Annotated in this window: 51 protein-coding genes and 5 pseudogenes (1 of these 56 only partly in view); 23 read left to right on the forward strand and 33 right to left on the reverse strand. The window is 70.3% G+C overall.

Features of this window, described 5'->3' with window-relative positions; genetic code table 11:
- Nucleotides 1–182: pseudogene (locus IE244_RS38475) on the reverse strand (flavodoxin family protein); the annotation flags it as partial.
- A gap of 176 nt (nt 183–358) precedes the next feature.
- Between IE244_RS38475 and IE244_RS38480 the strand changes: the two are divergent.
- Both IE244_RS38480 and IE244_RS38485 read left to right on the forward strand, forming a co-directional pair.
- Nucleotides 359–2050 carry an acetolactate synthase large subunit gene (locus IE244_RS38480; RefSeq protein ID WP_229854706.1) on the forward strand — a complete coding sequence of 564 codons (1692 nt, stop codon included), beginning with the start codon at nt 359–361 and terminating at the stop codon, nt 2048–2050.
- A 376-nt stretch (nt 2051–2426) separates the two neighbouring features.
- Nucleotides 2427–3341 carry an NADP-dependent oxidoreductase gene (locus IE244_RS38485; RefSeq protein ID WP_268252926.1) on the forward strand — a complete coding sequence of 305 codons (915 nt, stop codon included), beginning with the start codon at nt 2427–2429 and terminating at the stop codon, nt 3339–3341.
- A 256-nt stretch (nt 3342–3597) separates the two neighbouring features.
- Here the strand turns inward: IE244_RS38485 and IE244_RS38490 are convergent, their stop codons facing one another.
- Complete coding sequence (locus IE244_RS38490; protein WP_191878226.1) at nt 3598–3960, reverse strand: hypothetical protein; 363 nt, start codon at nt 3958–3960, stop codon at nt 3598–3600.
- Nucleotides 3961–4319: 359 nt separating this feature from the next.
- On the opposite strand from IE244_RS38490, the gene IE244_RS42510 reads away from it, so the two are divergent.
- A complete protein-coding gene (locus IE244_RS42510; RefSeq protein WP_229854713.1) occupies nt 4320–4769 on the forward strand; it encodes a hypothetical protein in 450 nt (149 codons plus the stop codon).
- Between the two features lie 270 nt (nt 4770–5039).
- Nucleotides 5040–5804, forward strand: a complete 765-nt coding sequence (locus IE244_RS38500) for a DUF4142 domain-containing protein (RefSeq protein WP_191878228.1) — start codon at nt 5040–5042, stop codon at nt 5802–5804.
- 350 nt (nt 5805–6154) lie between these two features.
- On the opposite strand, the gene IE244_RS38505 is transcribed toward IE244_RS38500, so the two are convergent.
- From IE244_RS38505 to IE244_RS38530, 6 genes are all read right to left on the reverse strand, one after another.
- Entirely contained in the window at nt 6155–6823 is a 669-nt protein-coding gene (locus tag IE244_RS38505; RefSeq protein ID WP_191878229.1) for a class I SAM-dependent methyltransferase, read from the reverse strand.
- Complete coding sequence (locus IE244_RS38510; protein ID WP_191878282.1) at nt 6820–7323, reverse strand: hypothetical protein; 504 nt, start codon at nt 7321–7323, stop codon at nt 6820–6822. The genes IE244_RS38505 and IE244_RS38510 overlap by 4 nt, the downstream gene beginning before the upstream one ends.
- A 2-nt stretch (nt 7324–7325) precedes the next feature.
- Complete coding sequence (locus IE244_RS38515; protein ID WP_229854714.1) at nt 7326–8612, reverse strand: molybdopterin-dependent oxidoreductase; 1287 nt, start codon at nt 8610–8612, stop codon at nt 7326–7328.
- Between the two features lie 684 nt (nt 8613–9296).
- Complete coding sequence (locus IE244_RS38520) at nt 9297–10460, reverse strand: oxygenase MpaB family protein (protein WP_191878231.1); 1164 nt, start codon at nt 10458–10460, stop codon at nt 9297–9299.
- A gap of 60 nt (nt 10461–10520) precedes the next feature.
- Nucleotides 10521–11573: a polyprenyl synthetase family protein gene (locus tag IE244_RS38525; RefSeq protein ID WP_191878232.1), complete on the reverse strand. Its 1053-nt coding sequence runs from the start codon at nt 11571–11573 to the stop codon at nt 10521–10523.
- Nucleotides 11566–11850, reverse strand: coding sequence for a polyprenyl synthetase (locus IE244_RS38530; protein WP_191878233.1), 285 nt, complete (start codon nt 11848–11850; stop codon nt 11566–11568). The genes IE244_RS38525 and IE244_RS38530 overlap by 8 nt, the downstream gene beginning before the upstream one ends.
- Nucleotides 11851–12134: 284 nt before the next feature.
- On the opposite strand from IE244_RS38530, the gene IE244_RS38535 reads away from it, so the two are divergent.
- Entirely contained in the window at nt 12135–12473 is a 339-nt protein-coding gene (locus IE244_RS38535; RefSeq protein WP_191878234.1) for a methyltransferase domain-containing protein, read from the forward strand.
- A 74-nt stretch (nt 12474–12547) separates the two neighbouring features.
- On the opposite strand, the gene IE244_RS38540 is transcribed toward IE244_RS38535, so the two are convergent.
- The 3 genes and pseudogenes from IE244_RS38540 to IE244_RS38545 form a co-directional block, all read right to left on the reverse strand.
- Nucleotides 12548–12871: a DUF6454 family protein gene (locus tag IE244_RS38540; RefSeq protein WP_191878235.1), complete on the reverse strand. Its 324-nt coding sequence runs from the start codon at nt 12869–12871 to the stop codon at nt 12548–12550.
- A 29-nt stretch (nt 12872–12900) separates the two neighbouring features.
- A pseudogene (locus IE244_RS43300) lies at nt 12901–12972 on the reverse strand (hypothetical protein); the annotation flags it as partial.
- Between the two features lie 106 nt (nt 12973–13078).
- Complete coding sequence (locus IE244_RS38545) at nt 13079–13387, reverse strand: hypothetical protein (protein ID WP_229854715.1); 309 nt, start codon at nt 13385–13387, stop codon at nt 13079–13081.
- 308 nt (nt 13388–13695) lie between these two features.
- Here IE244_RS38545 and IE244_RS38550 point away from each other — a divergent pair, with 308 nt between their 5' ends.
- From IE244_RS38550 to IE244_RS38560, 3 genes and pseudogenes are all read left to right on the forward strand, one after another.
- Nucleotides 13696–14127: an Hsp20/alpha crystallin family protein gene (locus IE244_RS38550; protein WP_191878236.1), complete on the forward strand. Its 432-nt coding sequence runs from the start codon at nt 13696–13698 to the stop codon at nt 14125–14127.
- Between the two features lie 142 nt (nt 14128–14269).
- Nucleotides 14270–14409, forward strand: a pseudogene (locus IE244_RS38555) (DUF2267 domain-containing protein); the annotation flags it as partial.
- Nucleotides 14410–14595: 186 nt separating this feature from the next.
- Nucleotides 14596–14937 (forward strand): ANTAR domain-containing protein, encoded by a 342-nt coding sequence (locus IE244_RS38560; RefSeq protein WP_191878237.1) that lies wholly within the window; start codon nt 14596–14598, stop codon nt 14935–14937.
- 89 nt (nt 14938–15026) lie between these two features.
- Here the strand turns inward: IE244_RS38560 and IE244_RS38565 are convergent.
- From IE244_RS38565 to IE244_RS38605, 9 genes and pseudogenes are all read right to left on the reverse strand, one after another.
- Nucleotides 15027–15978: pseudogene (locus IE244_RS38565) on the reverse strand (cryptochrome/photolyase family protein); the annotation flags it as partial.
- Nucleotides 15973–16134: pseudogene (locus IE244_RS38570) on the reverse strand (deoxyribodipyrimidine photo-lyase); the annotation flags it as partial. The pseudogenes IE244_RS38570 and IE244_RS38565, both read right to left, overlap by 6 nt.
- Before the next feature lie 4 nt (nt 16135–16138).
- The gene (locus IE244_RS38575; protein WP_373305829.1) at nt 16139–17713 is read right to left on the reverse strand and encodes an SDR family oxidoreductase; all 1575 of its coding nucleotides are present in this window, start codon (nt 17711–17713) and stop codon (nt 16139–16141) included.
- 432 nt (nt 17714–18145) lie between these two features.
- Complete coding sequence (locus IE244_RS38580) at nt 18146–18334, reverse strand: hypothetical protein (RefSeq protein ID WP_191878238.1); 189 nt, start codon at nt 18332–18334, stop codon at nt 18146–18148.
- A 508-nt stretch (nt 18335–18842) separates the two neighbouring features.
- Nucleotides 18843–20021, reverse strand: coding sequence for a PP2C family protein-serine/threonine phosphatase (locus IE244_RS38585; protein ID WP_191878239.1), 1179 nt, complete (start codon nt 20019–20021; stop codon nt 18843–18845).
- Nucleotides 20022–20409: 388 nt separating this feature from the next.
- Nucleotides 20410–21249 carry an RNA polymerase sigma factor SigF gene (locus IE244_RS38590; protein ID WP_191878240.1) on the reverse strand — a complete coding sequence of 280 codons (840 nt, stop codon included), beginning with the start codon at nt 21247–21249 and terminating at the stop codon, nt 20410–20412.
- A gap of 478 nt (nt 21250–21727) precedes the next feature.
- Nucleotides 21728–22180: an ATP-binding protein gene (locus tag IE244_RS38595; RefSeq protein ID WP_191878284.1), complete on the reverse strand. Its 453-nt coding sequence runs from the start codon at nt 22178–22180 to the stop codon at nt 21728–21730.
- Between the two features lie 289 nt (nt 22181–22469).
- Nucleotides 22470–24233 carry a thiamine pyrophosphate-dependent enzyme gene (locus IE244_RS38600; RefSeq protein WP_191878241.1) on the reverse strand — a complete coding sequence of 588 codons (1764 nt, stop codon included), beginning with the start codon at nt 24231–24233 and terminating at the stop codon, nt 22470–22472.
- 14 nt (nt 24234–24247) lie between these two features.
- Nucleotides 24248–25831 carry an FMN-binding glutamate synthase family protein gene (locus IE244_RS38605; protein ID WP_191878242.1) on the reverse strand — a complete coding sequence of 528 codons (1584 nt, stop codon included), beginning with the start codon at nt 25829–25831 and terminating at the stop codon, nt 24248–24250.
- A 766-nt stretch (nt 25832–26597) separates the two neighbouring features.
- On the opposite strand from IE244_RS38605, the gene IE244_RS38610 reads away from it, so the two are divergent.
- From IE244_RS38610 to IE244_RS38670, 13 genes are all read left to right on the forward strand, one after another.
- Nucleotides 26598–27653 carry a lytic transglycosylase domain-containing protein gene (locus IE244_RS38610; protein ID WP_191878243.1) on the forward strand — a complete coding sequence of 352 codons (1056 nt, stop codon included), beginning with the start codon at nt 26598–26600 and terminating at the stop codon, nt 27651–27653.
- A gap of 54 nt (nt 27654–27707) precedes the next feature.
- On the forward strand, nt 27708–28736 hold the full coding sequence (locus IE244_RS38615) for an RNA polymerase sigma factor (protein WP_191878244.1): 1029 nt from the start codon (nt 27708–27710) through the stop codon (nt 28734–28736).
- 95 nt (nt 28737–28831) lie between these two features.
- The gene (locus IE244_RS38620) at nt 28832–29779 is read left to right on the forward strand and encodes an ABC transporter ATP-binding protein (protein ID WP_191878245.1); all 948 of its coding nucleotides are present in this window, start codon (nt 28832–28834) and stop codon (nt 29777–29779) included.
- Nucleotides 29776–30546, forward strand: a complete 771-nt coding sequence (locus IE244_RS38625; protein WP_191878246.1) for an MlaE family ABC transporter permease — start codon at nt 29776–29778, stop codon at nt 30544–30546. Before IE244_RS38620 ends, IE244_RS38625 begins: the two co-directional genes overlap by 4 nt.
- 3 nt (nt 30547–30549) lie before the next feature.
- A complete protein-coding gene (locus IE244_RS38630; RefSeq protein ID WP_116144292.1) occupies nt 30550–31353 on the forward strand; it encodes an MlaE family ABC transporter permease in 804 nt (267 codons plus the stop codon).
- 5 nt (nt 31354–31358) lie between these two features.
- The gene (locus IE244_RS38635) at nt 31359–32594 is read left to right on the forward strand and encodes an MCE family protein (RefSeq protein WP_191878247.1); all 1236 of its coding nucleotides are present in this window, start codon (nt 31359–31361) and stop codon (nt 32592–32594) included.
- Nucleotides 32591–33628 (forward strand): MCE family protein, encoded by a 1038-nt coding sequence (locus IE244_RS38640; RefSeq protein ID WP_191878248.1) that lies wholly within the window; start codon nt 32591–32593, stop codon nt 33626–33628. Before IE244_RS38635 ends, IE244_RS38640 begins: the two co-directional genes overlap by 4 nt.
- 191 nt (nt 33629–33819) lie before the next feature.
- Nucleotides 33820–34800 carry an MCE family protein gene (locus tag IE244_RS38645; protein WP_191878285.1) on the forward strand — a complete coding sequence of 327 codons (981 nt, stop codon included), beginning with the start codon at nt 33820–33822 and terminating at the stop codon, nt 34798–34800.
- On the forward strand, nt 34797–35921 hold the full coding sequence (locus tag IE244_RS38650; protein WP_229854716.1) for an MCE family protein: 1125 nt from the start codon (nt 34797–34799) through the stop codon (nt 35919–35921). Before IE244_RS38645 ends, IE244_RS38650 begins: the two co-directional genes overlap by 4 nt.
- Nucleotides 35918–37213 (forward strand): MCE family protein, encoded by a 1296-nt coding sequence (locus IE244_RS38655; RefSeq protein ID WP_191878249.1) that lies wholly within the window; start codon nt 35918–35920, stop codon nt 37211–37213. Before IE244_RS38650 ends, IE244_RS38655 begins: the two co-directional genes overlap by 4 nt.
- Nucleotides 37210–38487, forward strand: coding sequence for an MCE family protein (locus IE244_RS38660; protein ID WP_191878250.1), 1278 nt, complete (start codon nt 37210–37212; stop codon nt 38485–38487). The genes IE244_RS38655 and IE244_RS38660 overlap by 4 nt, the downstream gene beginning before the upstream one ends.
- On the forward strand, nt 38460–38984 hold the full coding sequence (locus tag IE244_RS38665) for an Rv1363c family protein (RefSeq protein ID WP_373305830.1): 525 nt from the start codon (nt 38460–38462) through the stop codon (nt 38982–38984). Before IE244_RS38660 ends, IE244_RS38665 begins: the two co-directional genes overlap by 28 nt.
- A gap of 41 nt (nt 38985–39025) precedes the next feature.
- Nucleotides 39026–39802 (forward strand): Rv1363c family protein, encoded by a 777-nt coding sequence (locus IE244_RS38670; RefSeq protein ID WP_191878252.1) that lies wholly within the window; start codon nt 39026–39028, stop codon nt 39800–39802.
- 183 nt (nt 39803–39985) lie between these two features.
- Here the strand turns inward: IE244_RS38670 and IE244_RS38675 are convergent, their stop codons facing one another.
- From IE244_RS38675 to uvrA, 13 genes are all read right to left on the reverse strand, one after another.
- Nucleotides 39986–40228 carry a DUF5302 domain-containing protein gene (locus IE244_RS38675; protein WP_191878253.1) on the reverse strand — a complete coding sequence of 81 codons (243 nt, stop codon included), beginning with the start codon at nt 40226–40228 and terminating at the stop codon, nt 39986–39988.
- Between the two features lie 133 nt (nt 40229–40361).
- The gene (locus IE244_RS38680; RefSeq protein ID WP_191878254.1) at nt 40362–42176 is read right to left on the reverse strand and encodes an FAD-dependent oxidoreductase; all 1815 of its coding nucleotides are present in this window, start codon (nt 42174–42176) and stop codon (nt 40362–40364) included.
- A complete protein-coding gene (locus IE244_RS38685; protein WP_191878255.1) occupies nt 42176–42439 on the reverse strand; it encodes a UBP-type zinc finger domain-containing protein in 264 nt (87 codons plus the stop codon). Before IE244_RS38685 ends, IE244_RS38680 begins: the two co-directional genes overlap by 1 nt.
- 5 nt (nt 42440–42444) lie before the next feature.
- A complete protein-coding gene (gene trxA / locus IE244_RS38690; protein ID WP_191878256.1) occupies nt 42445–42891 on the reverse strand; it encodes a thioredoxin in 447 nt (148 codons plus the stop codon).
- Complete coding sequence (clpB, locus tag IE244_RS38695; protein WP_191878257.1) at nt 42888–45527, reverse strand: ATP-dependent chaperone ClpB; 2640 nt, start codon at nt 45525–45527, stop codon at nt 42888–42890. The genes trxA and clpB overlap by 4 nt, the downstream gene beginning before the upstream one ends.
- On the reverse strand, nt 45518–45892 hold the full coding sequence (locus IE244_RS38700; RefSeq protein WP_229854726.1) for a chaperone modulator CbpM: 375 nt from the start codon (nt 45890–45892) through the stop codon (nt 45518–45520). Before IE244_RS38700 ends, clpB begins: the two co-directional genes overlap by 10 nt.
- Nucleotides 45889–46827: a DnaJ C-terminal domain-containing protein gene (locus tag IE244_RS38705; protein ID WP_191878258.1), complete on the reverse strand. Its 939-nt coding sequence runs from the start codon at nt 46825–46827 to the stop codon at nt 45889–45891. Before IE244_RS38705 ends, IE244_RS38700 begins: the two co-directional genes overlap by 4 nt.
- Before the next feature lie 6 nt (nt 46828–46833).
- Nucleotides 46834–47418: a nucleotide exchange factor GrpE gene (locus tag IE244_RS38710; RefSeq protein WP_191878259.1), complete on the reverse strand. Its 585-nt coding sequence runs from the start codon at nt 47416–47418 to the stop codon at nt 46834–46836.
- A gap of 10 nt (nt 47419–47428) precedes the next feature.
- A complete protein-coding gene (gene dnaK, locus IE244_RS38715; protein ID WP_191878260.1) occupies nt 47429–49333 on the reverse strand; it encodes a molecular chaperone DnaK in 1905 nt (634 codons plus the stop codon).
- A 376-nt stretch (nt 49334–49709) separates the two neighbouring features.
- On the reverse strand, nt 49710–51491 hold the full coding sequence (locus IE244_RS38720; protein WP_191878261.1) for a PucR family transcriptional regulator: 1782 nt from the start codon (nt 51489–51491) through the stop codon (nt 49710–49712).
- Nucleotides 51492–51717: 226 nt separating this feature from the next.
- Nucleotides 51718–51882 (reverse strand): hypothetical protein, encoded by a 165-nt coding sequence (locus tag IE244_RS38725; RefSeq protein WP_176986079.1) that lies wholly within the window; start codon nt 51880–51882, stop codon nt 51718–51720.
- A 182-nt stretch (nt 51883–52064) separates the two neighbouring features.
- The gene (locus tag IE244_RS38730) at nt 52065–52727 is read right to left on the reverse strand and encodes an SDR family oxidoreductase (protein WP_191878262.1); all 663 of its coding nucleotides are present in this window, start codon (nt 52725–52727) and stop codon (nt 52065–52067) included.
- A 174-nt stretch (nt 52728–52901) separates the two neighbouring features.
- Nucleotides 52902–55370 (reverse strand): excinuclease ABC subunit UvrA, encoded by a 2469-nt coding sequence (uvrA, locus tag IE244_RS38735; protein WP_191878263.1) that lies wholly within the window; start codon nt 55368–55370, stop codon nt 52902–52904.
- 227 nt (nt 55371–55597) lie between these two features.
- Here uvrA and IE244_RS38740 point away from each other — a divergent pair, with 227 nt between their 5' ends.
- Nucleotides 55598–56710 carry a hypothetical protein gene (locus tag IE244_RS38740; RefSeq protein WP_191878264.1) on the forward strand — a complete coding sequence of 371 codons (1113 nt, stop codon included), beginning with the start codon at nt 55598–55600 and terminating at the stop codon, nt 56708–56710.
- Between the two features lie 297 nt (nt 56711–57007).
- On the forward strand, nt 57008–57273 hold the 5' end (the start) of the coding sequence (locus IE244_RS38745; protein ID WP_191878265.1) for a glutathione-independent formaldehyde dehydrogenase. Its footprint extends 910 nt past the window's final position; the window shows 266 of its 1176 coding nt (coding positions 1–266); the start codon lies at nt 57008–57010; its stop codon lies off the right edge, out of view.

The following is a 57273-nucleotide window of genomic DNA, read 5'->3' on the forward strand; positions in this document are numbered from 1 at the left end:
TCCACGGCCCGTACGACGTCGACGTGCACCCCCTGCCCCTCCAGGATGGTGGTGCTCCGGTGGATCAACCCCTCGGTGTTGCTCGTCTCCGGCGACCGTTTGAGGGTGCAGTTGACCACCAGCGCACGCAGGTCGTCGTACCGCGCCGGGGGTGCGTCGGTGTCGGGCGACGAAGCGGTCACATGAGCCTCCCGGGGTTCTGCCGCCGCTCTGTGAAAGGCGGCTCGTTCTCACTTCGCCAGCGTGCGGTCCGACCACGGCACACGCCACCACAACACCTCCAAACGGCCACAGCGGTCCACGCCCGGTCGGCGGCGGACGAGTGGCCCCGGCAGGCAGGTGTACCTACGTTCGCCTCATGAGCACCGAAGGCGCGACCAGGTCGCGGAACACGGCAGCAGCGGACGACGTCGCACACCTGCTGGTGCGCTGTCTGCGAGCCGAAGGCGTCGAGTACGTCTTCGGGATCCCCGGCGAGGAGAACATCCGCTTCGTCGACGCCCTGAGCGGCTCCGGGATCCGGTACATCCTGGTGCGCCACGAACAGGCCGCCTCGTTCATGGCCGAGATCTACGGCCGGCTGACCGGCCGGGCCGGGGTGTGTTCGGCCACGCTGGGCCCCGGCGCGATCAACCTGCTGCTCGGCACCGCCGATGCCATGACCAACAGCGCACCGATGGTGGCCCTTGCCGCCCAGGGCTCGCTGCGCCGCACCCACAAGGAGTCGCACCAGGTCATCGACCTGGTATCGATGTTCGCCCCCGTCACCCAGTGGGCGGCCCGCGTGGAGTGTCCCGACGCGGTGCCCGAGATGACACGCAAGGCTTTCAAGATCGCGCAGAGCGAGCGCCCCGGTGCCGTGTTCCTGGCCGTGCCCGAGGACATCGAAGCGGAGCGGCCCGCCGAGCACCTGGCGCCCCTGCAGATCGACACGGTGCACGCCGACGCGCCGTCACTCACCCAGGTCGCGCGGGCGGTCGAGGTGCTCACCACGGCACGGCGTCCTGTCGTGCTGGCGGGCCACGGCGCCGCGAGAGCCCGGGCCTCGGACGCTCTCGTGCGGTTCGCCGAACGACTGAACGTCCCGGTCGCGACCACCTTCCACGGCAAAGGCGTCTTCCCCGACGACCATCCGAACGCCCTCGGCGCGGTCGGCTTCATGCGCCACGACTACAGCAACTTCGGCTTCGACACCGCCGACGTGGTGATCTGCGTCGGCTACGAGATCCAGGAATTCGATCCCGCCAAGATCAACCCCGACGGCGACAAGCGCATCGTGCACGTGCACCGCTTCCCCTCCGAGGTGGACGTACATTACCCGGTCGCAGTGGGCATCGAGGGTGACCTGTCACAGGCGCTGGACGCACTCGCTTCGGCACTGCCCGAAGGGTTCGCCTACGACTCGGAGAGCAGCGTGAAGATCCGTACGCTGCTCGACGACGAACTAGCCTACGGGCGGGACAACGACGCGTTCCCGCTGGTGCCCCAGCGTGTGGTGAGCGATGTCCGGACCGCCCTGGACCGCCACGACATCGTGCTCGCCGACACCGGCGCCGGGAAGATGTGGATGTCCCGCCTCTACCCCACCTACGAACCCGACACCTGCCTGGTCTCCAACGGCCTGTCCACCATGGGCTTCGCACTGCCGGGCGCCATCGCCGCCAAACTGGCCCGGCCCGACCGGCGCGTCCTGGCCATGATGGGCGACGGCTCCTTCCTGATGAACTCCCAGGAACTCGAAACCGCCGTCCGCGAACACATCCCCCTGGTCGTCCTCGTCCTGGTGGACGAGGAATACGGGCTGATCACCTGGAAGATGGAACTCGAACTCGGCCGCCACAGCCACACCCGGTTCACCAACCCTGACCTGGTCGCCTACGCCGAAAGCTTCGGCGCACACGGCTACCGGGTCGAGTCCGCCGACCGGCTGCTGCCGGTGCTGCGCCGCGCCCTCGACGACGAAGGCGTCTCCGTGATCGCCTGCCCCGTCGACTACACCGAGAATCTGCGTCTGACCGATCGGCTCGGCAGCCTCAGCGGACCTTTCTAACCCGCCGGCCCAGGTTCTCGACACCACAAGCCGTCCAATTGCGAGGAGCACGAGAGGCCGCCGCAGGTCAGTAACAACGGCTAACGCCTGGAGCCGCTGCTGCCTCAGCGTGACTGACGCTTTCGCTACTCGAACACGATGACGTACTCCTCGACCCGACCCAGGATCCGGTGCAGATCCATTCCACCATTGGCCCGGTTAGTCACTCTTCACATGGACCACATGCCCGGGCCACTAGATGCATAGGCTCGACTCCAATGCGGCTGAGACCACGGGCGACCTCTGCAGGGGATCCCGAGGTCGACACGTGCCTGGTTTGGATTTCCGGCCCGTACCTCCCGGTCGGCCGGACTGAGTAAGAGGACAAAGATCTGTTGTGAAGGCGTGCGGAGTATCCGGGGCCGGGAAGGAAGTCGCCCTGCTGGAGCTGTCCGAACCGTCATCTCCCGGGCCCGGTCAGATCCTGGTGGCGGTTCAGGCGGCCGGGGTCGGCCCGTGGGACGAACTGCTCAACGGCGCCGGCTGGGACGTGGGGCTGCGCCCCCCGGCGGCGCTGGGGGTGGAGGGCGCGGGCAAGGTGCTGGCCGTTGGTGCGGGTGTCACCGGGTTTGCCGTAGGCGACCGGGTGCTCGCGCACGAGGCCCCACTGCCCGGGGGTAGCGGCTTCTGGGCCGAACGCGTTCTGATCGAGGCGGATCACACGGCAGCCTGCCCACCCGGGCTGGACGCCGTGCACGCGGCGGCGCTGCCGGTCAACGGACTCACCGCCTGGCAGTCCCTGGAGAAGCTGGACCTCAGCCGAGGACAGCGGCTCCTGATCACCAACGGAGGCGGGGCCACCGGAGCCCTGGCCATCCAGCTCGCCGCGGCCCAGGGCATCGAGGTGACCGCGACCGCCTCTGCTGCCGCCGCAGAGCGCCTGCTCGGTCTGGGAGCGAGGGAGGCCGTCGACTACCACGACCCGGACTGGTCGGCCAGGGTACGCGGCGGGTTCGACGCCGCACTCACCATCGCCACCGGCACGGCGGATGCCGCCCTGCCCTTGGTCCGGGACGGCGGTCGACTGTGCTCCCTGACCTCGGACGCGCCTGCGGAGGAACGAGGCATCACGAGTTGGAACCTCTACCTCGAGCCCGACGCCGCGCAGCTTCTCCAGCTTGCGGAGCAGGTCGCCGCGGGAACCTTGAAACTCGCACCGGAACCCCTGCCTCTGAGCGAGGGACCGGCCGCGTTCGCCCGAGTGGTCACCGGACGGGCCGGCGGCAAGAAAATCGTGCTCACCCCAGCATGACCCGACCGGGCACCGCCCGATCCCGATGCTGGACCACGGTGCCCGCCGGGCGCGATCGAGAAGTCCTCAGGCTGAGGGTGGGCGACCGAGGAGGCGCTGTCAAAGTTTGCTCACTCCAGGGCCACGCCACTGCCGCCACGGCAGGACGTTACCCTCACCGCCAAACTTGACGTTCATCGCCTGGGAAACCGAGGTGTGGTGTCCACGGGTCCACGCAGTGGATGGCGTCCTTGCGCGGCTTGAGCAAGCAGCGTGGTCACCCAGAAGACTCTGGGCCGTCGGCCTTCTCGAAGCGTCGATGCCGGCGCAAGGCGTCCTGGCCCTGCCACGACTCCCCAGGTTCGATCTGCTCCTGAGTGAGCCCGGTCTCCTTGGCCAGCTCCTCCGGGTCGATCCTCCCACGGTGAGCTTCGATCGCACGGCCGATCAGCGCATCCGAATGTTCGCGTGAACACGCCGTCAGCCACCGTTTGCCATCCAATTTCGGATCATGCCCATGTATCACCGAGGAATCAGGCACCAACGCGTGGACCTCGGCCTGCCCCGAGATCGCTTCCCCGCCTAGATCACACAGTTCTGGCGGGACAGCACGCGCGCCCGGTTCACCTCTATCGGTCACCTACCCTTCCTACCCCACCACGACCGCTGAGCTTTTACGCCCCTGTGGCCTCGGCAGCCGAACCTGGAAGTCACCTTCGCCCGACTCCCCCGCAGCAGCGCCGCGCCCCCCCCCGCCATTAGCGAGTCTGGATTTTCGGCGTGCACGGGGCGCGGCCTACCGCATACCTCGCCGTCGGCTGCGTCACCTTGATCATCAGGCGGCCATTCAGAGCCAGCTCTCACCTTTCCTTGGGCCTAGCAGTGATCAGAATCGGCAATCGAGCGCTCGCGGTGCCGCGGAATAGCCGATGGGGACCCGCCGCAAATTCGGCACCAGGCCACACCGTGGATTCACGGCAACGCCGAACGTCCGAGGGGGTGCTCATCGCCGGACCAAATGACGTTGGCATACTGCAAAGATGGCTTGGCACAGCACCGCGCATCCACATCCTTCTGGCCGCCTCGCTGTCCGTGGCACTCGTCTTCCTGACCACGGGCTGCGCGAACGGCTCCTTTGCCTCCACCTCTGACTCGACTCGACCGGTCACGAGCAGTCCGGCCGTCGCTGGCCGTGTGCATGTGGTCGTCACCGGCGAGGTCGACCTGACGATCACGGACGCCGTCGCACATCTGGACCGTTCCGGTGACGGCTCACTCCACACGACCGTACGAAACGACGACGGCGTCCCCGAACACCTTGGCATGGTCGCGACCCCCGGTGGGAAACGCGGGGAACTGGTCGGGGCGAAGTCGGCCGAGGGTGACGGCTCACTGTCCACCGCCGGCATTCTGGTGACGAGCGGGACCAGTTGGGTCTCCTCGCCCTGAGCGAGCCGGCCCGTCCGGTCGGTACCGCCGGTAGTACCCGTGAAGGCCGCGTTCAGCGCCTGGAGTTCTTCGCCGCGCTCGGGGGGGTGGCGGCCGGAAGGCACAGTGAGCGGCTGGGCGATCCGGTCCAGGCCGTAACCCGCCGCGGTTCCCCGGCCGACTCCCTAGGCCCCATTTGGCATCATGCAATCTTTACCCAGAGCAAAGGTTCTCTTGCGTTGCGGTCTGCGTATCCCGGATGACGACCACCCGTCCGCCCTGGGAGGCACCATGCCCGTCTCACGCAACGCGATCGGAACCGCCGCCGTTGGCGGCGCCTTGGTCCTGACCCTTGCCGCGCTCATCTACCCGAGCATGCTGGGCATTCAGAACACCGCTTCGAACCAGTCCCGCATCATCGCCAACACCCAGTGGGGACCGCTCACCGAAGCCGACCGGAACTTCGTCGTCTTCGTGCGCTCCGCCGGGCTGTGGGAAGGCCCCTCGGGGCAGCTGGCCATGCAGAAGGGGACGACAGCGGCCGTGCGCGAGGCCGGGCGGCACCTGGTCATCGGGCACGCCGCGCTCGACGCCAGCTGTCGCAGGATCGCCCCCGAACTGAACATCACCATCCCCAACCAGCCCACACCCCAGCAGCAGGGCTTCCTTGCGACGTTCCAGTCCGACCGGGGCAAGCAGTTCGACACCGACTTCGCCAACACCCTGCGCATGACCCACGGTTCGATCTTCAACACCATCGCCAAGATCCGCTCCACCACGGAGAACACTCTCGTGCGGGCCCTCGCCGACCAGGCCAACGACGTGGTCCTGGACCACATCACACAGATGGAGAAGACCGCACTGGTCAACTTCGACCAGGTGAACTTCCAGGAGACGACCCCGCCCAAGCTCCCCGCAGCCCAGGTCACACCACCGGTGCCGCAGCCGGGCGCGCCCGTCGTGGCCCTCACGGTGCCTCCCGGGCTGTCGACCGAGGGGGTACCGACAGGCCCCGCCACGGAACCCTCACCCACGGCTTCCCCAACTGCGGGATGACCCGGCGTGCAGGAACACACGCACCTCCTGGAGACCGACCGCTCATGGGCCGTCCGTAGCACTATCGGAACCTGGCCAGCGGGGCATCCACGGCCAAGCTGCCGCCCTCGTCCACTCGAGCACGCGCCGCATGCGGACCACGTCCTGCGATCCGTCCCCCGTCATCGTCGGAAGCATGGGGGATCGTTCACTGAGTTCGGCCGCGACCTCCATGTGGCTCCGCCGGCCTTTGGAAGCAGCAGGGAGTTCGCGCTGTCGAAGGACTCGACGTCGCGTCGAGAGGCGCCCCCGGCTCCAGTTCGTCCCTCCGCGCTCTCGCCCTGGCGTCAGGGGCTCGCCTCCGCACAGGGTCAGATGCCGATCCGCGCGTGCATGAGGGTGGCGAAGCGGCGGTGCCCGCTCGTCCACTGGTCGGTGACGTTGAAGGCAAGGTCCGCAGCGACCCCGTGGACCGCCCGCAGCCCCAGCCGCGCCCAGGGAAAGGGCGGCCCACAGCGACCATGAGGGCCCTCGTACCGAACGGCCGAGCACTCTTCGACGTCTTCAGGCTCGGCCTCGATGACGAGGTGTCCAGTCGGGGCCAGGAGCTCGCCACAGCGGCGCAGCAGGCCGTAAGGATCACCTCCGATGCCGATGTTGCCGTCGATGAGCAGAATCGTCTGCCAGGCCCTCTCGGCCGGCAGCCGGTCGAAGACCGACCGGCACAGTGCCAGTCCGCCTTGGGCGCAGGTCAGCGCGACCGCGCGGGGCGCGATGTCCACTCCCAGGGCGAAGACGCCCCGGCTCAGAAGTTCCCTGCACAACCGCCCCGGTCCGCAACCGACATCGAGAACGGGGCCGACACACCGCTCCAGCACGGTCTCGTCGTCCGCCGTGGGTGGTTCATGCCAGCGGCGCACCGGCATCCGGATCCGACGACCGTTCGCCAACCGCAGGAACACCGGAGCCCAGGCCGGACGCAGGACCAGCGCATAAGGATCCTCCTCCGCGCCGTACTGCTCACCCTCGTCGGTTGTCATGGTGTGGAGCCATGGTCCGTGACCGGTCGGCTTTCGTCGCCTCGGCCGGCCCGCCGGGCGCGGCGCAGTCTGAGCGCGAAGGCCGCTGCCGAGGCGGCGAAGAGCGCGCCGGTGATGGCCAGCCACCGACCGAGGTAGATCGTGTCGGACAGGCCGGTGTCTCCGGGATAGGGGGCCGCGAGGCGGAAGACGAGGGGGAACCAGACCAGCAGGAGCAGCCCCGACAGGAAGGCGGGGACGCGCAGGTGATTGATCCACGGGACTGTCGGCCCGCCGGCAGAGCGGTGGCGCAGCACGGAGAGGGCCGACAGATCGGCCAGCGAGTAGAGGGGCAGCAGGATCAGGTCGTGGAGGATCGCTGCTCCGACGAACCAGATAGCCACCGCGAGCGGCTGAACGGCGAACAGGCGCACCATGGCGTAGCCGGTGAGGGCGAACGAGGCGATCAGGACCAGTAGATGCAGGGGGCCGGAGCCGTACCAGCGGACGAATCGTGCCATGGTCACGCCCTGAAGGTGAGTCGGCCGACCCACTTGGTGTTGTTCACGCCGGGGTTGGCCGGGACGATGACTCGGGCCGGGTAGCCGTGGTCGAGCGAAAGGTCCGCGCCGTTGACCCGGAGGGCGAGCAACGACCGGGGATCGCGGATCTGGTTGCCCCGCAGCACCACTTTGGTGAAGGGGCCCGGCGGTTGGACGGACTCGACCAGGACGCTTCCGGCGTCGGGCATACCAGCCAGGGCAGCGAGATCGGCCAGTCGTAGGCCGCTCCAGTGCTGGTCCTCGGTGGACCATCCCTCCACACAGGCGATCGGCAGTGCGGCGGTGTGCTGGAGCATCGCCAGGAGCTGCTCACGGGTGAGGACCAGACCCGGGCCGCGGCCATGGATCCCCAGCCGCCAGTCGGTGCCGACCAGCTGGGGAGTGACACCCACGGCCGCCGCCGTCTTGTTGATCTGGAAGGCGTTGGGGCCGCTGCCGGGGTTGCGGTTGTGTGGTGCGAGGAGCGCGGTGGCGCGCAGCCGGCCGCCGATGCTCTGTCCCGCGGTCACGACGAGAAGGAGCAGTGATCCCACGCCGACCATGCCCAGCGCGCCGCGCCGTGTCATCGTCGGCGCGGCGGGGGCAGCTGGCACCAGGCCGTCCGGATCCGGGGGTTCGGGCAGGGTGTGGGCGAGACCGGTGCGCAGTTCGGCGCCAAGACTGCGTGAGCGCAGGGCCCTGGTCATCCGGCCGAGCCTGAGGGACACGTGGACGACGAACGCCGCGATGAACACCCAGGCGCCGTAGAAGTGCAGGCGGTAGAACGAGCCGGGGAAGACGTAGTAGAGCTGGATGTTGAGGATGCCGGTGACGAACTCGAAGATCACACCGCCGACCAGCATCAGCAGAGACAGCCGCTCCAGACCGTGGGCGACGGACCGCACGGGCAGCCATTCGAAGAGCTTCGGGATGACCGACCACAGCTTGGCCAGCACGACCGGAACGAGTACCACGCCCAGGGTCACGTGGACGCCCTGGAGCACCCGGTAGAGCCAGTACGGGTGCGTGGGCCAGCTGAAGAGATAGAAGCCCAGAACGCCCTTGTCCGGGGTCTCGTCGTTGAAGGGGCTCAGGCCCGGGTTGTAGGACGCGTAAGAGAGCAGTCCAGTGACGAACAGCAACGGAATGCCGATCAGCAGGACGAGGCCGAACACCGACGTCAGCCAGGGCCCGCGGATCGGACTGCGCCAGAACTCCGGCCGGAAAGGACCCGGTGGCGCAGGCAGGCGCCCGGCACGCCGAGCCATCGCACGGCACCGCGCACCGCCCGCCGCCACGGCGGCGGCTGCGGCGCCCCGCATGCGCTCCAGCCGCTTCGGCGCCGGTCTCTCTTCGGGTCCGCGGCGTGGTGTTCCACCAGGGGAAGCCGAACCCGGCGGCCGTCCGCCACGTGCCATCGACCGTCTCCTCCAGTCCTCGGGCTGTGCTCGCCAACGTTCGCCCCAAGGCAAGCCGAACACACACAAGCTGGCACAGGTCGGGAAGGCTGTCCGGGTCCGAGGCGCGAGTAGGCGTCCACCGCCAACCGAACGGCGGAGCCGCTAGCTCGGCCATCTGCCCCTCCCCCCCCTCGTGGCCGCTGCACCCTCGTCGGAGCGGCGCCTCCCTGTTCAGCCAGTCGCTCAGGTGCGTCGCGACGGACACGTTCTGGGCACACGGGGGAAAAGGCGCCCTACAACGGCCCGTTTTCCGACCGTCCTCACCAGCCCTTCGCGGCACTGACGCTGCCAGACTGCTGACTTCTCTGCATTCGTGTCAGGTCACGGTCCTCCAGCATCAGCGCCGGGGCAGGCAGGCGGGATCAGACTACGGAAGGGCGTTACCGGCCGGCACCGAGATCCCACCACAGCACGACATGCTTCGGTGACCCTTCGGGAGTGCCCTCAGGGCCTCGGAGCGTCAAACGGGACTCGCCTTGCGCGGTGGCACCGTCAGGGCGCGACGGTGGGTGCGGGAGGAGTCCAGCGGTGGGTAGGGGGCACGTTGCCGCTGATGCCGAAGTCCTTCTTCAGCTGTTCGGGGATGGCGTAGTGCATGACGCGGCCGCGGGTGAGGGAGGACAGCTCGAAGACGGTGGTGAGGTGGCCGAGGCGGTCCAGGGCCCAGGCGCCCAGCGGTGAGCTGTCCTCGATGGTCTCCAGCACGCCGAGCAGGCTGGGCACGATCTTGACCACGCTGTCCCAGCGGGTGCGGGGCACTTGGAGCCAGTCGGCGCAGGTGTCGCCGACGAGGTGGCGGAGGAGGGCGGAGACGATGGGGTCGAAGAAGGTGCCAGGGACGACCTCCTCGTAGAGGTCGATCAGCTGTCGGGTCAGATGGGCGCCCTCTTCCGAAGGGCCCATGTGGCGGAGCATGTACAGGTCGAGGAACTGCCGGGCCTCTTCCAGAGTTTTGGGCACGGCGCCCTGGTCGACCCCGAGGATGGCGCCGACCACACGCCATGCGTAGAAGTACGCTTCGGCGCCTTCGGTGGACATGTGGATCCCGAGCCGGTGCAGGCTGTCCAGGACGAGGAGGGAGAAGAACATCTGCCCGCCGATCATGTCCTCCTGGCAGATCGGCGTCCCCAGGGCCTCGGTGTCCCAGCGGTTCTCGCGCTTGAGGTGGTGGCGGATGGAGGCATGCAGGAGACGAACCTTCTGCGCGGCGGGGATGAAGCGGCTGCCGGCTTCGAAGGCGTCGGGCTGCATCAGGTAGACGGTGAACTGGCCTGTCTCGGCCATCCGCTTGGACGGGTAGTTCAGTCCGTGCGTGGCGGACAGCAGCTTCGCGACGTGGGGCACGACGTAGCAGGCGGGCATGGAGGCGAAGGACAGAGCGGTGGAGATGTGCACGTTGTTGTCGATGAAGAACAGCCTGGCCTTCTCCATCTCGCCCCAGTCCACCCAGGACGGGGGCACGCTGGTGGTCTGGAGGTACTCGCGGGCGACCTCGGGCAGCCCATCGGGCAGGGGTGAGCCGGCGGTGGAGACGTAGCGCATCAGGGTGTTGAACTTGCCGACCTCCCCCCGCTCGAACAGTGTGGTCACGACGGCGTCGGCGAGTTCGTCGCCGGACTGGCGCAGGGCGTTCATCGAGGCTTCGGTGCAGGTCATGTCAGCGGTCCCTCTCGACAGGCCGCACGGTGGTGTGCGGTGGCCGTTGCGCGGTGCGGGTCAGTTGCGGCGGTCGGTGGCGGAGTGAGCGAGAGCGGTCAGCGCTCGCCGTGCCTGCTGAGACATGTCGAGCCCGCCCAGGCGGCCGACGGCTTCCCGCACTCGGGCGGCGATCATGTCTTCAACGTGTTCCGGGGCCTTGAGCGCGAGCATCAACTCGCGTACGTCCTGGAGGTGCTTCTCGTTGAGGTCACGGCGTCCCAGCACGCCGGCAAGACGCTCACGCTGTGTGGGAAGGGCGGCCTGCCAGGTTTTGGCCAGCAGGGCGGTGGGTCGGTGGCCGCGGATGTCGTCCAGGCTGGCCTTGCCCGTGCGCTCCGGTTCGCCGAAGAGGCCCAACAGATCGTCACGCAGCTGGAACGCCTCCCCCAGCGGAAGCCCGTACGCGGACAGGGCGGCCCGCAGCTCCGGTGAGGCGCCCGCAAGCAGGGCACCGATGAGCAGGGGCTGCTCGACGGTGTACTTGGCCGTCTTGTAGCGGACGACCTTCAGGGACACGTCCGGGTCCGGGTGGGTGCCCGTGGTCAGGATCTCCAGGCATTCGCCCGCGATCAGTTCCCGCGCGAGTTGCGCCCACATCGGCCGGGCCCTGGCCAGGTAGGCGGCCGGGAGGCCGCTGGCCGCGAACAGCTGCCCCGCCAGCGCCATCAGGTGATCCCCGACCAGCATGGCCAGCGAGCGGGCGGCAGCGCGTGCCTGTGGACGCCCGGCGAGGGTGGCCCGCAGGGAGATGTGAACGGTGGGCAGGTGATGACGCAGTGGGCTGTCGTCGATGATGTCGTCGTGGACGATCGCCGCGGCATGGACGAGCTCCATGGAAGCAGCCGCACGCATCAGGGCATCGCTGTCGGGCTGGCCGGCCGCACGCCACCCCCAGTAGCAGAAGGCCGCCCTCAGGCGCTTGCCGTGCCGCGCGGCCACCTGCAACTGCTCGGCGACCGGCTGCAGAGCGTCGTCGATCGCGAGAAGCTGATCGGCTTCGCCGGTCAGGAAGTCGTCCAGAAGGGCGTCGATACGGTCTTTGAACCCGGCCGGATCCCAGCGGTCAGACATCGCCGGCGGCCGCCGCCCGCCGGGCCACAGCGTGCTGCGCCAGCACCTCCAGGTGGGCCGGGGAAGCGGATGCGGCGCGATCCAGGGCGATACGGCCGCGGGCCATCAGGTCCTGCTGCGCATCCCGTACGAGTTCGGGCCCGTCCGACCGGCGCAGCAGTTGCTGCACGGTTCCGGCCGCCGAGCCGATGGCGCTCACCGCCAGGTCCGCCAGACCCGCGACGAGCAGCACCGCCTGCTCCTCCGGACCCCGGCCGCTTGTCGGAGTACATGTCATACCGATCTCCCTGCATTGTCGGTCGGTTGCGGCACACGCCGGCTCGCGGCGTTGCCGATCACAGGATGACCGCGCGATCACTCCGCGTTGCCCGCATTACCGCATCGAGTGATCACATGAACGCGTTTGCGACCTGAGTGGCCCAGGCCAGGGCGAGAGCGGCGACCAGCCACTTGCCGTCGCGTGGAGCGGCCGCCGGTTGCCGGCACGCGAGTTCGGCCGATCCGATGCCGGGCAACGACTCGCGGTTTGCGCCGTGTTCACTCGGGGGTAGCTCTCGGGCCATGCGTGACTTGGTGCGGGAGCGGTACCACCGGCGTCGTGCCCCGGTCTACGACGAGACCAGCTATCGCGGGGACGAGACGGTGAACGCCGGGCTCGACCGGGAGACGGCCGAGATCGGGAAGCTGCTCAACGCGCTGCCACAGGGGCGAGTGGCGGATGTCGCCTGTGGCACGGGCGTGTGGACCCAGTGCCTGCGCGGCGAAGTCACAGCCCTTGACCAGAGTGCGGAGATGCTCCAACTGACGCACACCCGGGTGCCGCAGGCCCGCAGGGTGCAGGCGCTGTTTCCGCCGCTGCCGTTCACCACCGGCGGCCTGGACCGCACCGTCACGCAGTGACGGCGACCTGCACGAGGAGCAGACGGAGCTGCGGACCGCCGGCGGGACCACCTACCCGATCTTCCGGCGCCGCTTCACCGCCGAGAGCCTGAGCTCGGAACTGGACGGCTGCCGTCGATCTCCAGATGGACCGCGTTGTAAGTGACGACACGGCCGGCCGGAGCCAAGGTCGTCACCGGAGCCTCGTGCTCGATCCGGCCCGACTCGATCTCGACGACAGCGATACCACCGAGACTGAAGACGCCGGTGCCCGCGAGCCGGTACTCCGCGATGCCGGTGCACACCATGTGGCCGCCGCCGGCCGTGACGCAGGTCTGGTAGTCGACGAAGTGGCTCTTGTTGTCGGCCCGATGGACGAGCCGCCGACGGTGAAAGTGAGCAGCCGCCTGGATCCCCACGTCACGGCGTGCAGCAGGCCGGTGTCGCGGTCGCGGACGATGCCCCCGATGTGGTCGTCGAAGCGGAACGCCTCGGTAACGGCCAGAGTGTCGGGATCCACGCGGTAGACGATGGAACGGGAGTCGGGCCGTACTCAGCGGTCGGCACCCGGAGGGATTCACCGTCGAAGTCGATGCCGCCGGGGTGGTGGATCCGCTCATGATTCGTCAACGACCCCTGCGGCGTTCCGTCGGCTCGGTGTAGTAGCCGGTGGGACCACGTAGCAGGTAGCCGTCCTTCGTGGTGCCGTGCTTCTCCTCGTACCGCTCCATGGCTTCCCGCACGGAGCGGGGCAGAGGGACCTCCCTGAACTCCCCTGCCTTACGGTGCTCCAGCTTTGCTGGCCTGTGCGTGTTGGACCCCACGCCATCGGCCTCCAGCTCGTCCAGGAAACGCTCGACCGCGATCGGCGTGACGGAGTTCAGCTTCCGCGATCCGAGACGGGGAACGCTGTGCACGTTGATGGAGCTGTCCACGTGCGAGCCCGTGGAGTACGCCCTCGTCCTCCGTCGCTGCTTGTCGTCGGCTGAGGCGCCGGGCGCGGTTTGCTTCGGGCTGGACCAGCGGCTCAGGGCGGGGTGAGGGTGTCAAGCCGTGCAGCGAGGGCGGGGTGGGTGCGTCGGCGCTGGACGGTGCCGGCTGGTCGGCCGGGGTCATGGACACCTCCCTCTCGTGGTCATCACCTGGATGACACCAGGTTTGTCATCCATTGGATGACATGTTACAACGGTGTCAGTGAGGCGCATTGGCAGCAACTGCCTGAACCTGCTGGAGGTGTTTTCCGATGTTGATGCGCACCGACCCCTTCCGCGAGCTGGACCGGATGGCGCAGCAGCTCATGGGCCCGGGCACCTGGTCCAGGCCGTCGCCGATGCCGATGGACGCCTACCGCGAGGGCGACCAGTACGTGGTGGCCTTCGACGTCCCGGGCGTCAGCGCGGACGCGATCGACATCGACGTCGAGCGGAACATGCTGACCGTCAAGGCCGAGCGCCGGCCGGTGGCGAAGGCGGACGACGTGCAGATGGAGCTCTCGGAGCGGCCGCTGGGCGTCTTCTCCCGCCAGATCGTGCTCGCCGACACGCTGGACACCGAGCACATCCAGGCCGACTACGACGCAGGCGTGCTCACGCTGCGCATCCCGATCGCCGAGCGAGCCAAGCCCCGCAAGATCTCCGTCGGCGTCGGATCCGGCCACAGGGAGATCGCCGGCTGAGCCGGACGGACGAGGGCTGAACACAGGCGGAGGACGGGTAACCTGACCCCCTCACCCGTCCTCCGCCTTCCGTGGACTCGAAAGGGGTGACGGCCGGTGCTACGCGCAGCGTTCCTCGGCCACGTGCAGGACCGCGGCAGGTGCCACCCGCTGGGACACGGATCCGTCTTCTCCTCCGTCGCCGCCTACGCCGGCCCCGATCTCACGACACGCATCCTGCACCAGCTCCCTTCGGGCTATGCGCTGCTGTTCGGCCGCGCCGAACTCACCCCTGCCGCATGACAGGGCTCCCGCCCGCTCGCATCGACGTGCCGGCACACGCGGTCGAGCGCACCGGCCGGCGTGCCGTTGGCCCTCTGCGAGATCCCGGCCGTTCGTTGCAACGAACTGAGACATCACGGACATAGAACTGGCTGACCAGCGGTATCAGGTGCTTGATGCCTGCGTGCAGCCGGTCAGGAGGCGAGTATGCCGGAGCGCAGGCAGGACGATTCGTCACAGTTCAACGCGGACCACCTGGGACCGGAAGAGCTTGCTCGAAAGATCGGCCAGTTGCAGCGGGAAATCGGCCAGCTTCAGGAAGCCGTGGTCTCGCATGCGGTGATTGACCAGGCCATCGGCGTGGTCGTGTCTCTCGGTGGCCTTCCTCCCGAACAGGGCTTCGATGTTCTACGGACGGTTTCCCAGACCACGAACATCAGACTCCGGGAGGTCGCGGAACACATCGTCGGCTGGCCCGCCAGCAAAGAGCTGTCCGAGGACATCCGGCTGGCTCTGAAGGATGCTCTGTCCAAACCGGGCTCTGCCTGAACACGTGCGCGAGCCAGTTTCGGCGGCGGATCTTCAGACGTAGGGTGTTCGGCCGGTCTGCAGTGCGGAAGAGGAGCCGCCGGCCACGGTCAGGGCGGGCGCTCGTCCCACTGGCGGTCCGTGGTCAGCACCTCCTCCACATCGGTGAGGCGGTCCAGGCCCTGAACGGCGCGGGAGGTGCGCTGGTTGGTGGCCAGCAGCGTGCGGTGGCGGTGGACGAAGGACCAACACCCGGTCGTATAGGGGCAGGCCCGCTCTCCGGTGCGGTCCCCGGGCCGGTACGAGCAGCCGTCGCACAGGTCGCTCATGCGGTGGAGGTAGGACCCGCCCGAGGTGTACGGCTTGGTGGTCAGGCGTCCTCGGCAGCCGTGACCACCTCCAGCGGGTCCAGCGGTCCGAGGTTCAGGGACGAGCAGAGCAGGCTGTGGCTCATCACCGGGTCGGCGGCGAGCATGGCGTCCTCGTGCGGGCCGAAGCCGGCCAGCCGGTGCTCGGTGAAGCGGCGCAGTGCGGCCAGGGCCTCGCGGCGGGTGGCAGGGAAGAGGCGCGGGCCGTCCCGGCCGGCGAAGCGGATGCCGTCTTCATGTTCCCAGCGGTCCAGGTCGGCGCGGACCTCGGCGTCGATGTCGTCCTCGCGGGGCCGGTACGGCTTGGGTGCGCCGAGTGTGTGTGCGCCCTCGGGCGGGGGTTCACGGTCGGCGTGGCCGTGGTTCCAGTGACCACCGGCTGGCGTGTCGCCGTCCATGAGGAGGTCCAGTTCGCGGCGCACCCAGCGGCACCAGGCGCAGAGCGGCTCTGGAGGTGGGATGGTGGACGGTCACGGGTGCATCACCGCTCGCCTCGCTCAGGCCCTCCCGGTACGTCTCGGCGTGGACGTAGCGGACCCGGTCGCCGAGTTCGGCGGCCCGGTGACGCATCGCGGAGAGCACCAGGTGGGCCTTGGCCCGGTGGAAGCGGCGGCGGCCGAAGCACCGAACGGGCCTCGATCATCACGACCGGCGCGTCGCGGGCGGGTGCTCCGCCCCCGCCGGGGGTGAGGAAGGCGCTGCGCTTGGGGGTGGCGAACCCGGCCGCGGCCACGGCACGGTCGCGCACGAACAGCGGCACGACGGTGTCGACGGCCGCCAGGGCGGCACGCAGCGGCGGGTGGCCGTGCAGACGCAGGTCGGAGATGAACAGGACGACCGAGACGCGCATGGGTTCACCTCGCCTGCGGGGGACGGCGGCGACCGGTGCCGGTGCCGTCTTCCGAGGCCGGGGCGGATGCGGATGTCGTGCCGGGCGCACCCGCAGCGCCCGGCCGGGAGGCCCGGCTCGGCTTCTGCGCGCGTTCGGCGGCGCGGACGATGTTGCGGGCCATGCCTCCGAAGACGACCGCGTGAAAGGGCGACACGCTCCACCAGTAGAGCTGGCCGAGCAGTCCGCGCGGGTGGAACAGGGCCCGCTGCCGGTAGCGCGCGCCGCCTCTCCCCTCCTCGTCGACGTACATCTCCAGCCAGGCCAGTCCGGGCAGCCGCATCTCGGCGCGCAGCCGCAGCAGCCGCCCGCGCTCGATCTCCTCCACCCGCCAGAAGTCCAGCGAGTCACCCACCCGCAGCCGCCGCGCATCACGACGGCCCCGGCGCAGACCCACCCCGCCGGCCAGGCGGTCGAGCCAGCCGCGCACCGCCCAGGCCAGCGGAAAGGAGTACCAGCCGTTCTCGCCCCCGATGCCCTCGACCACGTCCCACAGCACGTCCGGGGCCACATCGGCGTACCGTTCGCGTAGGTCGGTGTAGAGGCTGCCGCCCGCCCAGTCCGGGTCGGTGGGCAGCGGATCGCTGGGCGCACCCGGCACGGAGGCGGAGGACCAGCGGGTGGCGACCTGCGCGTCCCGCACGCGCTCCAGCGCGAGGGCGACGGCGCGGTCGAAGCCGAGCGGGTGACCCGGTGGGCTGGGCACGTACCGCTCGATGTCCCGCTCGCCGCACACCACCTCGTGGCGCAGCGACTCCGTCAGCGGGCGGGCGATGGAGGCCGGTACCGGGGTCACCAGGCCGACCCACTGGCTGGACAGGCCGGGCGTGAGCACCGGCACGGGCACGATGAGCCGCCGGGGCAGCCCGGCGACGGCGGCGTACCGCTGCATCATCTCCAGATAGGTCAGCACCTCGGGGCCGCCGACGTCGAAGGCACGGCTGACGTCGGCGGGTAGGCCGGCGGAGCCCACCAGGACACGCAGCACGTCCCGTACGGCGATCGGCTGGATGCGGGTGCGCACCCAGCGTGGGGTGACCATCACCGGCAGCCGCTCGGTGAGGTAGCGCAGCATCTCGAAGCTCGCCGACCCGGAGCCGATGATGACCGCGGCCCGCAGCACGGCCGTCGGCACGCCCGAGCCGAGGAGGATGCGCCCCACCTCGGCGCGGGAGCGCAGGTGCGGCGACAGCTCCTCCTCGGGCACGCCGGCCGGTGTGAGTCCACCCAGGTAGACCAGGCGGCCGACGCGGGCCCCGCGGGCCTGCTCGCCGAACACACGCGCCGCCTCCCGGTCGGTGCGCTCGAAGTCGCGGCCGGTGCCGAGCGCGTGCACCAGGTAGTAGGCGACATCGACGCCCTCCAGCGCCGCCGCCACCGAGCCCGCGTCGGTGACATCGCCCCGCACGACCTCCACCCGCCCGGCCCAGGGCTGGTCGCGCAGCTTCCGGGGCGTACGCACCAGACACCGCACCCGGTACCCGGCGTCCAGCAGCTCCGGCACCAGCCGCCCGCCGATGTAGCCGCTGGCGCCGGTCACCAGACAGGTCCTCGGACCCGTGGCGGCTCCGTTCGCCTTGACCGTCGTCCCAGCCGTCCCGTCCGCCACGCGATCCGCCTCAGTCGTCGTCCGTGTGCCCTCGCGCTCCCGCGCTTCCCGCACCTCTACGGTGCCGCCCGCCCTCCTGGACGCGCCGGATGCGCGCGGCATACGGGTGACGTCCACGGCCGACACGGGAGGATCACGTCCCACGAAGAGGTGTATCCGGTTGTATCCGGTCGAGCCTCATGAGTGCGCGGAAGACGGCCCTGTCCCGGTTCTCTGACCAGATGCCGCTGCTGGAGTCGCCATGTTCGGCCGACAGAGTCGAGACGATCAGGGTGCTGTGCGAGCGCATCCCGTCGCCGCCCGGGGCCTGGACACCGAGGTACCCACCGCGGTCTGACCGGCCCCGGCGCATCCCATAGCTCCTCAGCGTGTGGGACCGAGCCGGTGCACCAGGCCGTCGAGGGCCGGCGCCTGGCAGGTGGCCTCCTGCGGCGAGTCGTAGAACTCGGGAGGCGTGGGCCAGGCCGCCGTGCGGGTGGAGGAAGCGGGCCTGCGACGGACCCCGTCACGGCACACGGCGCAGCTGGTGTCCTGGTCCGATGCGGGGCTCAAGCCGAAGCGGACACGGGCCCTGCTTACGCCCCCTGCCACGGCCCGCCTCACGTCCGCTTCCGCCTGCCGCGTGATCGACACAGCCGGTGGTCGTCGGGTACGGCATCGCGCCTTGAACATCCGCTCCCGGCGGATGCGCGAGCCTCGTGCGGGTCCGGACCCGCACCGCGCTTCCTTTGCGCATGAGTTGAACTGCACGCGGCCCCACGCGCCGATGTCGGTGCCGGCTGCGAACGGAGACCGACTCGTCGGGGCAGTGACGACAGACGGTGGCTCAGCTGGCACCGGAGCGTTCGGCGACCGCCACCTGGGTGAACACTCCGCGGGCCGCCCGCCCTCTGCCAAAGGCTTCGTCGCCGCTGCCAGGGCCGCGCCAGGGAGTCTGCTCCGGGTGTGTGCTCATCTGACACGTGATTACTTGCTTTGTACCGCGACGCACAGCCGTCGACCACGTGACCGCACGTGGCCGTGGGGAGCGAGCTGGGGTGCTTGATCAGCGAACTGGACCCTACCCGTCTTCGCGCCGCGGACCGTGCCAGTCCAGGATGAGGACAGTCGCGTCGTCCCTGAGGTTTCCCCGACAGGCATCCAGTACCGCGGTGGTCAGGCTGCGCACGGCTTCCCTGGGATGTGAGGTGCGGGTGTCCCACACGAGGCGGGCCAGGTCGACGGCTCCGGCGCCGCGTTCCTGCATGCCGTCAGTGAGCAGGATCAGACGGTCGCCGGGGAGAAGATGGAGTTGCTGGAGGTGGTAGGGGGTGGGGGCTGCCACGCCGAAGGGGAGGTTGACCGCGAGCTGGACCTCTTCGGCCTCGGTGGCGCCTTCGCGTAGGCGCAGGGGCCGGGGATGCCCTGCGTTGACCAGTTCGCAGGTCCCCGTTGTGAGGCCGACGCACAGCAATTGGCCAGTGGCCAGGCCCCGGCTGTGGGCCAGCAGGGCGTCGTGGGCGTGTTGCGCCTGCTGGAGTGCGTCACAGCCGCTGCGGCGGGCGCCGCGCATAGCGCCGACCAGGAGTGTGGCGAGCAGCGCGGAGTTGGTGTCGTGGCCCATGGCGTCGGTGATGGACAGGTGCAGTGTGTCGCGATCGAGTGTGTAGTCGTAGGTGTCGCCGCCGATGTCGTCGGCCGGCACCAGCCCTGCCGCGAGGGTGAACTGAGGAGCCTCGCAGCAGGAGGCCGAGGGGAGCAACTGGTGCTGGATCTCGGCAGCCAGGCTGGTCCGGGTGGTGCGCCGGCCCACGTGGTACAGGTCGGTGAAGCGGCGGTCCGTGACGATGATGTAGGCCAGTGCGTGCGCCGCGTCTTCGATCTGCGCGAGCACGGTGTCGTCGGCGTTCTGCAGCGTAGCCTCCAGCAGACCGATGCAGTCTCCGCGGTTGGTGACCGGCGAGATCACGCGCCGGCCGCCCTGGCCGTCCCGTTCCACGCGCTGGCACTGGGTGCGCAGGACCGCGTCGTAGACGCTGCCCTCCAGGTCGATCCGCTCGGCAGCGCCCCCCATGTCATCCTCGGCCTGTGTGGTCAGGCGCAGCAGCCGCCGGCCCACGAGGTCGACGAACAGGAACGACACACGTTCCGCCCCGAAGCGCTTGCGCAGGTCGTGCGCAAGTACCTCGACGGACTCCCCGGGCGGTGCCGCCTCAGCGGCGGCCAGAAGCTGCCCGAGTTCCAGATCCCCGCCATCCATGGCAACCTCCTGTCGGTTGCCGCTCCTTCTTCCCCCGGGTTCGCCCCTCGTCACCCACTACATGCATCACGCCCGCTCGCGGTTGTCTCTTCCGCCGGAGTTCGGTCGACGCGTCGAGCCCGCCCGAGCTGCGGAACGGCGGTGCGGTCCCTCAGCGGCCTGGTCCGCCGGCAGTGCATCGGGGCAGGGGTGGTGCCGAGCATCTCGGCGGCCCGGCCCATGGTGTAGGCGGGGTGGTCGTCATCGTCGAGAGGGCCGACGGGACGGGAACCGGCAGGCGGCATAGACCTCTTCGTCGGTCTCGATGACGTCACAGCGTGGCGCCAGACAATGCCTGATGCCCGCCACGGCTGTGGCGGGCATCAGGCGGGGTGCGGACGGCTGGCTGTCAGTCGGTGGTGAGCAGGCCCTCGCGCAGGCGAGCGAGGCAGCGGGACAGGAGCCGGGAGACGTGCATCTGGGAGACGCCCAGGCGTTCGCCGATCTGGGCCTGGGTGAGTTCTTCCACGAACCGCATGTGGATGATCTGCCGGTCGCGCTCATCCAGGTCAGCGATCAGCGGGGCCAGGGAGTGGAAGTCCTCCACCAACTCCAGGTCGGTGTCTTCGACGCCGATGAAGTCCTGGAGGACGCTCTCGCCGTCCTCGCTGCCGCCGATGGTGGCGTCCAGGGAGGAGGAGTTGTAGCCGTTCGCGGCCAGACGGGCCTCCATCACCTCGTCCTCGGGCAGGCTCATCAGCTCCGACAGTTCCTTGACCGTCGGCGTGCGGCCCAACCGGCTTCGCAGTTCTTCCGTGGCCCGGGCGAGCTGGACGCGGGCCTCCTGCAGCCGCCGGGGAACGTGCACGGCCCAGGTGGTGTCGCGGAAGAAGCGCTTGATCTCCCCGACGACGTAGGGGATCGCGAAGGAGGTGAACTCCACCTCGCGGGACAGCTCGAAGCGGTCGATCGCCTTGATCAGGCCGATCATGCCGACCTGGACGATGTCCTCCATCTCCTCCGGTCCGCGGCTGCGGAACCGGCCGGCCGCGTAGCGGACCAAGGACATGTTCATCTCGATCAGCGTGTTGCGCGCGTAGCTGTACTCGAGCGTGCCCTCCTCCAGCACGGCCAGTTGCTCGAAGAACAACCGGGAGAGTTCGCGGGCGTCCTTGGGCGCCACCCGGGTGGGGTCGGCGACTTCGGGCAGCTCGGTGGTCTGCGTGTCCAGCGCGCTCATGAGCGCCATGTAGGTCCCCTCCCGGATTCGAACTCGTGCCACGGCCCGCTGTGAAACGGCCGATGATGCCCCGGCTACCCCTTCACTTTCCACCCATGCCTGCCACCACGCGATCTGGGGACAGGGCTGTGAGCTGGCACGTCCCCCCGCTGAGAGGCCACCCGCCCGGCACGGCCGGAGAACCCGCCGGCGTTCCGGAGTCGGCCTGGCGGCCCTCGTACTGCGAGTGGAGCAGAGGTTGCGACCGGAACCGGGGCGGCGCGCCGTGGGCACAGGCCAGTGAGCGGGTCACAGGTGCAGTGGCGTCGGGGTCCTCGGACGGGTCCCCCGAGCGGGGGCGTCAAGGGGCGTACCAGTGGTGGCGTCGGCCGCCGACGGCGTGCCCCACGGAGTCGAGGAGGAACAGGATGAGCCGATGACGAGCAGGATGATCCCCATCGAGCGACTCAGGAGTGGCAGGGAAATGCCGTCACACGATGGCGGTTGCTCACCCGGTGGTCCAAGCGCTGATGCTGGGCGGATCGTCCGTCAAGGCCAAGCGGGCGGTGATGCGCTTGCCGACCGGCTCCCGCGTGGCTTCATAGCCCTGGCAGACTGCCATGACGATCTCCAGACCATGCTGCCCCACCCGGCCCGCATCGGCGGCCCGAGCCACCGGCAGCACCGGGTCGGAGTCCCACACCTGGACCTCCACCAGATCACCGGCGATCCGCAGATCCAGCAGGATCGGGCCGACGGCATACTTCTGCGCGTTGGTGACCAGTTCGCTCACGACCAGCTGCGTCACCTCCACGGCTCGCTGGGAGACCGCGATACGGTGCTCGGCGCGCATCCGCGTCAGGAACCCGGCAGCCGTGTGGCGGGCCTCGGCGATGCAGGGGCCCTGCCCGTCCAGAGCCACCGCGACGCTCAGGAGAGCGCCATGTGAGTGGGGCGTCATGCTGTCCTCGCCCGCCAAGGCCCGTTTCATCCGCACCGCCTCTACTACCTCGTGCCTCCAGGCGCAGGTACCCGTGATCGGGCCGGACAACCCTGAGTAAACCGTGGTGGAAACCGAGAACGGGCACCGGCCCGAACCGCTGGAAGTCGTGTCCACCGCCACCGACGGCGTCACCGTCGTGACCGTGACCGGCGAGATCGACCACGCCAGCACCGGCCCCTCATCAACGTCCTTGCCGCCAGGCCATCGACTGCGGAGGGCCAGGTTGAAGACCATTCCCCGAGCGTCGTCAGTTCCCCCTCGGCTCTCCGTGGCTGCGCACGACTTCCTTCACCTTGGCCACCGCGAACCCCCAGCCCTGCTCGACGGTCGGCTTGGCCGGGACGGCGATCTCGTCGGGGTTGGTGAGGACGTCGAGCAGGACCGGGCCCGGACTGCCGAAGGCGCGTCGCACGGCGCTCTCCACCTCTGCCGGGTCCGTCACGCGGATGCCGGTGATGCCGATGGCCTCGGCCACGGCGGCGAAGTCGGGATTGTCGAGCACGGTGCCGAACTCGGGCAGGCCGGCCTGCTCCTGTTCGAGTTTCACCATGCCCAGCCGCCGGTTGTCGAAGACGACCAGCTTGACGGGCAGGCCGTACGTCTTCAGGGTCATGAGGTCACCGAGGAGCATGCTCAGGCCGCCGTCGCCGCAGAAGGCGACGACCTGCCGCTCGCGGTCCAGGCTCTGGGCACCCAGGGCCTGGGGCATGGCGTTGGCCATCGAGCCGAGGTTGTAGGAGCCGATGAGACGCCGTTCGCCGCGCATCTCGACGAAGCGCGAGAGCCACACCGTGGCCATGCCCGTGTCGGAGGTGAAGACGGCGTCGTCGGCCGCGATCCGGTCGACGGCCGCGGCCAGGGCCTCCGGGCGGATGTCATGGGCGCGGTTGTCCAGCGCTGAGCGGATGCGGCCCACGAGTCCCTTGTCGTGCGCGGGGTCGGCGAGCCGGGCCTGTCCGGCGCGCCACTGGTCGAAGTGCTCGCGCGCCTTCTCCAGGTGCGAGCGGTCGCGTGCGCCCTCGGTACCCGAGGGGGCGGCGCCGAGGTGGTCCAGCAGATCGCGGACAGTGGCGCCGGTGTCCCCCACGAGGCCGACGTCGACCGACACCCGGCGTCCGATGTGGGTGGCCTCGGTGTCGACCTGGATCACGGTCCGTCCCTCGGGATACCAGTCCCGGTAGGGGAAGTCGGTGCCGAGCAGCAGGAGGGTGTCCGCGTCCTGGAGGGCCGATGCGGCGGCCGGGTTGCCGATCAGTCCCGTCTGGCCGACCTGGAAGGGGTTGGTGTCCCCCTCGAAGCCCGCCTTGGCCTTGAGTGTGAGCACCATCGGTGCGGCCAGGCGGTCGGCGAGGGTGAGCACGTCCTCGCGGGCGGCGCGGGCGCCCTCGCCGACGAGCAGCGTGGCCCGTTCGGACCGGTCGAGGAGTTCCGCGGCGCGGCGGACGGCAGTCCCGTCCGGCCGGCTCACCGGAGGGTTCAGGGAGAACCGGGAGGGACGGTCGGCGGTCAGCTCCCGATCGCCCAGGTCGCCCGGCACGGTGAGGACGGCGACACCCTTCCGGCCCAGTGCGTGGCGCACCGCCGTCTCCAGCATCTGCGGCAGCTGGTCGGGCGAGGTGATGGTCGCGCGGAAGACGGCCACGTCGCTGAAGAGGGCGTCGTTGTCGACCTCCTGGAAGTAGTCGCTGCCGATCTCGGCGAGGGGTACCTGGCCGGCTATCGCCAGGACCGGGGCGTGGCTCTTGGCCGCGTCGTACAGGCCGTTCAGGAGGTGGACGGAACCGGGCCCGACGGTGCCCATGCACACCCCCAGCGTTCCGGTGAGCTGCGACTGGGCGCTCGCGGCGAACGCGGCCGCCTCCTCGTGCCGGCAGCCCACCCATTCAAGGTTCCCGGTGGTGCGGATGGCGTCGGTCAGGGGATTGAGCGCGTCTCCCACGACACCGAACACCTGGCGCACGCCGAGCTCGCTCAGCGCGTCGACGATGACGCGGGCAACAGTACGGGCCACGTGAGTCCTCCGGTTCATACGGTGAAGTGGTCGGGGTCGGCGGCGTTCCAGTCGGCCGCCCAAGAGGCCGGCGGCTCGGCGAGCAACTGCCCGGGCCGGAGCCACTCGTACAGCTCCTCGTAGGAGCGCTCGGTGAAGGGGTCGACGCGCCGGCGGAGCATGTGCGGACGCAGCTGCGCGGGGTCGGTGACGCCCATGGACGCCATGATCTGCAACGCGCTGGCCACGGTCGCTTCCTGGAAGCGCTGGACGCGCGCGGTCTTGTCGGGGACGTGGAGGGCGCGGGCGCGGCGGGGGTCCTGGGTGGTGACGCCGGTGGGGCAGGTGTTCGTGTGGCACCGCTGCGCCTGGATGCAGCCGACGGCGAACATCATCGCCCGCGCGGCGTTGCCGTAGTCGGCACCCTGCACCATGCGTTTGACCAGGTCGGTGCCAGTGGCGATCTTGCCGCTCGCGCCGATCCTGATCCGGTCGCGCAGGCCGGTGCCCACGAGGGCGTTGTGCACGGTGAGCAGCCCCTCGGTGAGCGGGGTACCCACGTGGTCCGCGAACTCCAGCGGCGCCGCACCGGTCCCGCCTTCGGCGCCGTCCACCACGATGAAGTCGGGCGCCGTGCCCTCCTCCAGCATGGCCTTGCACACGGCCAGGAACTGCCGGCGCGAGCCCACGCACAGCTTGAGGCCGGCGGGCTTGCCGCCGGACAGCTCGCGCATGCGGGCGATGAAGCGGACGAGTTCCCGCGGGGTGGAGAAGACCCGGTGGTACGGCGGCGAGACGACGGTCCGCCCCTCGGGCACGTCGCGGACCCGGGCGATCTCGGCGTTCACCTTGGCTCCCGGCAGGACACCTCCGATGCCGGGCTTTGCGCCCTGCGACAGCTTCAGGGACACGCACTTGACGTGATCGTGTGCGGCCTTGTCGGAGAACTCGGCGGAGTCGAAGTCGCCGTCGGGCGTGCGGCAGCCGAAGTACCCGGTGCCGATCTCCCAGACGAGGTCACCCCCCGGGCGGAGGTGATACTCGGACAGTCCGCCCTCACCGGTGTCCTGGGCGAACCCCCCTGCCGCCGCGCCCCCGTTGAGGGCGAGGACGGCGTTGGCGGAGAGCGATCCGAAGCTCATCGCGGAGACGTTGAGCAGTGCCATGTCGTAGGGCCGGCCGCAGTCCGGACCGCCGATCCGCACGCGCGGCGCTTCCTTCGGCACCGGTCGCGGCGCCATCGAGGGGACCAGGAACTCGTAACCGGGCTGGTACACGTCCCTTTCGGTGCCGTAGGGCTCCTCCGCGTCCGTGCCCTTGGCACGCTCGTAGACGATGCTGCGCACGTCCCGGTCGAAGGGACGTCCGTCGTAGTTCCGCTCGATGAAGTACTGCTGCAACTCCGGGCGTATGCGCTCCATGAGGTAGCGGGCATGGCCGAGCACCGGATAGTTGCGCAGCACCGAATGCCGGCGTTGCAGCAGATCCCACGCGCCCAGCAGAGCCGGCAGCGTCACCGGTACGGCGACGAGCAACCACCATGGGGAGATCCAGGCCGCCGCCAGGGACGCCAGTGCACCTGCGACAAGAGTCAGGACGACGATTGCGATACGTGTCACCCCTTGCTCATTGCCGGGCGATCGCTCTCCAGTCCTGGGAGACGTGCTCAGCTCGACCGGCGTCGGCGCGGGAGGCGTCCACCGGTGAGAGCGGCTCACGTCGCCGCCGACTTCGACGTCCTGTATGGGCGTTCGACTCCGCCTTCAAAGGATGACGACGCCTCTCAGCTCGCTCTCCGGCTGCTGGGCGGGTGCGTCGCCAACCTGGTCCGCTGCAGCGACGAGGCGGCCCCTTCGGCCCCTGCCCGATCTGGTGCGCTGGGCCAGATCGCCGGAACGGGCAGACGCGGGCTGGTCGAGGCAGCCTCGCCCGCCGGCACCGGCGCGAAGGCCGGGTCGGTGTGGAGCAGGCTCGGGCCGCCCGAAGTCCGCCGGCCCGACAGCGGCGGGCTCGACGGCGTGCAGCCCGGCCGCACGTCCGTCAGGCCGTGGGCGCGGTCGGCGGCCGCCTGGTCGGGCCAGGCGACCGGTGCGGCTTCCGACGCCGTCGGTTCGGACAACCGACCTGCCTGGTGAAAGCCCGCACGTACCCGGTCAGTGGGCCTCGGCTCGACACCTCGCCCAGGTGGCCGCTCTCCGCCTCTTCGCCGGCCTGGACCCACGCGCCTGCCCACGGCCCCCGGTTCGACGGTGCGGGAGCTCGACGGCGGACACGCTGCCGGTGCGGACGTACTCGACGGCCTTCTCGGCACCCGGGTCATTCCGACGGACGCGCCTCCCTCCCGCGTAAAGCAGACGACAGCAGCCCACAGGGAGGGATCGCGACATGGCAGGGCACATGGTCAGGGGCGTCAAAGGCACGGTGATCGCGACGGCGGCGATGGCGGCGCTGACCGCGTCACAGGCGTCGGGTGCGGCCCCGGTACGGGCCGCCGTACCGGTGCAGCGGCCCGGCGGACACGGGCCGAGCGTGTCCGGCGACACCCCGTACCGCACGGAGCTTCCTCCGCCGGCGCGGGTCCGGACGGGGAAGAAGACTTCGGTGGACGGCGCCGCGCTGCCCGCGACCGTCTTCGCCGCGTACCAGCACGCCGAGGCGGAGCTCGCGCGCACCGCGCCCGGCTGCCGGCTCAGGTGGCAGCTGCTGGCCGCGATCGGCCAGGTGGAGTCGGGGCAGGCCCAGGGCGGCCGGGTGACCGCGGCCGGCACGACCGTGACGCCGATTCTGGGTCCGCGCCTGGACGGCGGCGCCTTCGCCGTCGTACGGGACTCGGACGGTGGCGCGTACGACGAAGACGTGGTGTACGACCGGGCGGTCGGGCCGATGCAGTTCATTCCGTCGACCTGGGCCGGCTGGGGCGTGGACGGGAACGGCGACGGGCGGGCCGACCCGGACAACGTGTTCGACGCGGCGCTCGCCGCCGGACGCTATCTGTGCGCGGCCGGAAGGGACCTGTCCGAGCCCGCCGGCCTGGACGCGGCGATCCTCGGCTACAACCACTCGGCGGCGTATCTGCGCACGGTCAGGGCCTGGTACGCGTACTTCCTGGAAGGTCACCGGGTGGTTCCTGACGACTCCGCCACGACGTCGGTACAGCCCTCACGTCAGCCCGGCCCTTCGCGGGCGAAGTCCACACCGAAGCCGGAACCGTCACCTCGCCCGAGGGCCACACCGTCGCTGAAACCGTCGGCCCCTGCTTCGCCGACGCCCTCCAACTCCCGTCCGGCGGGCGGGAAGACGACGGAACCCCTGGTTCCCGTGCCCGACCCGTCGGTCGGTCTGCCCACCGACGACCCGCTCCCGAGCAGCGCCCCGCTGACCAGTGACAACGGGAAGTCGATGGCCTTCGCCCCCTCCACAACGGCGGCTACCGGGGGGTAATGTCGCCGCACGCCGGACGGGACGAGACCGGCGGGTGAGCGCAAAGGGGCCCTCATGGCGACGGACATGCCTGCGGAGACACGAGCCGCCGACGACCGTTGGCAGCGGATGTGGAGCCACCGTGAGCAGCTGCTCAAGGTGGCCCGGCGCAGGTCGATGAGCCGGGAGGACGCCGAGGACGCGGTGCACGAGGCGATGCTGCGCGCGGCGGAGCGGCCGGACCTGGACGACGAGCGGCTCGCCGCCTGGCTGACGACGGTGACCATGCGGCTGTGCGTGGACCGCCATCGGCAGGTCAACCGCGAGGCCGAGGTCCGCACCAGCCCGACGCTGGTCGCTCCCGGACCGGTGCCGATCGAGGAGGCCGTGTGTGACCGGGCCGAGGCCAGGTGGCTGGCCAGGCGCAGCGGGGAGCTGCCCGCGCGCCAGGCGGAGGCGCTGCGGCTGAAGTCCGAGGACCTTGATGTGAGCCAGGTCGCCGTCCGGATGGGGCTGAGCTACCGGACCGTCGAATCCCTCCTTGCCCGTGCCCGGCGCACACTGCGCGCCTCGCTCGCCGGGACGCTCGGGTTCGCGCTGTTCATGATCGGGCGGGGGCGGCTGCGGGCGGGCGGCAAGGCGCAGGCCGTGGCGGCCACGTCGGCGGCGGCGACCCTTGCGGTGGCGGGGTTCGTGCTGCCGTACGCCCTCCACGGGGGCCGACCGGACACGTCGCCCCGGTCCGCCGCGTCCCCCGTGTCGGACGCCACCACCAAGACCGCGGGACCCGACGGCGCCGACCGGACGCCCGCCCCGAGCACCCGCGAGTTGCCGGCCGCCTCGCCGACTCCCAGCGCGACGCCGTCGACCGGCACCCACGGCCGGTCGCTGCTGCCGCTGTCGGTGCCGTCCCTGCCGACGGCCTCACTGTCACCTGCGCCGGCCGTTCCCGAGGTCCCGAGCGTGCCGAAGCTGCCGAGCGTGCCCGGCCTCCCCGGCCCGCGGGACGCGTCCACGGCGCCGGCAACGCTGAGGGCCGTCCCGGAGGCCTCCGCCACGCCGTCCGTCCCGGTGGCCGTACCGACGCCGACGGCCCTGCCGTAGGCCGTCGAAAAAATCTTCCTCTCCCGCGACGGACCCCCCGCCTCTCCCCGTAGAGCAGATGTCGGAGCTGCTCCACGGGCCGAAAGGTGGACCGGATGGGTGTCGAGATCTGTGTGGAAGGGCTGACCAAGTCCTTCGGTCACCAGGTCATCTGGCAGGACGTCTCGCTGACGCTGCCCGCCGGGGAGGTCTCGGTCATGCTCGGCCCCTCGGGCACGGGCAAGTCCGTCTTCCTCAAGACGCTCGTGGGACTGCTGAAGCCGGACTGCGGCTCGGTGAAGATCGCGGGGCGTGACATCACCAGGCTCCGTGAGCACGAGCTGTACGAGGTGCGGAAGCTCTTCGGCGTGCTGTTCCAGGACGGCGCCCTGTTCGGCTCGATGAACCTGTACGACAACATCGCCTTCCCGCTGCGCGAGCACACCCGCAAGTCCGAGAGCGAGATCCGGCGCATCGTGCTGGAGAAGATGGACATGGTCGGGTTGATCGGCTCGGAGGGGAAGCTGCCCGGCGAGATCTCCGGCGGGATGCGGAAGCGGGCCGGTCTCGCCCGCGCCCTCGTCCTCGACCCCGAGATCATCCTCTTCGACGAACCCGACTCGGGTCTCGACCCGGTACGCGTCGCCTATCTCAACCAGCTCATCGTCGACCTCAACGCCCAGATCGACGCGACCTTCCTGATCGTCACGCACGACATCGCCTCGGCTCGCCAGGTCCCGGACAACATCGGGCTGCTGTTCCGGCGCGAGCTGGTCATGTTCGGGCCGCGTGAGGAGTTGCTGACCAGCGACGAGCCGGTCGTCCGGCAGTTCCTGAACGGCCGGATGCAGGGCCCGATCGGCATGGCGGAGGAGAAGGACGCCACGCAGGTCGAGCAGGAGCTGGCCGCGCTGGGCGATGGCGACACGACACAGACCCCAGGCAGCCGGGCGCTGACTCCCCGCCTGCTGCCGGGACCGGGCATCACCCGACCGCCCCGGTGGGAGGCGATCGCCCGGCACGAGGCCGAGCTGCGTCACCGGAAGGCGGTGGCGGACGCGTGAGACTGTCACCGGCCGGAGCGCTGCGCCACTCGGGGAACCTGTTCGCGATGGCGCTGGACGTCGTCCGGACCATGCCCCGAAGGCCGTTCCAGGCGAGGGAGTTCATCCAGCAGGCCTGGTTCGTCGCGAGCGTCACCATTCTTCCCACAGCCCTCGTGTCCATCCCCTTCGGCGCGGTGATCGCGCTGCAGATCGGCAGCCTGACCCGGCAGCTCGGCGCCCAGTCCTTCTCCGGGGCCGCCTCGGTGCTGGCGGTGCTGCGCGAGGCGTCGCCGATCGTCACCGCGCTGCTGATCGCGGGCGCGGGCGGCACGGCGATCTGCGCGGATCTCGGGGCGCGGAAGATCCGCGAGGAGATCGACGCGATGCAGGTGCTGGGCATCGACCCGATCCACCGGCTGGTCGTGCCACGCGTGCTGGCGTCGATGGTGGTGGCGGTGCTGCTCAACGGCCTGGTGTCGGTGGTCGGCGTGGCCGGCGGCTACTTCTTCAACGTCGTCCTGCAGCACGGCACGCCCGGCGCCTACCTGGCGTCCTTCACCACCCTGGCCCAGCTCCCCGACCTGTGGGCGGCGGAGATCAAGGCGCTGGTGTTCGGGGCGATCGCGGCCGTCGTCGCCTCGTACAAGGGACTCACGGCGAAGGGCGGTCCCAAGGGTGTGGGCGATGCCGTGAACCAGTCGGTGGTGATCACCTTCATGTTGCTGTTCGTGACGAACTTCGTGATGACCGCGGTGTACTTCCAGGTCGTCCCGCAGAGGGGCTGAGGCATGGCAGTGTTGAAGAGTCTGGAGGAGCTGGGCAGCCAGCTGTCCTTCTACGGGCGCTCGCTCGCATGGACGGGCCGCACTCTGCGCCGCTACAAGAAGGAGATCCTGCGGCTGCTCGCCGAGGTGAGTTTCGGGCGCGGTGCCCTCGCCGTCGTGGGCGGCACGGTCGGCGTGATCGCCTTCCTGTCGTTCTTCACCGGCACGGAGGTGGGTCTGCAGGGGTACGCCGCGCTGAACCAACTCGGCACGTCCAACTTCGTGGCCTTCCTGTCGGCCTACTTCAACACCCGGGAGATCGCCCCGCTGGTGGCCGGGCTGGCGCTGTCCGCGACGGTCGGCGCGGGGTTCACCGCGCAGCTCGGCGCGATGCGGATCAGCGAGGAGACCGACGCCCTCGAAGTGATGGGCGTGCCCTCGCTGCCGTTCCTGGTGACCACCCGGATGATCGCCGGTTTCGTCGCCGTGATCCCGCTGTACGTGATCGGACTGCTGTCCTCGTACTTCGCCGCCCGCACCATCACCACCGGCTACTACGGGCAGTCCGCGGGCACCTACGACCACTACTTCCAGCAGTACCTGCCGCCGGTCGACGTGCTGTGGTCCTTCGGGAAGGTGCTGGTCTTCGCCGTCCTGATCATCCTGGTGCACTGCTTCTACGGCTACTACGCGAGCGGCGGCCCGGCGGGCGTCGGCGTCGCGGTGGGCCGCGCCGTGCGGACGTCGATCGTGGCGATCAACGTCCTTGACTTCTTCCTGTCGCTCGCGATCTGGGGCGCCAGCACGACCGTGAGGATCGCGGGGTGAACCGTATGAGGGTGCTGAGACTGCGGTTGTACGGCGTGGTGTTCATCGCCGTACTCGCACTGCTGCTGTCGCTGTCGGTCGCCGTGTACCAGCAGGTGTTCACCCCGGCCGTACGGATCGAGCTGGAGGCCGACAGCCTGGGCAACCAGCTCGACCCGCGGGCCGACGTCAAGCTGCGCGGGCTGCTGGTCGGCGAGGTGCGCGAGGTGCACGCCGACGGGACGAAGGCGACGCTCGACATCGCGCTCAAGCCGGAGTACGTCCCCGACATCCCCTCCGACGTACGGGCGCGCCTGCTTCCCAAGACGCTGTTCGGCGAGAAGTACGTCGACCTGGTCGCGCCCGCACACTCAGTGGCCCGCCCGATCCGGCCCGGTGATGTCATCACCCAGGACCGCACCCGCGTCGGCATCGAGCTCCAGCAGCTGATGAACGACCTGCTGCCGCTGCTGCGGACCGTCCAGCCCGGCAAGCTCGACGCCACACTCTCCGCCTTCGCCACCGCCCTCGAAGGGCGCGGCGACCGGATCGGCGACAACCTCACACGCGTGGGGACCTATCTGCACCGCCTCGATCCTCATCTGCCGTCCATGACCGAGGACTTCGCCCGCCTGGCCGATGTCGCCGAGGTGTACGGCGACGCGGCGCCGGACCTGATGGACATCCTGCGCAACACGATCACCACCAGCCGCACCGTGGTCGAGCAGCGGGACCGCATCGCGTCCGCGCTCACCACGACGGCCGGCATGGCGGCCACCGCGGGCGACTTCCTCCACGCGAACGGCGACCGGCTGATCGCTCTTGGCCGGGTCTCCCGCCCGACGCTGGAGCTCTTCGCCCGCTACTCGCCCGAGTACCCCTGCCTGCTTGCCGGCCTGGTCCACGAGGAGCAGGCCTCCGAGCAGGCGTTCCGGGGCGGCACGATGCACATCACGCTCGAGGTGGTGCGCCAGCGGGGGGCGTACCAGCCCGGTGAGGAGCCCCGGTACGCCGACCGGTCGGGGCCCAACTGCCGCAATCTGCCGCATCCTTCCGTACCGGCGCCGGGGGTTCACCTCAACGACGGTTCGAAGACGGGGAGTTCGTCCCCTCCGCCCGGCGTCTCCGCCACCCGGGCCGAGCAGCACGCCGTCGGCTCGCTCGTGTCCCCCGTGCTGGGCGTGCCCGACGACGAGGTGCCGCCGGTCGCGACGCTGCTGTTCGGACCGATGGCGCGCGGGACGGCGGTGAGCGTCGCATGAGGAGCACAGGCGCCCGGCAGACCACCGCCCCGCTGATCAAGTTCAGCCTCTTCGCGCTGGTGACGATCCTGGCGACGGCGTTGCTCGCCGCCACCATCGTCAACCTCTCCTTCACCCCTGGGCACACGTACCGTGCCGTCTTCAGCGACGTCACCGGCCTGGAGAAGGGCGACGACATCCGGGTCGCCGGGGTACGAGTGGGTGAGGTCGAGGACATCCGGATCAAGGACCGGACACTGGCGGAGGTCACCTTCACCGCCGGCGCGGACCGGCCGCTCCTCATCAGCACCCACGCGGTCATCCGCTACCGGAACCTGGTCGGGCAGCGGTACGTCGCCCTGACCGAGGGTGCGGGCGACGGCACCCGGCTGAAGCCCGGCGCCACCATCCCGCTGTCGCGCACGCAGCCCGCGCTGGACCTCAACGCGCTGCTGAACGGCTTCAAACCGCTGTTCGCCGCGCTCAGCCCGCAGGACGTCAACCAGCTCGCCACCGAGATCGTCAAGACGCTGCAGGGCGAGGGCGGCACGGTCAACAGCCTTCTGCTGCACACCGCTTCGCTCACCACGACGCTGGCCGACCGCGACAAGCTGATCGGCTCGGTGATCGACCACCTGAACACCGTGCTGGCGACGCTGGACAAGCGCGGCACCCGCTTCTCCGGGCTGCTCAAGCAGCTGCGGCGGGTGATCTCCGGTCTGTCCGCCGACCGCAAGCCCATCGGGGAGTCACTGGTGGGCATCGGCGACCTGACGGAGGCCACCTCGGGGCTGCTGAAGGACGCGCGGCCACCGCTGAAGGACGACATCGCCGGGCTGGCCGGGCTCACCGGAACACTCAACGACAACGACAAGACGGTGGAGGGCGTGCTGAAGCGGCTGCCCGACAAGCTGAACGCACTGACGGGGGCCGCGTCCTACGGCTCCTGGTTCAACTTCTACCTCTGCGACTTCGACGGCCGGATCGTGCTCCCCAAGACGAAGCAGGTACTCGCTCCCGACCTGCATGTGGCGAGGGCGAGGTGCGGATCGTGACCCGCAAGAACCGCCCGGAACCGCTGTTCAAGGTCCGCGTCGAGCCGCCGAAGCTGCCGCAGGTACGGCTTCCGAAGGTACGCCTTCGGAAGGTACGGCTGCTTCCGCGCCGGGCGCCGCGCCCGCGACCCTTGTTCAAGGTGCGCGTCGAGCCACCCCGGCTGCCGCGCCTACGGCTCCGCCGCCCCCGCCTGACCCCGTTCCGTGATCGCAATCCCGTGGTGATCGGAGCCGTCGGCCTCACCGTCCTCACGCTGCTGACCGTGGCCGCGTTCAACGCCGACAGCCTGCCGTTCATCGGCGGCGGCAGGACGTACAGCGCGGCCTTCTCGGAGGCGGGCGGCCTCAAGCCCGGCGACGAGGTGCGGATCGCCGGGGTGAAGGTCGGCAAGGTCGAGGACGTGGACCTGGACGGCGACCACGTCAAGGTCACCTTCAAGGTCAAGGGCGATCCGAGGTTCGGCACCGGGACCGGCGCGTCCATCCGGGTCAAGACGATCCTGGGCGCGAAGTACCTCGCGCTGTACCCGAAGGGGCCGGGGCAGTTGAAGCCCGGCAGCGAGATCCCGCTGGGGCGGACGGTCGCGGCGTACGACGTCGTGCAGGCGTTCAGCGACCTGACCACCACGTCGGAGAAGGTCGACACCGCCCGGCTGGCGAAGGCCCTGGACACGATCTCCACCACCTTCCAGGACTCGCCCGCCGAAGTACGCGCGTCCATCAAGGGCCTGTCGAGGATCTCCCGGACGGTGGCCTCGCGTGACAAGGCACTGAGCAGACTCCTGCGCCACGCCAACGGCACCACGGGCGTGCTGGCCGACCGCTCCGAGGACTTCACCGCCCTGGTCAAGGACGGCGACAAGCTGTTCACGGAGATCAGCAGGCGGCGCGAGGCGATCCACAAGCTGCTGAAGACCTCCGCGGTACTCGGCATCGAGCTCTCCGGCCTGGTCGACGACGACAACAAGGAGATCGGGCCCGCGCTCAAAGGGCTGAAGGGTGTGGTGCAGATGCTCGAACGCAACCAGTCCAGCCTCGACCGGAGCGTCAAGCTGCTCGCGCCGTACGTACGGGTCTTCACCAACACCCTCGGCAACGGCCGCTGGTTCGACTCCTACGTCCAGAACCTGGTCGCCGCTCCGGTGGCGCCTCGGACGGGAGGCGCGCAGTGAAGAGCCCGATCAGACGGCTGGCCCTGCTCACCGCGCTCGCCCTCGTCACCGCGCTCACCTACGTGCTGTGGCCCCGGCCGGAGCCGGTGCGCGTCACCGCGTACTTTCCGCGCACCGTCGGCATCTACCCCGGCTCGGACGTCCGCGTCCTCGGCGTGCGGATCGGCGAGGTCAAGGAGATCAGGCCCGAGGGCGACCGGGTGCGGGTGGAGCTGGAGTACGACCAAGGGCGGAAGGTCCCCGCCGACGCCAAGGCCGCGATCATCAACTCCTCGGTGGTCAGTGACCGTTACGTACAACTGCTGCCGGTGTACCGGAACGGTCCCGTGCTGCGAAGCGGTGCTGTCATCCCGCAGTCGCGCACCGCCGTACCGGTCGAGCTGGACCGCATCTTCGACAGCCTGCACACCACGGCCGACGCGCTCGGCCCGAAAGGCGCCAACAAGGACGGTTCGCTGTCGCGGCTGCTCGGGGTGAGCGCGGACAACCTCGCCGGTCAGGGCGAGAACCTCCATCAGACGGTCCACGACCTCTCGCAGGCGGTCACGACGCTGTCGGACGGCCGCACCGATCTGTTCGGCACGGTGCGGAACCTGCAGGTGTTCACGGCAGCACTCGCCGCCGACGACAAGAGCGTGCGGTCCTTCGACACCAGCCTCGCCCAGGTCGCGAAGCAGCTCGCGGGCGAGCGCAAGGACCTCGCGGACGCGCTCACGAACCTGGGAACGGCGCTCGGTGACGTGTCCGCCTTCGTGAAGAAGAACAAGAAGTCGCTGACCACGGACGTGAAGGGCCTCAGCAAGGTGACCAGGGTACTCGTCACCCAACGCGCCGCACTCGACGAGCTCCTGCGGGTCGCCCCCACGGGCCTGTCCAACCTGAACGACGCCTACAACCCCTCCGCCGGCACCCTCGACACCCGCGACAACGCCCAGCAGGCACAGGACCCGGCCTCGCTGCTGTGCTCCGTGCTGAAGACGACCGGCGACGAGGGCGGCAAGAACCCCGACTGCAAGGAGCTGAAGAAACTCTTCGACTCCCTGCCCGAGACGCCGCGGGGCTCCGCGGTGACGGGCACGGTCGACCGGACGCTCGGCGGGATCCTGGGGGCGAGCGCATGAGCGTACGACGCATGGGCGGGGCCATCGCCTCGGCGGCGGTCGGTTCGCTGCTGCTGTCCGGCTGCGAGTTCAACGGCTGGTACGACGTCCCGCTGCCCGGCGGCGCCGCCGCGGACGGTCACGCGTACCACGTCACCGTCGAGTTCCGCGATGTCCTCGACCTGGTGCCGCAGTCGGCGGTGAAGGTCGACGACGTCACCGTGGGCGCGGTCGAGAAGGTGCAGCTGGACGGCTGGCACGCACGCGTACGGCTGCGGGTCGCCGACTCGGTGAAGCTGCCCGCCAACGCGGTCGCCGAGCTGCGGCAGACCAGTCTCCTCGGCGAGAAGTACGTGGCACTGGCCGCTCCGACCGGCACGGCGGCCGTGGGCCGGCTCCGCGACGGCGACCGCATCCCGCTGTCCCGCAGCGGCCGCAACCCGGAGGTCGAGGAGGTGCTGTCCGCGCTGTCCGCCCTGCTGAACGGCGGCGGGGTGGCCCAGCTCAAGACGATCACCGTGGAGCTGAACAAGGCCCTCGACGGCCGGGAGAGCCGGGTCAGGTCCCTGCTGAAGGAACTGGACACGTTCATCGGCGGTCTGGACGACCGGCGGAACGACATCGTCCGCGCGATCAAGGCCGTCGACCGGCTCGCGGGGCGCCTCGGGAAGGAGAAGAAGACCATCGCCAAGGCCGTCGACACGATGCCGCCCGCCCTGAAGGTCCTCGCCCACCAGCGACGCGATCTGACGAAGATGCTCACCGCCCTGTCGAAGCTCGGCACGACGGGCACCAAGGTGGTCACCGCCTCGCACGACGACACGGTCGCGAACCTCAAGAAGCTCCGGCCGATCCTGCAACAGCTGAACAAGTCGGGCAACGACCTGCCCAACTCCCTTGAGCTGCTGACCACTTACCCGTTCCCCCGCAACGCCACCGCCGCCGTCAAGGGCGACTACGTCAACCTCCACATCACCGCCGACCTGGACCTGACGGACCTCTACGGGAACACGACGGGCGGCAGCCCCCGCCACGGCAAGGGCGGTTCCCCGGCGCCCGGCACCCCCGAGGCGCCGCACCTCCCAGACCTGCCGGGCGTCCCGGCGCCGACCCCGCTGCCGAGCACCCCCAGCCTGCCGTCGTCACCCTCGGCGCCGTCGTCACCCTCGGTGCCGTCGGCTCCCTCGGGCGGCGGGAGCGGCGGGCCGTTGTGCCCACCGGTGTGCACCAGCAGCTACACCACCGGCGCGAAGCCGCCCGAGGGGATCGACCTCGCGCTCGCGGAGCTGATGCTGAAGGGGGTCCAGCCGTGATCACTCGTACGGTCAAGGCGCAGCTGCTCGCGTTCGCCACGGTCACCGCCGTCGGGGTGTCGTACGTCGGCGCCGAGTACACCGGCCTGGTGGACGACGTCCTTGACCGCGGCTACACGGTGCGGGCCGACTTCGCCGACTCAGGGGGTATCTTCGCCGGCGCAGAGGTCACCTACCGTGGGGTGCCCGTGGGCCGCGTCGGGGCGCTGCGGCTGACCGGCGCCGACGGCGTCTCGGTCGCCCTCGACATCGGCGACGGGGCACCGCGCATCCCGGCGGACACCCTCGCCGTGGTGGCGAACCGTTCGGCGGTGGGCGAGCAGTACGTGGATCTGCAGCCGCGCACGTCCAAGGGTCCGTATCTCCTGGACGGCAGCACCATCCCGCGCGGCAGCACCCGTGTGCCACTGCCCACGACGGACCTGGTCCTCAGCCTGGACCGGCTGGTGAACTCCGTCGACAAGGACGATCTGCGGGTCACCGTCGACGAGTTGGGCAAGGCCTTCTCCGGCACCGGACCGGACCTGAGCCGGATGGTGGACTCGGGCAACGCGCTCGTCGAGTCGGCGTCCGAGTCGCTGCCGGAGACGATCTCGCTGATCGAGGACTCACGGAAGGTCCTCAAGACGCAGGCGGACCAGGGTTCGTCCATCAAGTCGTTCGCGCACGACCTGGCGGCGCTGACCGCACAGTTGAAGGCCGGCGACGGGGATCTGCGCAAGCTGATCGGCAACGCCACGCCGGCCGCGCAGGAGGTCGACTCGCTGCTGAAGTCGACCGGGCCACAGCTGTCGGTCCTGCTGGCCAACCTGATCAGCGGCGGCCGGGTCACGCTGGCCCACCTGCCCGGCGTGGAGCAGGCTCTCGTCACCTTTCCGGCGCTGGTCTCGGGCAGCTACACGGTCGTCCCGGGCGACGGCACCACCCACTTCGGGCTGGTGGTGAACGCCGGCGACCCGCCGCCGTGCACCCAGGGGTACGGCACGGCACGGCGGGACCCCGCCGACACGAGCACGCGCGAGGCGAACCCCGACGCACACTGCGCGGCCCCACGCGGCAGCAAGACGTCGGTGCGGGGCGCGCAGAACGCTCCCGGCGCGCAGGCCGCGTCCGGCGGCGCGCATCAGACGGCGTACATCACGCCGTACGACCCGGAGACCGGCACCGCGACCGGCCCGGACGGAAGGCCCGTCGAGGTCGGCTCGACGGGCGGCCAGCAGACGGTGTTCGGAAAGGAGTCGTGGCAATGGCTGCTCGTCGGTCCCATGGCGTGAACGTGAGGCTGCCCGGGGTGAACGGGAGGGCGTGGACAGTCGGCCTCGTCGTGGCGACCGTCCTCACCACCGCCGCCGCCCTCTGGCTGAGTCTCCGCCTCCACCAGCAGGACGAGACGGAGCAGCGGCGCCGGGATGTCCTCGGGGCGGCCCGCCAGTCGGCGCTGAACTTCACCTCGCTCGACTACCGGCACTACGGCCGGGACAGCGCGGACGTGCTGAGGAGCGCCACCGGCAGCTTCAAGAAGCAGTTCACCGCGCAGACGGCGGAGCTGACCAAGCTCGTCGCCGCGAACAAGTCGGTGTCCGAGGGCCAGGTCCTCGACGCCGGCATCGTCCGGTCCGACGCCCACTCGGCCCGCGTCCTGGTGGTCGCCGACAGCAAGGTGACCAACACCGCCGTGCCCCAGGGACAGGCGCGCACCTATCGGCTGCAGCTCGACCTGGTGCACCAGGGCGGGCGCTGGCTGACCTCCGACGTCGAGTTCGTGGGCTGACCGACACCAGCGGACAGCCACCAGTAGTGAGGAGCACGACCATGGGGAACGCGACTTCCCGAGGCCGCACCGGCTCGCCCGCCCGCCGGACGATGACCGCGGCCGCTCGCGCGGCGGCCAAGCGCGCCAAGCGGACGGAGCATGTGAAGCGGCCCGAGGGGCCCCTCTCCTCGGAGGCACCGCTCTCAGGGCCGACCGTGCTGGTCGAGCCGTCGGCGGACGGCTGGGACGACCCGCCGGAGCCGTCGCCGGAATCCCTGGAGCAGGACCCGGAGTCCCTGGCGGAGCCGGACGGCAGCGCGCCTCCGCCGCGCTCCGACCGGCGGCGGCTCACCGCGGTACTCGGTGTCCTCCTCGTGGCGGGTCTGGTGGCGGTCGCGGTGCTCGGGTGGCAGTACGCGCAGGGGCGGAGGACCGAGGACGCTCGGGCCGAGGCGCTCATGGCCGCACGGAAGGCGGCGCCGGTCGTGCTGTCGTACGACTACCGGCATCTGGACCGGGATTTCGCCCGTGCCCGTGACCGTCTGACCGGGCACTTCCGTGACGAGTACCGGAAGACCACGACGCGTGTGGTCGGGCCGACGGCCAGGAAGTACCACGCGGTGGTGAAGGCGACGGTGGCCGAACCCGCGAGCGGCGGCAGCCCTGCGGCCTCCGTCGTGTCGGCCTCGGCGGACAAGGCCGTGGTCCTGCTCTTCGTCAACCAGGTCACCGAGAGCACCCAGGTCTCGGGCTCCCGCCTGGATCTGAACCGGGTCCGGATGACGATGACCCACACGTCCGCAGGCTGGAAGGTGAGTGCCGTCGACGCACTGTGAACCGCCCTGTTCCGCTGCGCTCCCGGACCTGGCCACCTGGCGCCGCTGGGGTGGGCGGCCGACCCCGTGCTCGGCCACTGCTGCCCCCGGAGCGGCGTATCGCGGTGGGTGAGTTGCACGGGGTGCGCGCGTGCGTGGCGCTCAGAGTGCTGGGTGAGCGGCCAGATCGCGGGTCTGGTCGACTCAGCCGCCGCTCTTACGCCTGAACGACCGCCGGCCCGCAGCCGGGCCGTGCGCCGCGCGCACCTTCGACGCATCGGGGTTGGCGGCGACATCGGCGGCATCCTCCTGCGCACCGCGCTTGCGCGCCAGGGCTTCGCGGAACTTGCGCTTGAGGTCGTAGTTGCCGTCGCTGTCCGGCGCCAGAGGGGACGTCTCGGCGGCAGCCGGCTCCGAACCTTCCGTGGATACGGGCTCTGCGGTCATGGTGACCTCCTGGGTTCGGGGGTGGGCAGCCACAGCTTGTCATGCCGGGCGCGGTGCGGGGGCACCGGCAACATCATCCTGCCCCGTTTTCGGCGTTGACCACGAGATCGGTGATCTCCTCGTCCGCCATGCGTCACGCGAGCCATGCGGACTCCTTGTGACGTATGCGTGGGGAGCCGTCCGAGTGGCCCGCGACAGCTGACGTGCCCGTGGTGCCGGGTACGGCCGAGTGCCCCAGGTGCCGGTGCACGAAGTGGATGGCCATCGCGCCCTCACCGGCCGCGGAGGCCACCCGTTTCACCGAGCCGCTGCGGACGTCCCCTACCGCGAAGACCCCGGGCAGGCTGGCCTCCAGGGTCATGCACGAGCGCCCACGGCCGTGCCACACCTCGGGTGAGGCGCAGGCTTCCTGGGCCTCCGGCCCGGTGAGGACGAAGCCGCGGGAGTCGAGGGCGAGGTTGCCGGCCAGCCACTCGGTGTGAGGTTCGGCTCCGGTGAAGACGAACAGGCTCCGTACCGCGAGCCGGCGGTGCCCGCCCGTGCGGTTGTCGACCACGTCGAGCTCCTCCAGCACTTCCTGGCCGATGACCTCGGTGACCTCGGTGTGCAGCATGACCTCCACCCGCGGATGGCGCTCGACCTGGTCGACCAGGTAGCGGGACATGTTGGCCTCAAGGCCGGCTCCTCGGACCAGCAGGTGCACCTTCGGCGCGTACCCGGCGAGGAACAGCACCGCCTGGCCCGCCGAGTTGCCTCCGCCGACGACGGCCACCGGGTCGCTGCGGCACTGCTGGGCCTCGTAGACGGTCGCCGAGTAGTGCACGCTCGTTCCCTCCAGGCGTTCGATGCCGGGCACCTGGAGCCGGCGGTAGCGGGCACCCATGGCCAGGACGACGGCGCGGGCGGCGACCTCGCTGCCGTCGGCGAACGCCACGACGTAGTGGTCGTCGTCCTTGGGATGGAGACCGGTCGCCTCCAGCGGAAGGCTGATCCTCGCGCCGAACTTGTCGGCCTGGAGCACGGCGCGTTCGGTGAGTTCGGCGCCGGAGATGCCGGAGGGGAAGCCGAGCAGATTCTCGATGCGGGACGACGTGCCGGCCTGGCCGCCGGTGGCCATCGCCTCCACCACCGTGGTGCTCAGGCCCTCGGAGGCGGCGTACACCGCGGCAGCGAGGCCGGCGGGGCCGGAGCCCACGATGAGGACGTCGCCGTGACGGTTTCCGGCGGGCAGTGACGGCAGGCCGATGAGCCGGGCCAGTTCCGCGTTGCTGGGGTTGCGCAACAGGGTGGTGTCCCGCCAGATGACGAGTGGTGTCTCCGCCGGGCCGACACCGAAGCGGCGCAGCAGCTCCTCGGCCTCCTCGTCGGTCTCCAGGTCGATCCAGCGGTGCGGCAGCCGGTTGCGGACGGCGAACTCGCGCAGCCGTCTGGTGTCGGGCGAGTAGCGCGAGCCGATGATGCGGAAGCCGGCGCCCTGTCCGACGAGCAGCGCGCGACGGCACAGACAGGCGCGCAGCACGATGTCCCCGATGGTGGGGTCCTGCGACACCAGGTGGCGCAACTGGTCCAAGGAGACGACGAGGACCTCGCCCGGGTCCCTGGCGACAGCGGTGTAGAAGGCCACTTGTCCGTACAGCAGGCCGAGTTCGCCGATGAAGCGACCTGGGCCGTGCACGCGCAGCACGTGCTCCTCGGGAGTGCCGTAGTCCTCGACGACGGCGACGGTACCGCTGAGGACGACGAAGAACGTCTCGCAGCGCTCGCCCTCCCGGATCAGCACGTCGTTCGGAGCCATGGTCCGGCGTTGCCCGTGCTCCGCCAGACGTGCTATCTGGTCCTCCGTGAGACGCGGGTACGCGCCGTAGATGTCCGGGGTCTCCCAGAAGGCGGCCTCGTCCGCTTTCCCCGGCAGCGGTTCTCCGCCCGGCGGCGACTGGTCGCCGGACATCAGACGAACGCCTCGTGAACGTAGCACCAGCGCCATTCCTCGCCGGGCTGGAACGACTGCACGATCGGATGGGCGTCGGCAGCTGCGTGCTTGCGCGCGTGCCTGTTCGGCGAGGAGTCGCAGCAGCCGACGTGCCCGCAGGTCAGGCAGAGCCTCAGGTGGACCCACGGGGAGCCGAGCATCAGACACTCCTGACACCCTTCTGGGGTCAGCGGCCGGACCGGCCGGACGAGCGCGAGGTGGGGGTCTGCGTGCAGGGTCATGCGGATCACCCTTTCCGGGCGGTGAGCGACTGTTCCACCCACTGGCGCAGAGCGGGGGCGGGCGCCGCCCCCGCCTGCCGGGCGACCGTCTCGCCCCGGTCGAGGATCAGCAGTGTCGGTACAGCCTGGACCTCGAAACGCCGCGACAGTCGCGGGTTCTTGTCGACGTCGACCTTGACGAGTTTGATTCGGCCGGCGAGATCGGTGGCGACCTTCTCCAGTGCGGGGCTGACCATGCGGCAGGGGCCGCACCAGGTGGCCCACAGGTCGACGACGACGGGGACGTCGGCCCGCTCGGCGACCTCGGTGAAGTCGTCGTCGCCCGCGTCCACCATCCACGGCAGGGGCTGCTTGCAGTGGCCGCACTTGGGGCGGCCCTCCGCGGCCACGGGCACCCGGTTGGTGCGCCCGCAGTTCGGACATCTCACGGTCGTCGCCTGCATCGTGCTCATGCCGCCCGCGCTCCCTTCACGTCCTCGGGCTGGTCGTAGGTGACGACCAGCTCTCCGTGTTCGGCGTCGACGCGGACCGTCGCGCCGTCCTGGACGTCACCGCGCAGCAGGGCGCGCCCGACCATCGTCTCGACCTCATGGGAGATGTAACGCCGCAGCGGCCGGGCTCCGTACACCGGGTCGTAGCCCTGGTGGGCGATCAACTCCCGGGCCTCTGCGGTGAGTTCGACGGTGATGCGGCGTTCGGCGAGCCGGCGGCGCAGTTCGTCGAACTGCAGCTCCACGATCCGCTCGATCTGCCGTTCGCCGAGCGGTTTGAACAGCACGATGTCGTCGACGCGGTTGAGGAACTCCGGGCGGAAGTGCCCGCGCAGCTCGCCCATCACCAGGGCGCGGGCGTCCGGCTTGATCTCACCCTCGGCGGTGGCGCCGTCGAGGAGGTGCTCGGAGCCGATGTTCGACGTCATGATGATCACGGTGTTGCGGAAGTCGACGGTGCGGCCCTGGGAGTCGGTGATGCGGCCGTCGTCGAGGACCTGCAGCAGGGTGTTGAAGACATCGGTGTGCGCCTTCTCGATCTCGTCGAACAGCACGACCGAGTACGGCTTGCGGCGTACGGCCTCGGTGAGCTGGCCGCCTTCCTCGTAGCCGACGTATCCGGGTGGGGCGCCCATGAGCCGGCTGACGGTGTGCCGCTCCTGGTACTCACTCATGTCGAGGCGGACCATGTTCTCCTCGGAGTCGAACAGGGCCGCCGCGAGGGTCTTGGCCAGCTCGGTCTTCCCGACGCCGGTGGGGCCGAGGAAGATGAACGAGCCGATGGGGCGGCGCGGGTCGCGGATGCCGGAGCGGGCGCGGATGATGGCGTCGGCGACGAGTTTGACGGCCTCGTCCTGGCCGATGACGCGCTCGCGCAGGATCTCGTCGAGGCGCAGCAGCTTCTCGCGTTCGCCCTCCTGGAGACGGGCGACGGGGATGCCGGTCCAGGCTGCGACGATCTCGGCGATCTCCTCCTCGGTGACGACCTCGCGCAGCAGCCGGTTCTTCCCTTGTTTGGCGGCCAGTTGCTCCTCCTCGGCCTTCAGCCGGCGCTCCAGGTCCTGGAGGCGGCCGTAGCGGAGTTCGGCGGCGCGGTTGAGGTCGTAGGCGCGTTCGGCCTCCTCGGCCTCGTGGCGGACCTGCTCCAGTTCCTGGCGCAGTTCCTGCACGCGGCGGATGGCCTGCCGTTCGGCCTCCCACTGGGCGTGTTTGGCGTCGGCCTCGCCGCGCAGGTCGGCCAGTTCCTTGCGCAGTTCCTCCAGGCGAGTTTTGCTGGCGGCGTCGGTCTCCTTGGACAGAGCCGCCTCCTCGATCTCCAGGCGGGTGACGCGGCGGGTGATCTCGTCGAGTTCGGCGGGCATCGAGTCGATCTCGGTACGCAGCCGGGCGCACGCCTCGTCGACGAGGTCGATGGCCTTGTCGGGCAGGAACCGGTCGGTGATGTAGCGGTGGCTGAGGGTGGCCGCGGAGACCAGCGCGGTGTCCTGGATCTTCACGCCGTGGAAGACCTCCAGACGTTCACGCAGTCCGCGCAGGATGGAGATGGTGTCCTCCACGCTCGGCTCGTCGACCAGGACCTGCTGGAAGCGGCGTTCGAGGGCGGCGTCCTTCTCGATGTGCTTGCGGTACTCGTCGAGGGTGGTGGCGCCGATCATGTGGAGTTCGCCGCGGGCGAGCATCGGCTTGAGCATGTTGCCCGCGTCCATGGCCCCTTCGGCGGCGCCCGCGCCGACGACGGTGTGCAGTTCGTCGACGAAGAGCAGGATGCGTCCCTGGGCGGCCTTCACCTCGGACAGGACGGCCTTGAGTCGTTCCTCGAACTCGCCGCGGTACTTGGCGCCGGCGACCAGGGAGCCCATGTCGAGGGCGAACACCGTCTTGTCGCGCAGGCCCTCGGGGACGTCGCCGCGAACGATGCGCTGGGCCAGGCCCTCGACGATGGCGGTCTTGCCGACGCCGGGATCGCCGATGAGGACGGGGTTGTTCTTGGTCTTGCGGCTGAGGATCTGGGTGACGCGGCGGATCTCCGCATCACGGCCGATGACCGGGTCCAGCCGCCCGGACCGGGCCTCGAGGACCAGGTCGCGGCCGTACTTCTCCAGAGCCTCATAGGCCACTTCAGGGTTGGCGGAGGTGACGCGCTGGTGGCCGCGGACCTGGGTGAGCGCGCTCAGGAACGAATCCCGGGTCACGCCGTGCTCCTTGAGCAGCCGTCCGGCGGCGGTAGCCGAGCCCTCCTCGGCCAGGGCGAGCAGGAGGTGCTCCACGGACACGTACTCGTCCTTGAGGCGTTTGGCCTCCCGCTCGGCGGCGTCGAGCAGGCGGGACAGGCGCTGAGTGACGAAGACCTGGCCGGGTGCCGCGCCCGGACCGGTGACCTTCGGGCGGCGGGAGAGTTCCTCGCGCACGGCCGCGCGCAGCTCCTTCGGCTCGGTGCCGAACTGTTGCAGCAACCGCGGGATCAGGCCGTCCTCCTGATCGAGAAGCGCGAGCAGCAGGTGTTCCCCGTCGACCTCGGTCTGCCCCATGCCGACGGCCGCGCTCTGGGCCGCCTGGAGGGCTTCCTGGGACTTCTGGGTGAGACGGTTCATGTCCATGGGGGTGTTTCACTCCTCGTACCGGCGCGGCGCAGGGCGGCTTCGAGCATGCTGATGCGGTCCAGCAGGTCGAGCACCAGGCCGATGGATGTGTAGTTGAGGCACAGCCCGGTGCGCAGCCGCTGGACGCGGGCGAGGACGGCCGGTGCCGTGGGTTCGAACACCAGCCCTCCGGAGGCGTCGCGCTCGGCCTCGACCAGGCCCAGAGCGACGAACCGGCGGACGAGGTCGGGATGGACGCCGGAGCGGCGGGCCACGGTCTGCAGAGAGAGCCTGGGCACCGGCACGATCGCGTACCGGACGCGTGCCGGCGCGGCAGCTGTCAGCCGAGACGCCTGGCGCGCCTCGGCGCGTGGGTCACTCATCGTGTACTCCTGGGGTCGAACGAGGAGACGGCGGCGAGCTCCTCGAAGAGTGCGCGCTCCTGGTCGCTGAGCTTGGACGGCACCATGATCCGGAGCTCGGCGTAGAGGTTGCCGTGCGTGCCGCGCGGGTTCGGCATGCCCTCACCGCGCAGCCGCAGCCGCCGGCCGCTGGACGAGCCCGCGGGCACGTTCACCTTCGCCGCAGCCCCGCTCGGCGTGGGCACCGGAACCGTCGCGCCCAGCGCGGCCTCCCAGGGTGTGACCGGAAGCTGCACGTACACGTCCCGGCCGTCGAGGCGGAACTGGGGGTGCGGCTGGATCCGCACCCGCAGGTACAGGTCCCCCGCGGGGGCGTCACCGTTGCCCCGGCCGCCCTCGCCCGCCAGCCGGATACGCTGCCCGTCGGTGACACCCGGTGGCACGTCGACCTCGTACCGCCGCGGCTGCCCCGTGGGACCGGCGAGCGTGACGGTGCGACGGCCTCCCCGGTAGGCCTCCTCGACGGTGAGCGGCAGTTCGGCCTCCTGGTCGGCTCCGGGGACACGCACCCGTCCGGCGCCCCCGAAGAGCGAGCCGAACAGGTCGTCGACGTCGACGCCCTCCGCGCCGAAGCCGCTGGTGGCATACCGGACCCGGGGGCCGCCCCCGGTGGACCAGCGGAAGCCGCCGCCGGGTCCCGCGCCGGCACCGACCCGCTCCTCCCAGTCCTCGGGAACCTTCCGGAAGTCCTCGCCGAAGCGGTCGTACCGGGCCCGCTGGTCGGGGTCGGACAGGGCACTGAAGGCCTCGTTGATCTCCTTGAACCGCTCCTCCGCCGCGGGGTCCTTGTTGACGTCCGGGTGGTACCTGCGGGCCAGCTTGCGATACGCCCGCTGGATCTCGTCCTTGTCGGCGTCCCGCGGGACCCCGAGAACCTCGTAGAAGTCGCGTGCCATGGCCGCTCACTCCCGCTTGGCGACGGTCACGGCGGCCGGCCGCAGCTGCCGCTCGGCCTCGCCGTAGCCGGGGCGCAGCACCTGCGCCACGGTGTTCGGTTCGGCGTCGGGGTCCTGGACCACGCCGACGACCTCGTGCCGGGAGGGGTCGAACGGGACGCCGGTCTCGGCGTGACGCTCGTAACCGAGGCGTTCGAGGATGGACACGGCCTGGTCGCGCACGGCGCGAACCCCCTCGACGATCGCACCGGGGTCGGAGCCCGCGTGGTTCAGGGCCAGTTCGAGGTTGTCGACGACGGGAAGGAAGGCCGCCGCCGTGCGGGCGCGTTCGACCGCGCGCTCCCGGTCCAGTTCCCTGGCGTGTCGCTTGCGCAGGTTGTCCAGATCGGCGAGAGCACGCCGCCAGCGGTCCTCGACCTCTTTCAGCGCGGCCGCGTACTCGTCCTCGACCCCGGCCGGACCGGTGGCCGCGTCGGGTCCCGGTTCGGCCTGCGTGGCCGGCGGCGCGGGCTCGGGCAGGTGGCCCCGCGGCGCTTGTACCGCGCCTTCGGGCGGTGGGTCGGACGATCGGTCCTGGGGAGGGATCGGCATGGCGGGTACCTCAGCCCTTGTCGAACTCGGCGTCGATCACGTCTTCGCCGGCGCCGGCACCGCCCTGCCCGGAGCCGTCCGGCCCGGTGGTGTCCGACGGACCACTCGCCGCCGCGGCTTCGGCCTGGTGGGCGGCGAGCCCGGCGTAGACCTGCTGGAGTTCGGAGACCAGCGGCCTGACCTTGTCCACTCCGGCCTCGTTCTTGACCGCGTCGCGGGCCTCTGCCACCAGCATCTCGGCTCGCGCCTTCTCGTGCGCGGGCGCGGCGTCGGCCAGTTCGTTCAGACGCTTTTCGACCTGGTAGGCGATCGCGTCGAGTTCGTTGCGGGCGTCGACGGCCTCGCGGAGTGCCTGGTCCTGGCCCCGGTTGCTCTCGGCCTCCTGGACCATGCGTTCGACCTCGCTCCGGTCCAGGTTGGAGCTCTCGCTGATGGTGATGCCCTGTTCCTTGCCGGTGTCCTTGTCGCGCGCGCTGACGTTGAGGATGCCGTTGGCGTCGATGTCGAAGGTGACCTCGACCTGCGGTTCGCCACGCGGCGCCGGCCGGATGTCGGTGAGCTGGAACCGGCCGAGGACCCGGTTGTCGGCGGCCCGCTCGCGCTCGCCCTGGAGGACGACGATGTCGACGGCCGGCTGGTTGTCCTCGGCGGTGGAGAAGGTCTCGCTGCGGCGCACCGGGATGGTGGTGTTCCGCTCGATGATCTTCGTCATCACTCCGCCGCGCGTCTCCACGCCCAGCGACAGGGGGGTGACGTCGAGCAGCAGGACGTCCTTGACCTCGCCCTTGAGCACCCCGGCCTGGATCGCGGCGCCCAGGGCCACGACCTCATCGGGGTTCACGCTCATGTTGGGTTCCTTGCCGCCGGTCAGCCGGCGCACCAGTGCCTGGACGGCGGGGATGCGGGTGGAACCGCCGACCAGGATGACCTCGTCGATGTCGCTCTCGCCGACCTTGGCGTCGGCCATGGCCTGCTTGACCGGACCGAGGCAACGCTCCACCAGGTCGCCGGTGATCTGCTCGAACGTGGACCGCATGATCGAGTCGGTGAGATGCTTGGGCCCGGAGGCGTCGGCGGTGATGAACGGCAGGCTGACCTGGGTCTGGGTGACGGAGCTGAGCTCGGTCTTGGCCTTCTCCGCCGCCTCGAACAGACGTTGCAGCGCCTGCGGGTCCTTGCGCAGGTCGATGCCGTTCTCCTTCTGGAAGTCGTCCGCGAGGTAGTCGACCAGACGCCGGTCGAAGTCGTCGCCGCCCAGATGGCTGTCACCCGCCGTGGAACGCACCTCCACGACGCCGTCGCCGACATCGAGGATGCTCACGTCGAAGGTTCCGCCGCCCAGGTCGAAGACGAGGACGGTCTCGTGCTGCTTCTTGTCCATGCCGTACGCGAGGGCGGCCGCCGTCGGCTCGTTGATGATCCGCAGCACTTCCAGTCCCGCGATCCGTCCGGCATCACGGGTCGCGGTGCGCTGGGCGTCGTTGAAGTAGGCGGGCACCGTGATGACCGCCTCCGTGACCCGTTCCCCCAGCTGCTTGGAGGCGTCGTCGGCGAGTTTGCGCAGCACCAGGGCGCTGATCTCCTCAGGCGCGTACAGCTTGTCACGCACCTTGAAGCGGGCCTCGCCGTTGTCTCCCGGGACGACGTCGTAGGCGACGGCCTTGGCCTCGTCGGGGATCTCGTCGAAGTGCCGGCCGATGAACCGCTTGGCGGAGTAGATGGTGCCCTTGGGGTTGAGGATCGCCTGGCGGCGGGCCAGCTGGCCCACCAGGCGCTCGCCGGTGTCGGTGAAGGCCACCACGGACGGTGTGGTCCGGTTGCCCTCGCTGTTGGGTACGACGGTCGGCTCGCCGCCCTCCCACACGGCGATCACCGAGTTGGTGGTGCCCAGGTCGATGCCCACTGCCTTGGCCATGAGGAACTCCTTCCGCGGCGGTCGACGTCCGTCGGCGGCCGTTCATCCTCCGGGCCCTGTCCGCCCGGCTTCGAAACTCGTTCAGCTGGGTGCGGGGCCGCTGTGCGGGCGCCGGCCCCCGGAGGAGGCGCTCTCCGTGTGCGCGCCGGCCCCACGGACCGGCGAGCGGTCCCGACAGGCCCCAGAGTGGCTGTTCGCCCGGTCACCCCGCCTGCGCCCAGCGAGTCGAAAAGTGGCACCGGCGGTCGGTCTGCGAGGACAGCTTGGCCTTCCCGGCCCGAACACCCGCCCCTCACCGCACTGTGTGTCGCGGTCGAGGGGGTGCGCAGCCAACCTCCCACTAAGAAGATCGTGGCGCAGGAGTTCCGGCAAGGCGTCAGCCGGGCCCGCCCAGCACGATCTTCCACACGCGGGTCGCCACCTGGAGGTTCAGCCGGTCCTCGACGTTCGCGAGGTCGTTGCCGCTGATGTCGCGGATGCGCTGGAGCCGATAGCGCAGCGTGCTGCGGTGGATCGCGAGGGATTCTGCGGTCTCGTCGTAGTTGCCGCCGCAGTCGAAGTACCGGGACAGGGTCTCCACCAGGGTCGCGTGGTGCCGGGAGTCGTAGTCGATGAGCTGCCCGAGCCACTCCTGTACGAACGTCTCCAGTTCCCGGTAGTCGTTGCCGGGTCCCAGGATGCGGTAGAGGCCGAGCTCGTCGAAGAACGTCGTGCCGTAGCGGTCGCGGGAGTGGCGGCGCACGTCCAGGGCGCGCTGCGCCTCCTCGTAGTGGTGGGGGATGTCGTTCAGGGAGTCGGAAGGGGCGCTCACCCCGATCGTCCCTGACCGTGTTCCGGTCTCCCGGGCGAGCGCCTCGTACAGCGCGCGGGCGTGCGGCCTGTCGTCGGCGACCAGGACGACGTGGTCGGAGCGTCGGGTCAGCAGCGAGCGCATGCCCACGGCAGAGGCCGCCCGCCTCACGGTCCGTGCGAAGGAATCGTCGGCGGTCCGGTTCGACCACTGCACGACGACGACGTAGTGGCTGCGGTGCAGGTCGTATCCGACTGCCTCGGACCGGGCGTAGGCGCTCGCCTCGTCCGTCCCTGCCAGGAGGTCGTCCACCAGCTCGCGGTGCAGCCTCAGCTCCACTTCGGCCAGATTGCGCAGGTGCGTCAGCTCCGGGGCGAGTGCCGCGGCAGCGTGTTCCAGCGCGAGCACGGTGTGCTCGTCGGCCTCGCCCCGGGCATCGACCAGGGCCAGCACGCCCAGGATCTCGCCGTGCGGGCGGACCAGGGTGATCAGCCGGTCCCTTATCCGCACGGGCCCGGCCTGACGGCCGACGGCGTGCAGCATTTCCTTCTGGCGCACGGGGTCCGGTTCGGGATAGGGGACGGGGCGGCTGGGGCCGGTCCAGGACCTCAGCCGACCGAAGCGGTCCTCGACCAGCGCGGGAAGTCCGGTGAGCCCGTGCAGTGCGCGGGTGACAGCTTCCTCGCCGCCACCCGAGGCAGCGACACCGGCCATGAACGCGTGCACGGCTCGCTCGTAGCCCAGCTCAGCCACCACAGAGATCAGCTGCCGCTGGAGGGCTGTGCGTTCCTCCCTCAGTCGGTGCAGCTCCAGCGCGTCCTCGCATCGGCGGCGATGTGCGATAGCGACTGACAGTGCAGCAGCGGTGTGCCGGACGAGCGTGGCGAGCAGAGATCGCTCGGCCTCGGTGGGCCGGGAGAGGGACGTCACCACGAGGTAGCCGTGGAGTCCCTCAAGTCCGCGCAGCCCCAGGGCCCGGCCCCAGGGTCTGCCGGGTACGGTCACGTCGCCGTCCTGCCCGGCCAGCTCCCGCACCCTCCGGCTCACGGCCAGGGCAGGCGTCTGCCCGTCCCTCGGACTGGGGACCAGGTCGCCGCCCACATTGAGGTATCCGGCCTCGGCGGTGTACGGCCCCGCGGCGGCTATGTGGTCCATGGCCAGGCGCACGATCTCGACTTCGTCCGGAGTGCCGAACAGGGCGCGGGAGAGCGCGACCAGTTCGTGGAGGGCATGGTCGGCTGGGGTGCGAGCGGGCGGGCGGGGCCCTCCGCGCGCGGCCGTGGGGTGCCACCCGGCGCCGCCCCGCGGAAGGCTGCGCTTCCGATGGGAGTAGCGGTGGTACAGGCTGTGCGCCCGCCTGCCGGCCATGGGACCACTCCGTCCCTCGAAGCCTTCAGAGAACCGAGCGGCATGTCGCGTACCCGCTCACGGGCCGCTTACCCGAGATGTGTGGATCCTTTCTCTCGTACTCGTGGGGCGACCGGACCTGTGCATTCCTGACTCGCCGGACGCAGGCGTGGAGCCTCGTTCGATGCCGCGGTCGACGGCGTAGACCACGCGAACCCGGCCCCCGGCGACGGGTCCTCCAGTGACGCTAGGCGTCGTCACCCCGCTCGCCCTCCGCCTGGGATGGCTCGCTCCGGGGGACGTCCGGGTGCTGTTCCGTTGCGGTACGCTCGCCCGTCTCGTCCCGCTCACCCTCGGCCTGCGAGGGTGTGCGCGAGTACCAGGCGTCGTAATCAGGGGCTCCGGATTTCATGACGGGCCTCCTTCGTCGCTCACGTCCATCCTCCCCCTCTCAGGCCGTGGTGGAACGCCTGCCGTCGGGGTTGTGGCCGTCGTAGGAGCCGTCCACGTAGGGGGACACCGCGCCTCGTGTGCCCCGTGCGCGCCAGGGCGTTCTCCAGCCGGCCCAGCTTGTCCCGGGCCTCCTCGACGGCGTCAGCCGCCGGTCACGGCGCGCACCGCCTCCTCGACCGGGGTGGACCCGCTGATCAGCTCGAGGATGCGCCCGGCGGTCCTGGGCTCGTGCAGCAGGGCGGCGAGCACCGCAGCCACGTCATCGCGCGGCACTTGGCCGCGGTCGGTGTGCTCGGCGAGCGTGACGCGGCCGCTGCCGGGGTCATCGGCCAGCATCCCCGGGCGCAGAATCGTCCAGTCCAGTCCCGGACGGGAGGCGATGTCGGCGTCCGCCTCGCCCTTGGCCTTCAGGTAGGCGGCGAACACCGGGTCGGTGCCGGGCGGCGGCGGGCTGTCCACGCCCATCGCGGAGATCACCAGGAAGCGGCGCGTCCCGGCGCGCTCGGCCGCGTCGGCGAGGAGGATGGCCGCGTTCCGGTCCACCGTCTGTTTGCGGGCCGCGCCGCTGCCCGGTCCGGCCCCCGCGGCGAACAGTGCCGCGTCGGCGCCACCAAGGTGGCCGGCCACCTCGTCCACCGAGGCGTGCTCCAGATCGCACACCACCGGTTCCGCGCCGTCCGCCCGCAGGTCGTCGGCGTGGTCCGGGTTGCGGATCAGCCCTGTGACGTGGTCGCCGCGCGCCGAGAGCAGCCGGGTCAGCCGGCGCGCGATCTTTCCGTGTCCACCCGCGATCACCATGTGCATGGGGTCATTCTTTCCACACGCGACCGCTCACGCCGGGCTGCGGGACCGCCGCGGCAGGTCGGGTCCCGCGGTTGCCGCAAAGTCCGCGTACGCGCGCACCGCGCTGGTGCGCGAGACCACCCGGCCACCGGGTCGCGCCGCAGGTGCTCGGGATGCGCGATCGCGATTCTGTCGTCAGGAGCGCGCGAGCCGGGCCGCGAGATAGGGTGCGGTGGCGCTGCGGCGGGCCCTCGCCACCTTGGCCGGCGGACCCGCCGCGACCACCCGCCCGCCCGCGTCGCCGCCGCCCGGACCGAGGTCGATGACCCAGTCGGCGGTGGCGATGGTGGCCAGGTCGTGCTCGACGAGGACGACCGTGTTGCCGGCGTCGACGAGCCGGTGCAACTGTCGCAGCAGCAGCGCGATGTCCGAGGGGTGCAGCCCCGCCGTCGGCTCGTCGAGCAGGTAGAGCGCGTGCCCGCGGCGGGCCCGCTGCAGTTCGGTGGCCAGTTTGATGCGTTGCGCCTCACCGCCGCTGAGTTCCGTCGCGGGCTGGCCCAGCCGCAGGTACCCCAGTCCGACCTCGCGCAACGTCTCCAGACTGCGGGAGGCGGCCGGGACGGCGGACAGGAACGTGGCGGCGGCGTCGACGGACAGCGCCAGTACTTCCGCGATGTTCTTGCCGCGGTAGGTGACTTCCAGCGTTTCGGCGTTGTACCGGGCGCCTGCGCAGGTCGGGCACGGCGCGTAGGTGCCGGGCAGGAAGAGCAGTTCCACCGCGACGAATCCTTCGCCCTGGCAGGTCTCGCACCGGCCTTCGGGCACGTTGAAGGAGAACCGCCCGGCCGAGTAGCCGCGCGCCCTGGCTTCGTCCGTCGCCGCGTACAGCTTGCGCACCGCGTCGAACATCCCGGTGTACGTGGCCAGGTTGGACCGGGGAGTTCGGCCGATGGGCCGTTGGTCGACCCGGACCAGCCGGTCGAACGACTCGACCCCCGACGCGTCCTGGACGTCGACCTCCAGCTGCGCCTCGTCGGGTTCCTCGGGCACGAGTCCGAGGTGGCCGCGGACGACCTCGGCGAGCACCTGCGTCACCAGCGTCGACTTCCCGGAACCGGACACGCCCGTCACCGCCGTGAGTACGCAGAGCGGCACGTCGACGGACACGTCGTGCAGATTGTGCCGGGAGACCCCGCTCAGGTGCAGCCAGCCGTGCGGTGTGCGGGGGCGGTGATCGAGCGGCTGGGCGCGCCCGAACAGGTACTGGCTCGTGGCCGACTCCCTGACCCGCTCAAGACCGGCGACCGGGCCGCTGTACAGCACGCGTCCGCCGCCCTCGCCCGCACCGGGGCCGATGTCGACCACCCAGTCCGCCCGCCGTACGACGTCCATGTCGTGCTCCACGACGAACAGCGAGTTGCCCGCCGCCTTGAGGCGGTCCAGCACGTCCAGCAGCGGTTCCGCGTCAGCCGGGTGCAGGCCCGCGGAGGGTTCGTCGAGGACGTAGACGACGCCGAACAGGCCCGAGCGCAGCTGGGTGGCGATCCGCAGGCGCTGCGCCTCGCCGGGCGACAGGGTCGTCGAGCGGCGCCCGAGGCTGAGATATCCGAGTCCCAGGTCGAGCAGTACGTCGATCCGCGCGACCAGGTCGCCGCAGATCCGGACCGCGACCTCGGTCGTCTCCCCGGATCGGGCGGTCGACGTGGTGGCGTCGGCCTCGGACCGCCCCGCGACGGGCCGCAGCAGCGCCACGACCTCGGTGAGCGGCATCGCGTTGGTCTCGGCGATGGAACGTCCGGCGAAGGTCACGGCGAGCGCCTCGGGCCGCAGTCCGCTGCCGTGACAGGCGGGGCAGGGCACACTCCTGACGAACCGGAGCGCCCGTTCGCGCGTCTTCTCGCTCTTGGAGTCGGCGAGGACGTGCATGACGTGCTTGCGGGCGCTCCAGAACTTGCCCTGGTAGCCGTAGTCGACGCGGTCCTCCTCCGGCTCGATGTACACCGAGGGCTGCTCGTCCGTGTACAGCAGCCAGTCCCGGTCCTTCTTCCTGAGCCTGCGCCACGGGCGGTCGATGTCGATGCCCAGGCCATGCACGACACTGCGCAGGTTGGCGCCCTGCCAGGCGCCCGGCCAGGCGGCGATCGCCCCCTCGCGGATGCTCAGCGAGGGATCCGGGACGAGCAGGTCCTCGGCGACGTCGTGCACGACGCCCAGTCCGTGGCACTCCGGGCAGGCGCCGGCCGCGGTGTTGGGTGAGAACGACTCGGCTTCCAGCCGTGCGGCCCCGGGCGGATAGGTGCCGGCACGGGAGTACAGCATGCGCAGCAGATTGGACAGCGTGGTGAGGGTGCCGACCGTCGAGCGCGAGCTGGGCGACCCGCGTCGCTGCTGCAGGGCCACGGCCGGTGGCAGTCCGGTGATCTCCTGCACGTGCGGTGCGCCGACCTGTTGCAACAGCCTTCGGGCGTACGGTGCCACGGACTCGAAGTAGCGCCGCTGGGCCTCCGCGTAGAGCGTGCCGAACGCGAGCGAGGACTTGCCCGAACCGGAGACGCCGGTGAAGGCGACCATCGCGTCCCGCGGAACGTCGACATCGACGTTCCGCAGGTTGTTCTCACCGGCGCCCCGGACATGCACGAAGGGGTCGGTCGCGTCCTCGTTCACCGTTCCTGATTACCTGATCGCGCCGGGAACCGCGCGACAGGCGCCGTCCCGCCGCCAGGCGACCGCCCTGCGCACTCCGGGCAGGATCCCGAAGCAGGGTGTCCGGTGGGGCGGCGTGCGATGCCGGCACCTGCCGGTGGGGGCCAGCGTGTCACGCGGCGTCGGCGTTGCCTCGGGGGCATCCTGTGGCCACGTGCGATCGCGGGGGCAGCCGACGAGAAGGAGTCATGCGGGTGTCGTCTCAGGACGTTACGGTCGTGGCTCTTCTGGCGGATCCGGATGCGCCGACGGAGATCGCGCAGCGCATGGCCCCGATGCTTCCTGATCGGCTCGCCGACAGGTCAGGCCAGGGACGACGGTTCGACGTCGAGGTGGTCAGTGAGCCCTTCACAGCAGGGACCGAGGACCTGTCCACGTTGACGCGCCGCATCATGGACCGCGGGCGTGCGGAGAGTTGGGACATCGTCGTGGCCCTCACCGACCTTCCGCTGCACTCGCACGGGCGCAAGCTCGTGGTGGATCTGAGTCACGAACACGGCTTGGCGCTGCTGTCCCTTCCGTCGCTGGGGGGCTTCCGGCTGCAGACCAGGACCCGGCAGGCCGTGGAAGAAGCCGTGCTCAGCTTGGCGGGCCTGCAGGCCGAGGGGCCTCCGGGAAGTCAGCCGCTGCGGGGGCCCTTCACGGGTCGTCTCGCGCCTGTCCATCCGGGCCAGATCGGTGAGGAGGAGATCGCCGATCTGCGGTACGTCGTCAGTGGGCCGCGCGGTTACCTGAGGGTGCTCGGCGGTATGGTCCGCGCCAACCGGCCGTGGCGCTTGGTGCCGGGCTTGTCGAAAGCCCTGGCGGCCGCACTCGCCACGGGAGCGGTCGCCACGGTGAACTCCACCATCTGGAGCCTGGCCACCTATCTGAGCACGCCACGCCTGGTGATCGCCATGGTCGGGTCTGTCGCTCTCATGACCGGCTGGCTGATCGTGGACGCGAACCTGTGGCATCGAACGGACGAGGTTTCGCCGGAGGCGAGGAAGAGGGCGGCTCTCTACAACGCCTCGACGATCGTGACCGTGGGTATCGGGGTGATCGTCTGCTACGTGGGGTTGATGGTCATCAACTTGGTGTGGGCGCTGTTCATCCTCAACGCCCGGGCGTTCGTTTCCGTGACACGAACGCCGCTGCACGTCACGGAGTACTGGACGTTGGCCTGGTTCGTCGCTTCGGTCGCCACGGTGGGCGGCGCGCTGGGCTCGGGCTTGGAGAGCGACGAGGCGATCCGGGCGGCCGCCTACTCCAAGCGCGAACAGGAGCGTCGCAGCGTGCTGCAGGACGACCACGGTGACTAGCGGGTGACCTCGGTCGGAGCTGTGCCGTCGGTGGGTGGTCGTCCGGGTCCGGGGATTCCGCTGATCGGTCGGTACGTGGTTGTTTCGCCTCGGGGGCCGACGGGGACCCGGACGCAACGCCGCCGGAGCGCCGAAGCTCCGCCTGGCGGGCCGGCGCCACATGACCGTTCCATCTGATCCAGGTGAACGGCCCGCAGAGGCGTGCCGGAGCCGCGGACCCCGTCGTAGCACTCGCGAGAGTCAGGCTCTTTGCGCCCTCTCCCTGACCGCCATGCTGCGACATCAAGGGAAGTCACCATGAAAGCAGCGGTATACGAAGGACCGCGAACGGTCACAGTGAAGGACGTACCGGACGCGAAGATCGAACATCCCTGCGACATCGTCGTCAAGATCACCACCACCAACATCTGCGGTTCGGACCTGCACATGTACGAGGGCCGCACCTCGTTCGAGTCCGGCCGCACCCTGGGACACGAGAACATGGGTCAGGTGGTGGAGGTCGGCTCGGCCGTCCGCAAGGTCCAGGTGGGCGAGTACGTGGTCCTGCCCTTCAACATCGCCTG

The sequence above is a fragment of the Streptomyces filipinensis genome, from assembly GCF_014649495.1.
Lineage (GTDB): Bacteria > Actinomycetota > Actinomycetes > Streptomycetales > Streptomycetaceae > Streptomyces > Streptomyces filipinensis.

Excerpts from the sequence above, each read along its gene's own strand:
- IE244_RS38480 (WP_229854706.1), top strand. The coding sequence starts at position 359 with ATGAGCACCGAAGGCGCGACCAGGTCGCGGAACACGGCAGCAGCGGAC.
- IE244_RS38500 (WP_191878228.1), top strand. The coding sequence starts at position 5,040 with ATGCCCGTCTCACGCAACGCGATCGGAACCGCCGCCGTTGGCGGCGCC.
- IE244_RS38505 (WP_191878229.1), bottom strand. The coding sequence starts at position 6,823 with ATGACAACCGACGAGGGTGAGCAGTACGGCGCGGAGGAGGATCCTTAT.
- IE244_RS38510 (WP_191878282.1), bottom strand. The coding sequence starts at position 7,323 with ATGGCACGATTCGTCCGCTGGTACGGCTCCGGCCCCCTGCATCTACTG.
- IE244_RS38515 (WP_229854714.1), bottom strand. The coding sequence starts at position 8,612 with ATGGCTCGGCGTGCCGGGCGCCTGCCTGCGCCACCGGGTCCTTTCCGG.
- IE244_RS38520 (WP_191878231.1), bottom strand. The coding sequence starts at position 10,460 with ATGACCTGCACCGAAGCCTCGATGAACGCCCTGCGCCAGTCCGGCGAC.
- IE244_RS38525 (WP_191878232.1), bottom strand. The coding sequence starts at position 11,573 with ATGTCTGACCGCTGGGATCCGGCCGGGTTCAAAGACCGTATCGACGCC.
- IE244_RS38530 (WP_191878233.1), bottom strand. The coding sequence starts at position 11,850 with ATGACATGTACTCCGACAAGCGGCCGGGGTCCGGAGGAGCAGGCGGTG.
- IE244_RS38535 (WP_191878234.1), top strand. The coding sequence starts at position 12,135 with ATGCGTGACTTGGTGCGGGAGCGGTACCACCGGCGTCGTGCCCCGGTC.
- IE244_RS38550 (WP_191878236.1), top strand. The coding sequence starts at position 13,696 with ATGTTGATGCGCACCGACCCCTTCCGCGAGCTGGACCGGATGGCGCAG.
- IE244_RS38560 (WP_191878237.1), top strand. The coding sequence starts at position 14,596 with ATGCCGGAGCGCAGGCAGGACGATTCGTCACAGTTCAACGCGGACCAC.
- IE244_RS38585 (WP_191878239.1), bottom strand. The coding sequence starts at position 20,021 with ATGGATGGCGGGGATCTGGAACTCGGGCAGCTTCTGGCCGCCGCTGAG.
- IE244_RS38590 (WP_191878240.1), bottom strand. The coding sequence starts at position 21,249 with ATGGCGCTCATGAGCGCGCTGGACACGCAGACCACCGAGCTGCCCGAA.
- IE244_RS38595 (WP_191878284.1), bottom strand. The coding sequence starts at position 22,180 with ATGACGCCCCACTCACATGGCGCTCTCCTGAGCGTCGCGGTGGCTCTG.
- IE244_RS38610 (WP_191878243.1), top strand. The coding sequence starts at position 26,598 with ATGGCAGGGCACATGGTCAGGGGCGTCAAAGGCACGGTGATCGCGACG.
- IE244_RS38615 (WP_191878244.1), top strand. The coding sequence starts at position 27,708 with ATGGCGACGGACATGCCTGCGGAGACACGAGCCGCCGACGACCGTTGG.
- IE244_RS38620 (WP_191878245.1), top strand. The coding sequence starts at position 28,832 with ATGGGTGTCGAGATCTGTGTGGAAGGGCTGACCAAGTCCTTCGGTCAC.
- IE244_RS38630 (WP_116144292.1), top strand. The coding sequence starts at position 30,550 with ATGGCAGTGTTGAAGAGTCTGGAGGAGCTGGGCAGCCAGCTGTCCTTC.
- IE244_RS38635 (WP_191878247.1), top strand. The coding sequence starts at position 31,359 with ATGAGGGTGCTGAGACTGCGGTTGTACGGCGTGGTGTTCATCGCCGTA.
- IE244_RS38640 (WP_191878248.1), top strand. The coding sequence starts at position 32,591 with ATGAGGAGCACAGGCGCCCGGCAGACCACCGCCCCGCTGATCAAGTTC.
- IE244_RS38655 (WP_191878249.1), top strand. The coding sequence starts at position 35,918 with ATGAGCGTACGACGCATGGGCGGGGCCATCGCCTCGGCGGCGGTCGGT.
- IE244_RS38665 (WP_373305830.1), top strand. The coding sequence starts at position 38,460 with ATGGCTGCTCGTCGGTCCCATGGCGTGAACGTGAGGCTGCCCGGGGTG.
- IE244_RS38670 (WP_191878252.1), top strand. The coding sequence starts at position 39,026 with ATGGGGAACGCGACTTCCCGAGGCCGCACCGGCTCGCCCGCCCGCCGG.
- IE244_RS38675 (WP_191878253.1), bottom strand. The coding sequence starts at position 40,228 with ATGACCGCAGAGCCCGTATCCACGGAAGGTTCGGAGCCGGCTGCCGCC.
- IE244_RS38680 (WP_191878254.1), bottom strand. The coding sequence starts at position 42,176 with ATGTCCGGCGACCAGTCGCCGCCGGGCGGAGAACCGCTGCCGGGGAAA.
- IE244_RS38685 (WP_191878255.1), bottom strand. The coding sequence starts at position 42,439 with ATGACCCTGCACGCAGACCCCCACCTCGCGCTCGTCCGGCCGGTCCGG.
- trxA (WP_191878256.1), bottom strand. The coding sequence starts at position 42,891 with ATGAGCACGATGCAGGCGACGACCGTGAGATGTCCGAACTGCGGGCGC.
- clpB (WP_191878257.1), bottom strand. The coding sequence starts at position 45,527 with ATGGACATGAACCGTCTCACCCAGAAGTCCCAGGAAGCCCTCCAGGCG.
- IE244_RS38700 (WP_229854726.1), bottom strand. The coding sequence starts at position 45,892 with ATGAGTGACCCACGCGCCGAGGCGCGCCAGGCGTCTCGGCTGACAGCT.
- IE244_RS38705 (WP_191878258.1), bottom strand. The coding sequence starts at position 46,827 with ATGGCACGCGACTTCTACGAGGTTCTCGGGGTCCCGCGGGACGCCGAC.
- IE244_RS38710 (WP_191878259.1), bottom strand. The coding sequence starts at position 47,418 with ATGCCGATCCCTCCCCAGGACCGATCGTCCGACCCACCGCCCGAAGGC.
- dnaK (WP_191878260.1), bottom strand. The coding sequence starts at position 49,333 with ATGGCCAAGGCAGTGGGCATCGACCTGGGCACCACCAACTCGGTGATC.
- IE244_RS38720 (WP_191878261.1), bottom strand. The coding sequence starts at position 51,491 with ATGGCCGGCAGGCGGGCGCACAGCCTGTACCACCGCTACTCCCATCGG.
- IE244_RS38725 (WP_176986079.1), bottom strand. The coding sequence starts at position 51,882 with ATGAAATCCGGAGCCCCTGATTACGACGCCTGGTACTCGCGCACACCC.
- IE244_RS38730 (WP_191878262.1), bottom strand. The coding sequence starts at position 52,727 with ATGCACATGGTGATCGCGGGTGGACACGGAAAGATCGCGCGCCGGCTG.
- IE244_RS38740 (WP_191878264.1), top strand. The coding sequence starts at position 55,598 with ATGCGGGTGTCGTCTCAGGACGTTACGGTCGTGGCTCTTCTGGCGGAT.